Origin of the sequence: Pseudomonas sp. IT-P44, from assembly GCF_949768225.1 — a bacterium.
GTDB classification, from domain to species: Bacteria; Pseudomonadota; Gammaproteobacteria; order Pseudomonadales; family Pseudomonadaceae; genus Aquipseudomonas; species Aquipseudomonas migulae.
Map to the genome: position 1 here is coordinate 1 of NZ_CATKQM010000038.1, position 42241 is coordinate 42241.

Annotated in this window: 41 protein-coding genes; 22 read left to right on the forward strand and 19 right to left on the reverse strand. The window is 61.0% G+C overall.

Going from position 1 to position 42241, the window contains the following annotated elements:
- Window positions 1-93: 93 nt before the first annotated feature.
- Window positions 94-1770, reverse strand: coding sequence for an MFS transporter (locus ACM6IO_RS20170; protein ID WP_192228789.1), 1677 nt, complete (start codon window positions 1768-1770; stop codon window positions 94-96).
- A 216-nt stretch (window positions 1771-1986) separates the two neighbouring features.
- Between ACM6IO_RS20170 and ACM6IO_RS20175 the strand changes: the two genes are divergently transcribed.
- On the forward strand, window positions 1987-2751 hold the full coding sequence (locus tag ACM6IO_RS20175; RefSeq protein ID WP_414912084.1) for an alpha/beta fold hydrolase: 765 nt from the start codon (window positions 1987-1989) through the stop codon (window positions 2749-2751).
- A gap of 33 nt (window positions 2752-2784) precedes the next feature.
- Here the strand turns inward: ACM6IO_RS20175 and ACM6IO_RS20180 are convergent, their stop codons facing one another.
- Window positions 2785-4443: a tetratricopeptide repeat protein gene (locus ACM6IO_RS20180; RefSeq protein WP_414912085.1), complete on the reverse strand. Its 1659-nt coding sequence runs from the start codon at window positions 4441-4443 to the stop codon at window positions 2785-2787.
- 469 nt (window positions 4444-4912) lie between these two features.
- On the opposite strand from ACM6IO_RS20180, the gene ACM6IO_RS20185 reads away from it, so the two are divergent.
- Together ACM6IO_RS20185 and ACM6IO_RS20190 are read left to right on the forward strand one after the other, a co-directional pair.
- Window positions 4913-5275, forward strand: a complete 363-nt coding sequence (locus ACM6IO_RS20185) for a hypothetical protein (protein WP_008040440.1) — start codon at window positions 4913-4915, stop codon at window positions 5273-5275.
- A 152-nt stretch (window positions 5276-5427) separates the two neighbouring features.
- A complete protein-coding gene (locus tag ACM6IO_RS20190) occupies window positions 5428-5994 on the forward strand; it encodes a chorismate mutase (protein WP_008040441.1) in 567 nt (188 codons plus the stop codon).
- Between the two features lie 24 nt (window positions 5995-6018).
- On the opposite strand, the gene ACM6IO_RS20195 is transcribed toward ACM6IO_RS20190, so the two are convergent.
- Window positions 6019-6924, reverse strand: a complete 906-nt coding sequence (locus ACM6IO_RS20195) for a glycine betaine ABC transporter substrate-binding protein (RefSeq protein ID WP_008033329.1) — start codon at window positions 6922-6924, stop codon at window positions 6019-6021.
- Window positions 6925-7239: 315 nt separating this feature from the next.
- Here ACM6IO_RS20195 and ACM6IO_RS20200 point away from each other — a divergent pair, with 315 nt between their 5' ends.
- Window positions 7240-9276: an FAD-dependent oxidoreductase gene (locus ACM6IO_RS20200; RefSeq protein ID WP_414912106.1), complete on the forward strand. Its 2037-nt coding sequence runs from the start codon at window positions 7240-7242 to the stop codon at window positions 9274-9276.
- Window positions 9277-9320: 44 nt separating this feature from the next.
- Here the strand turns inward: ACM6IO_RS20200 and ACM6IO_RS20205 are convergent, their stop codons facing one another.
- The 3 genes from ACM6IO_RS20205 to ACM6IO_RS20215 all read right to left on the reverse strand — a co-directional run bounded on the left by ACM6IO_RS20205 (window position 9321) and on the right by ACM6IO_RS20215 (window position 11287).
- Window positions 9321-10097, reverse strand: coding sequence for a pyrroline-5-carboxylate reductase family protein (locus tag ACM6IO_RS20205; protein WP_414912086.1), 777 nt, complete (start codon window positions 10095-10097; stop codon window positions 9321-9323).
- On the reverse strand, window positions 10087-10794 hold the full coding sequence (locus ACM6IO_RS20210; protein ID WP_008033332.1) for a TetR/AcrR family transcriptional regulator: 708 nt from the start codon (window positions 10792-10794) through the stop codon (window positions 10087-10089). The genes ACM6IO_RS20205 and ACM6IO_RS20210 overlap by 11 nt, the downstream gene beginning before the upstream one ends.
- A 103-nt stretch (window positions 10795-10897) precedes the next feature.
- Window positions 10898-11287, reverse strand: coding sequence for a c-type cytochrome (locus ACM6IO_RS20215; protein WP_414912087.1), 390 nt, complete (start codon window positions 11285-11287; stop codon window positions 10898-10900).
- 185 nt (window positions 11288-11472) lie between these two features.
- Between ACM6IO_RS20215 and ACM6IO_RS20220 the strand changes: the two genes are divergently transcribed.
- The 6 genes from ACM6IO_RS20220 (at window position 11473) to ACM6IO_RS20245 (ending at window position 18358) form a co-directional block, all read left to right on the forward strand.
- Window positions 11473-11958 carry an adenosine-specific kinase gene (locus ACM6IO_RS20220; RefSeq protein ID WP_414912088.1) on the forward strand — a complete coding sequence of 162 codons (486 nt, stop codon included), beginning with the start codon at window positions 11473-11475 and terminating at the stop codon, window positions 11956-11958.
- A 159-nt stretch (window positions 11959-12117) separates the two neighbouring features.
- Window positions 12118-13491, forward strand: a complete 1374-nt coding sequence (locus ACM6IO_RS20225) for a glutamine synthetase family protein (protein ID WP_008040447.1) — start codon at window positions 12118-12120, stop codon at window positions 13489-13491.
- 7 nt (window positions 13492-13498) lie between these two features.
- On the forward strand, window positions 13499-14890 hold the full coding sequence (locus ACM6IO_RS20230; protein ID WP_414912089.1) for an aldehyde dehydrogenase family protein: 1392 nt from the start codon (window positions 13499-13501) through the stop codon (window positions 14888-14890).
- A 3-nt stretch (window positions 14891-14893) separates the two neighbouring features.
- On the forward strand, window positions 14894-16054 hold the full coding sequence (locus ACM6IO_RS20235; RefSeq protein WP_192228780.1) for an iron-containing alcohol dehydrogenase: 1161 nt from the start codon (window positions 14894-14896) through the stop codon (window positions 16052-16054).
- Between the two features lie 108 nt (window positions 16055-16162).
- The gene (locus tag ACM6IO_RS20240) at window positions 16163-17719 is read left to right on the forward strand and encodes an amino acid permease (RefSeq protein WP_414912090.1); all 1557 of its coding nucleotides are present in this window, start codon (window positions 16163-16165) and stop codon (window positions 17717-17719) included.
- 219 nt (window positions 17720-17938) lie between these two features.
- Window positions 17939-18358 (forward strand): organic hydroperoxide resistance protein, encoded by a 420-nt coding sequence (locus tag ACM6IO_RS20245; RefSeq protein ID WP_008033339.1) that lies wholly within the window; start codon window positions 17939-17941, stop codon window positions 18356-18358.
- Between the two features lie 51 nt (window positions 18359-18409).
- On the opposite strand, the gene ACM6IO_RS20250 is transcribed toward ACM6IO_RS20245, so the two are convergent.
- Both ACM6IO_RS20250 and solA read right to left on the reverse strand, forming a co-directional pair.
- Window positions 18410-18745, reverse strand: a complete 336-nt coding sequence (locus ACM6IO_RS20250) for a hypothetical protein (protein ID WP_414912091.1) — start codon at window positions 18743-18745, stop codon at window positions 18410-18412.
- A gap of 352 nt (window positions 18746-19097) precedes the next feature.
- Window positions 19098-20258 carry an N-methyl-L-tryptophan oxidase gene (gene solA, locus ACM6IO_RS20255; RefSeq protein ID WP_414912092.1) on the reverse strand — a complete coding sequence of 387 codons (1161 nt, stop codon included), beginning with the start codon at window positions 20256-20258 and terminating at the stop codon, window positions 19098-19100.
- A gap of 247 nt (window positions 20259-20505) precedes the next feature.
- Between solA and ACM6IO_RS20260 the strand changes: the two genes are divergently transcribed.
- Window positions 20506-20778, forward strand: coding sequence for a DUF2790 domain-containing protein (locus tag ACM6IO_RS20260; RefSeq protein WP_008044994.1), 273 nt, complete (start codon window positions 20506-20508; stop codon window positions 20776-20778).
- A gap of 48 nt (window positions 20779-20826) precedes the next feature.
- On the opposite strand, the gene ACM6IO_RS20265 is transcribed toward ACM6IO_RS20260, so the two are convergent.
- The 5 genes from ACM6IO_RS20265 to ACM6IO_RS20285 form a co-directional block, all read right to left on the reverse strand.
- Window positions 20827-21765, reverse strand: coding sequence for a LysR family transcriptional regulator (locus ACM6IO_RS20265; protein ID WP_414912093.1), 939 nt, complete (start codon window positions 21763-21765; stop codon window positions 20827-20829).
- A gap of 66 nt (window positions 21766-21831) precedes the next feature.
- Window positions 21832-22782, reverse strand: coding sequence for an aldo/keto reductase (locus tag ACM6IO_RS20270; protein WP_414912094.1), 951 nt, complete (start codon window positions 22780-22782; stop codon window positions 21832-21834).
- Between the two features lie 31 nt (window positions 22783-22813).
- Window positions 22814-24292 carry an efflux transporter outer membrane subunit gene (locus tag ACM6IO_RS20275; protein WP_414912095.1) on the reverse strand — a complete coding sequence of 493 codons (1479 nt, stop codon included), beginning with the start codon at window positions 24290-24292 and terminating at the stop codon, window positions 22814-22816.
- 19 nt (window positions 24293-24311) lie between these two features.
- Window positions 24312-25805, reverse strand: coding sequence for a DHA2 family efflux MFS transporter permease subunit (locus ACM6IO_RS20280; protein ID WP_414912096.1), 1494 nt, complete (start codon window positions 25803-25805; stop codon window positions 24312-24314).
- On the reverse strand, window positions 25805-26941 hold the full coding sequence (locus ACM6IO_RS20285; protein WP_414912097.1) for an HlyD family secretion protein: 1137 nt from the start codon (window positions 26939-26941) through the stop codon (window positions 25805-25807). Before ACM6IO_RS20285 ends, ACM6IO_RS20280 begins: the two co-directional genes overlap by 1 nt.
- Before the next feature lie 226 nt (window positions 26942-27167).
- Between ACM6IO_RS20285 and ACM6IO_RS20290 the strand changes: the two genes are divergently transcribed.
- The 3 genes from ACM6IO_RS20290 to ACM6IO_RS20300 all read left to right on the forward strand — a co-directional run bounded on the left by ACM6IO_RS20290 (window position 27168) and on the right by ACM6IO_RS20300 (window position 30168).
- A complete protein-coding gene (locus ACM6IO_RS20290) occupies window positions 27168-27791 on the forward strand; it encodes a TetR/AcrR family transcriptional regulator (RefSeq protein WP_207286147.1) in 624 nt (207 codons plus the stop codon).
- Between the two features lie 8 nt (window positions 27792-27799).
- On the forward strand, window positions 27800-28318 hold the full coding sequence (gene mug / locus ACM6IO_RS20295) for a G/U mismatch-specific DNA glycosylase (RefSeq protein ID WP_008044967.1): 519 nt from the start codon (window positions 27800-27802) through the stop codon (window positions 28316-28318).
- Window positions 28319-28452: 134 nt separating this feature from the next.
- Complete coding sequence (locus ACM6IO_RS20300) at window positions 28453-30168, forward strand: amidase (protein ID WP_414912098.1); 1716 nt, start codon at window positions 28453-28455, stop codon at window positions 30166-30168.
- Window positions 30169-30180: 12 nt separating this feature from the next.
- Here the strand turns inward: ACM6IO_RS20300 and ACM6IO_RS20305 are convergent, their stop codons facing one another.
- A complete protein-coding gene (locus ACM6IO_RS20305; RefSeq protein WP_414912099.1) occupies window positions 30181-31080 on the reverse strand; it encodes a LysR substrate-binding domain-containing protein in 900 nt (299 codons plus the stop codon).
- Between the two features lie 228 nt (window positions 31081-31308).
- Here ACM6IO_RS20305 and ACM6IO_RS20310 point away from each other — a divergent pair, with 228 nt between their 5' ends.
- The 3 genes from ACM6IO_RS20310 to ACM6IO_RS20320 are packed head-to-tail and all read left to right on the forward strand — an operon-like array spanning window position 31309 to window position 33902.
- Window positions 31309-32007 (forward strand): CoA transferase subunit A, encoded by a 699-nt coding sequence (locus ACM6IO_RS20310; protein WP_008026716.1) that lies wholly within the window; start codon window positions 31309-31311, stop codon window positions 32005-32007.
- Window positions 32008-32043: 36 nt separating this feature from the next.
- The gene (locus ACM6IO_RS20315) at window positions 32044-32709 is read left to right on the forward strand and encodes a CoA transferase subunit B (RefSeq protein WP_008026717.1); all 666 of its coding nucleotides are present in this window, start codon (window positions 32044-32046) and stop codon (window positions 32707-32709) included.
- A gap of 11 nt (window positions 32710-32720) precedes the next feature.
- Window positions 32721-33902: an acetyl-CoA C-acetyltransferase gene (locus tag ACM6IO_RS20320; protein ID WP_207286150.1), complete on the forward strand. Its 1182-nt coding sequence runs from the start codon at window positions 32721-32723 to the stop codon at window positions 33900-33902.
- Window positions 33903-34077: 175 nt separating this feature from the next.
- Here ACM6IO_RS20320 and ACM6IO_RS20325 read toward each other — a convergent pair whose 3' ends face one another.
- The gene (locus ACM6IO_RS20325) at window positions 34078-34680 is read right to left on the reverse strand and encodes an NADPH-dependent F420 reductase (RefSeq protein WP_414912100.1); all 603 of its coding nucleotides are present in this window, start codon (window positions 34678-34680) and stop codon (window positions 34078-34080) included.
- 112 nt (window positions 34681-34792) lie between these two features.
- On the opposite strand from ACM6IO_RS20325, the gene ACM6IO_RS20330 reads away from it, so the two are divergent.
- Window positions 34793-35686, forward strand: coding sequence for a LysR family transcriptional regulator (locus tag ACM6IO_RS20330; protein WP_414912101.1), 894 nt, complete (start codon window positions 34793-34795; stop codon window positions 35684-35686).
- 91 nt (window positions 35687-35777) lie between these two features.
- On the opposite strand, the gene ACM6IO_RS20335 is transcribed toward ACM6IO_RS20330, so the two are convergent.
- A complete protein-coding gene (locus ACM6IO_RS20335; protein ID WP_414912102.1) occupies window positions 35778-37097 on the reverse strand; it encodes an Nramp family divalent metal transporter in 1320 nt (439 codons plus the stop codon).
- 227 nt (window positions 37098-37324) lie between these two features.
- Complete coding sequence (locus ACM6IO_RS20340; protein WP_414912103.1) at window positions 37325-37858, reverse strand: chalcone isomerase family protein; 534 nt, start codon at window positions 37856-37858, stop codon at window positions 37325-37327.
- Window positions 37859-38015: 157 nt separating this feature from the next.
- Here ACM6IO_RS20340 and ACM6IO_RS20345 point away from each other — a divergent pair, with 157 nt between their 5' ends.
- The 3 genes from ACM6IO_RS20345 to ACM6IO_RS20355 all read left to right on the forward strand — a co-directional run bounded on the left by ACM6IO_RS20345 (window position 38016) and on the right by ACM6IO_RS20355 (window position 39922).
- The gene (locus ACM6IO_RS20345; protein WP_414912104.1) at window positions 38016-38807 is read left to right on the forward strand and encodes a hypothetical protein; all 792 of its coding nucleotides are present in this window, start codon (window positions 38016-38018) and stop codon (window positions 38805-38807) included.
- 84 nt (window positions 38808-38891) lie between these two features.
- On the forward strand, window positions 38892-39566 hold the full coding sequence (locus tag ACM6IO_RS20350) for a glutathione S-transferase family protein (protein WP_008026724.1): 675 nt from the start codon (window positions 38892-38894) through the stop codon (window positions 39564-39566).
- Between the two features lie 29 nt (window positions 39567-39595).
- Complete coding sequence (locus tag ACM6IO_RS20355; protein ID WP_192418420.1) at window positions 39596-39922, forward strand: putative quinol monooxygenase; 327 nt, start codon at window positions 39596-39598, stop codon at window positions 39920-39922.
- A 49-nt stretch (window positions 39923-39971) separates the two neighbouring features.
- Here ACM6IO_RS20355 and ACM6IO_RS20360 read toward each other — a convergent pair whose 3' ends face one another.
- Window positions 39972-40343 carry a DUF6124 family protein gene (locus ACM6IO_RS20360; RefSeq protein ID WP_192228760.1) on the reverse strand — a complete coding sequence of 124 codons (372 nt, stop codon included), beginning with the start codon at window positions 40341-40343 and terminating at the stop codon, window positions 39972-39974.
- 490 nt (window positions 40344-40833) lie between these two features.
- Here ACM6IO_RS20360 and ACM6IO_RS20365 point away from each other — a divergent pair, with 490 nt between their 5' ends.
- On the forward strand, window positions 40834-41394 hold the full coding sequence (locus tag ACM6IO_RS20365; RefSeq protein WP_192228759.1) for a hypothetical protein: 561 nt from the start codon (window positions 40834-40836) through the stop codon (window positions 41392-41394).
- A gap of 3 nt (window positions 41395-41397) precedes the next feature.
- Here the strand turns inward: ACM6IO_RS20365 and ACM6IO_RS20370 are convergent, their stop codons facing one another.
- Window positions 41398-42114 (reverse strand): alpha/beta hydrolase, encoded by a 717-nt coding sequence (locus ACM6IO_RS20370; protein ID WP_414912105.1) that lies wholly within the window; start codon window positions 42112-42114, stop codon window positions 41398-41400.
- Between the last annotated feature and the right edge of the window lie 127 nt (window positions 42115-42241).

Here is a 42241-nt window from a genome sequence, read left to right on the forward strand (position 1 = left end):
TTTCCAAGTGACTCGCCGTAAGGGCGAAACCGCCAGCCGCCATCACCGCAGCAACGGATATACCCCCACCCAATCCCAAAAACCCTCCCAACCCTAGGTGTGATGAATCTCCCGATCCTTGGTTTCCGGCAAAAAGAACGTCCCAAGAATAGCCGTCATCACCGCAATCACGATCGGATACCAAAGCCCGTAATAGATATCCCCCGTGGCCGCGACCATGGCGAACGCAACCGTCGGCAGGAAGCCGCCAAACCAGCCATTGCCAATGTGGTACGGCAACGACATCGAGGTGTAGCGGATACGCGCCGGGAACAGTTCCACCAGCCACGCCGCGATCGGGCCATAGACCATGGTCACGTAGATCACCAGGATGGTCAGCAGCAACAACACCATCGGGTAATTGGTCTTCGCCGGATCAGCCTTCTCAGGGTAACCGGCGTCCTTGAGCGAGGTGCCAAGGGTGGCGACGAAGGCATCGTTGCGGGTCTTGAAGTCGGCGGCCGGCATGCCGGTGCCCTCGAAGCTCTCGACCACTTTGCCGCCAATGCGAACCTGCGCAACGGTGCCCGGCTCGGCTTTTTCGTTGATGTAGGGGATGGCTTTCTTCGCCAGTACCGTCTTGGCAAGGTCACAGGAACTGGTGAATTTGGCTTTGCCCACCGGGTCGAACTGGAACGAACACTGGTCTGGATCAGCAACCACCGTGACCGGGTTTTTCGCCTGTGCCGCGAACACGTCGGGGTTACCGTACTGGGTCAACGCATGGAAGATCGGGAAGTAAGTCACCGCCGCCAGAATACATCCGGCCATGATGATGCCCTTGCGGCCGATGCGGTCGGACAGGCTGCCGAATATCACGAAGAACGGCGTGCCGATCAGCAGCGAACCGGCGATCAGCAGGTTGGCGGTCTGCGGGTCGATCTTGAGCATTTGCAGGAGGAAGAACAGCGCATAGAACTGCCCGGTGTACCAGACAACAGCTTGGCCGGCAGTACCGCCGAGCAGCGCCATGATCACAATTTTGAGGTTTTCCCAACGGGCGAAGGATTCGGTCAGCGGCGCTTTGGACGACTTGCCCTCGGCCTTCATTTTCAGGAACACCGGCGATTCGCTGAGTTGCAGGCGGATGTATACCGAGATGATCAGCAGCAGGATCGACAGCAGGAACGGAATCCGCCAGCCCCAGGCCTCGAACGCTTCCGTACCGAGAACGGTGCGGCAGGCGAGAATCACCAACAGCGACAGGAACAGACCGAGGGTCGCGGTGGTTTGAATCCACGAAGTGAAATAGCCGCGCTTGCCCTTCGGCGCATGCTCCGCGACGTAGGTCGCCGCCCCGCCGTACTCACCGCCCAACGCCAGGCCTTGCAGCAGTCGCAAGGTGATCAGGATGATCGGCGCCGCGACGCCGATGGTCGCGTAGCCAGGCAGAAACCCGACGATGGCGGTGGAGATACCCATAATGACAATGGTGATCAGGAAGGTGTGCTTGCGTCCGATCATGTCGCCCAGTCGCCCAAACACAATCGCGCCGAAAGGCCGTACGGCAAACCCCGCAGCGAACGCGAGCAGCGCGAAGATGAAGGCGGTTGTCTCGTTGACGCCGGCAAAGAAGTGCTTGGCGATGATCGCGGCGAGAGAGCCGTAAAGGTAGAAGTCGTACCATTCGAATACGGTGCCCAGGGACGAGGCGAAGATGACCTTGCGCTCCTCCCTGGTGATCCCGTGGTTGGGCACGTTGCCCGTGGTGGTGTTGTCGATTGCGGCCATGAGTCTTCTCCGTCTTGCTCTTGTTGTAGGCCGGAGCACCTCACTAGCATCGTCGCACCCAGGCCCTGGGGCTGAAGTTATCGGACTACGGAATGCACAAAGCCTGGCAACAGGCTGACCGCCTCACATCACTGCAAGGTTTCATGAAGCATAATCACCTTCGTGCAGATATCCACTCGCCAGCCTGCAAACCCTCAAATACGCGGAGAACCCGCCATGAATCAGCGCAAAACCGGCTACGCCCCCGTCAACGGCCTGCGGATCTATTTCGAGATTCACGGCGCAGCGCACCCCACGCGACCGCCCCTCGTCCTGCTGCATGGCGGCGGCGACACCCTTGAAACCTCATTCGGTCAGATCCTGCCGGTGCTGGCGGCTGAGCGTCAGGTCATTGCCATTGAACAACAGGGTTATGGGCACACAGCGGACATCGTCGACCGTCCGTTCAGCTTCGAGCAATCCGCGGACGACACGGCGGCACTGCTCGCGTATCTGCACATCGGGCAAGCGGACCTGTTCGGTTTCAGCAATGGCGGCACCATCGCCTTGCAGGTGGCGATCAGGCATCCGGACGTCGTGCGCAAAATCGTGGCGGCGTCGGCGCTGGTCAATCGCGACGGTGCCTATCCGTGGCTCTGGGAAGCGATGGCCAACGCCACGCTGGAGAACATGCCGCCGGAACTGCAGGAGGCGTACCTCAAGGTCGCGCCGCAGCCCGGCAATCTGCGGCTGATGCATGACAAGGCAGCCCGGCGCATGCGTGATTTCAAGGACATCCCCGACGACGATATCCGCCGCATCACCGCGCCGACATTGGTGGTGGTCGGCGACGCCGACGTCATCCGTCCCGAACATGCCGTGCAGATGTTCCGGCACCTGGCACACGCGCAGCTTGCCGTGCTCCCCGGCACCGATCACATGCAGGTGACCACGCGCACCGAATGGCTGGTGCCGATGATCGACGCGTTTCTTGATGCCTGAAAACGGGCATCGTGATACCCGTTTTCAGAGGGCTCAGCCCTGACAGCAGCGCGCCCCGACACGGCAAAAACAGGAGGCGGTGATTTCCACATCGGCCCGCGCCATGGCCAGATCGAGACGGGTCCGCGCCGCCGCGGCTTCGGCGTCCCGCCCCAAGCGTTTCAGGCATTCCACATAACCGTGGAGGCTCCAGACATTGTCCAGATGCCAGGACGCACGACTCAGCGTGTCGTCCAGCCCCAGATCGGCCCGGTAGGCCTGCAAGGCTTCTTCCACCCGCCCCTGCTCCAGCAGCAGCGCACCCAGCGCGTGTCGCACCGGTTGCATCCAGCCCCAAGGCTCGTCGTACGGCAGGTTGTCGTCCAGTGACTGCGCCTCGCGCAGGTGAGCGAACGCGCTGTCGTAGTTGCCTTTGCGGTACTCGATTTCCCCATGCAGCATGGCGCCGGCCACCGCCAGGATGTCGGTGCATTTATTGTTGAAGAGGTAACGCGTTGGCGGCACGCGGGTCAGCGCATTGATGAACAGCCGTTGTTCGGCTTGCGCGGCGGCGATATGCCCGTTGGCCGCGTGCGCCACGCCTCTGGCGTAATGCAGCATCGCGGTGGTCACGCAGTACAGTTCCTGGTCATTGGGCAATGGAGTGGCGAGGATGTCCTGCCATTTGCCGAAGCGGATCTGCACATGCACCTTCATTGACACGAAGCTTTCCAGCCAGTCGGCCATGGGCGGTTGCTCGACGCGCAGCAGTTCTTCCTTGATGGTCGACATCAGCTCGATGGCGGCGTCCAGCGCCGGTTGGTATTGCCCGAGGAACATCGCCGAGTAGAGTTTAAAGTGGTAGTTGTGGCATCGATACAGGGTGTAGAAGTTGAGCGGCCCTTCCCGCTCCAGGAATTTTCGGTCGGCCAGGATCGCTTGGCTATTGGTGTTCATGGCCCCACGGTAATCGCCGCAGAGCACATCGATGTGCGACGGCATGTGGCGCAGGTGCCCGGCGTCCGGCACCAGGTCGCGCAGAACATCGGCGGCGCGCAACGCTCGTTCGGGATGGGGTGACATTTCCAGGGTGTGGACGTACATGTGCAGCACGCCGGGGTGCGGCGCACTGCCCAGTGCCTGCTCCAGCACAGCCAGCGCTTCGAGGGTGTCGGCGCCCGGCGCGGGTTCACCGGTTGTCAGATCCCACAGCAGCCAGGGTGTGCGGTCAATCAAGGCTTCGGCAAACAGCGCCGCCACATCGGGATCGTCGGGAAAGGCTTTATAGACATCGCGCATCGACGCCGCGTAGGCATCGTTCCAGGTGAATAGTTGTTCAACACTGTCGGCAGCGTCGGCCTGATAGCGTTGCTCAAGCGCCCGGATCAGCGCTTGTTCCACCGGTTTGGCACCGTCGCAATGCGCCAGCGCAGTACGCGTCGCCAGTCGGGCCTGGGCGACGGCGTCTTTCAACTCCTGTTCGATAAACGCGTCCCAGCGCTTGTTGTAGTTGGGGCCGCTGGCATAGGCGATTCCCCAGTAGGCCATCGCGCAATCGTGGTCGTGTTCGATCGCCTTGCGGAAACAGCGGATGGATTCATCGTGGTTGTAGCCGTAGCACCACAATAATCCGCGGTCGAACCAAAGCTGAGCCTGTGGCGAACGCGTCGTTACGGGGCGGCTGTAGGTGCCCAAATCGTAATAGTCGTGCATCGGTTTACCCTCTCGATCAGAGCCTGGAACCTCGCAGAAAATGCCTCACGGCCTGACTTGCCGGAGACCGTCGATAGTTCGGGAGATCCAGCATACCCCGGCTGCTCCGGCCGGGCGGTGCAGCCGACGACAGGCTGGCGTCATGGGTTTCCCCGGATATTCCGCTCACCCGAGATCCTGTAGGAGCCGGCTTGCTGCGGGCGGCGTTCCGACGATGGTGTGTCAGCTAAAGAATTGTCGACTGACACTCCATCGTCGGAACGCCGCCCGCAGCAAGCCGGCTCCTACAGTTGGGTGTGGTGTCTGGCCGGTCTGCCCTTGAGCAGGCATGCGCCCGGACGCCCTTTCGCATCATTGGCAAACCATTGCCGGCGTCGATAGTCACCATCAACTCAATGAAGTTCTCTTAAAAACTGTGCGGCGTAACATCAGCTCCATACCAAACAACTACATCCCGGAGCACACCACCATGAAACGCCAACTCTTCCTCAGCATCGCTTTCTCGGTTTTTGCAGTTAACGCTTTTGCCGCTTCTTCTGCTCACCCGGTTGTCGCTGAAGGCGGCTCGGATCGTCTGATTGAAAGTCGTGTGGCCGAAGGTGGTTCTGATCGCCTGATCGAAAACCGCGTTGCCGAAGGTGGTTCCGACCGCCTGATCGAAAACCGCGTTGCCGAAGGTGGTTCCGATCGCCTGATCGAAAACCGCGTTGCCGAAGGTGGCTCTGACCGTCTGATCGAAAACCGCGTTGCCGAAGGTGGCTCTGACCGTCTGATCGAAAACCGCGTCGCCGAAGGCGGTTCCGACCGTCTGATCGAAAGCCGCGCCGTATGAATGAATAACCCTACCGCGGTACTCAAAAAGAAGCCCGGCCTGACCCGCCGGGCTTTTTCGTGCACAAATAAAATCAGCTCCCCCTTAATGCCACTGGCACACCTGTGATACATAGCTCCTGATTGCGAGTCCCGTATCCAATGAGGTTGCCCATGTTTTTCTCCCCACGCCTGCTGCTGACCTGCGCCCTGTCCGGTTTACTCGCTTGCGGCGCACAAGCCGGCACGCCCTCCCCGGCGCCCGCCAGTTTGCAACCGCTGCTGGTGACGATAAACGAACGCCTGAACATTGCTGATCTGGTGGCGCTGACCAAATGGGACAGCCACAAACCGATCCAGGACAGCGCCCGGGAAGCACAAGTCATCGCCAATGCCAGGAATCAAGCGGTTACCCGCAAACTCGACCCGGACGAAATCGCCGAGCTGATCGCCGCACAGATCGAAGCCAACAAACTGGTGCAATACGGACTGCTCGCGCAATGGCAAGCGGCAGGCAACGCGCCTGATGTGCCGCGGCCGGACCTTGCCAATCAAATCCGGCCACAACTGGATGAGCTGCAAAACCGCCTGTTGCAGCACTACGCCGATTTCGCGCCCTATCGCAAAGACCCGAACTGCGCCCAGTGGCTGGCCAAAGAGCGGTCGGCGCTGATCAAGGATGGCCTGCATGGCCAGGCATTGATCCGCGCCACCGGGGATTTGTGCATCATCGGTCGATGAGTCACCTGCCGTCTGCCAGTGCACTCAAGGCTGGCGACTGCTGACACTCTGCGCGCCCTTCTCGAACATCGCTTCGAAACGAGGCTTGTTGGCGGCGTAATAAGCGGCGACGGCCTGGTCGGAAGAGCTTTGGCGCGCCTGCATCATCAACGCTTCGAGATCAGCCTGAGGGATCGAATAGTGGGCGAAGAAGTACGCCACTTCCGGATACTCCTGGCTGAAGCCCTTGCGCGCCATGGCGTGAATCTGCTCGGCGCCGCCAAAGATCTTCTTGGGATCATCCAGATAGCGCAGCGGATATTTGGAGAACATCCAGTGCGGACTCCAGGCATTCACCAAGGACCATTTGCCGCGTTTGAGGTTACGGTCCAACTCGTTGAGCATGCCGGACTCCGATGAGGCAACCAGCTTGTAACCGTCGAGCTTGTACTCCTCGATGGCCTTGACTGTGAGCTTGTACTGGCCGTTGCCGACCTCGGACGTGAGGATCTTGCCGTCGAGCTTTTCCCTGACCTGCGGTTTGTTCAGGTCCTCTACGCTCGCCACTTCGCTGATCGGCACCGAGGTCGGCACCGTCATACCGATACGCCCTTCATAGAGCACGCCGAGGTCTTCGAGCCGATCCTTGTATTTGTCGTAGAACGCCTTGTGGGTACTCGGCAGCCAGACCATCGGGATGAGGTCGATATTGCCGTTGGCCAGGGCCTGGAACTGAATGCCGATGTCGGCCATCACCAGTTTCACCGGTTGTTTTAGATGTTCCTGCAACGCGGTGGTGGCGAGCTTGACGGTGATTTCGGTGTCGGACCAGTTGACCCAGCCAATGCGTACAGGTTGCTGTTCCGCCGCCTGAGTCAGCGCCGCGTGGGTTCCAAGCGCCAGTCCGAACAGGCAGGCACAGGCTGTTTTTCGATACGAATGAGCGTTCATCAGGCGTCTTCCTATTTTACGGTGATAGGCAGGTTGTCTTCGTTTGAACGGCCTTACGGTCGTGAACAGTGCAGTCTTCGCTGCTTCGAATTCGGGCAGCACAGCCCTTCTCCACCGAATCCCTCGCAATCCCTTTTCACATCGTGCCGGGCACGACTGTCGCTCCTCTGCACCCTTTCGAGCCTGATCTTATCGGTGACTTTTGTGTTGCGCAAGAAAAATGTACACGTGTGTCATGAGCAATTGACACCTATGTACATTTATCCTAATTTCAAGTCGCCGAGCCTGATGAAGCCCACTTTGGAGCGCACCACGATGTCCAGCGATCCCTTGCTGCAACCCTACAAGATCAAGCACCTGACCCTCAGAAACCGGATCATGACCACGGCGCACGAGCCGGCCTACCCTATCGACGGCATGCCCCAGGCGCTGTATCGCGCCTACCACGTCGAGCGCGCCAAGGCCGGGGTTGCCCTGACCATGACGGCAGGCTCGGCAGCGGTCTCCCGGGACAGCCCGCCGGTGTTCAACAACGTGCTGGCCTACAAGGACGAAGTGGTCGGATGGCTCAAGGACCTGACCGATGAATGCCACGAACATGGCGCCGCCGTCATGATCCAGTTGACCCACCTGGGCCGGCGCACTCGCTGGGACAAGGCCGACTGGTTGCCCGTGGTCTCGCCTTCGCACCGTCGCGAGGCGTCGCACCGCTCGTTCCCCAAGAAGATGGAAGACTGGGACATCGAGCGGATCATCAAGGATTACGTGGACGCGGCCGAACGCATGCAGGCCGCCGGCATGGACGGCCTCGAATTGCAGGCCTACGGGCATTTGATGGATCAGTTCTGGTCGCCGCTGACCAACGATCTCGACGGCCCTTATGGCGGCTCGCTGGAAAACCGCATGCGCTTTACCTTCGACATCCTGCGCGGGATTCGCCAGCGCGTCGGCGAAGACTTCCTGCTGGGCGTGCGCTACACCGGCGACGAAGCGCTGCCGGGCGGCTTCACCGCCAGTGAAGGGATGCAGGTGTCGCACATGCTCAAGGACAGCGGGCTGGTCGATTTCCTCAACGTGGTGCGCGGCCATATCGACACCGACGCGGGCCTGACCGATGTCATCCCGATCCAGGGCATGCGCAACTCGCCGCACCTTGATTTCGCCGGTGAGATCCGTGCCTCGACAGGTTTCCCGACCTTCCACGCGGCCAAGATTCCCGACGTCGCCACGGCGCGCTACGCGATTGCCTCGGGCAAGGTCGACATGGTGGGCATGACCCGCGCGCACATGACCGATCCGCATATCGTGCGCAAGATCATCGAGAAGCGCGAGGAAGACATCCGCCCTTGCGTGGGCGCGAACTATTGCCTGGACCGGATCTACCAGGGCGGCGCCGCCTACTGCATTCACAACGCGGCGACCGGTCGCGAAACCACCATGCCCCACGAGATTCCCAAGGCGGCGCACCAACGCAAAGTGCTGATCATCGGCACCGGCCCCGCCGGGCTGGAAGCGGCGCGTGTCGCGGGCGAACGTGGCCACGACGTCACCGTGCTGGAGGCGGCGGACCGGCCCGGCGGGCAGATCCGGCTGACTTCGCTGAACGAACGCCGCCGCGAAATGATCGGCATCATCGACTGGCGAATGGCGCAGTGCGAGCGCCTTGGCGTGAAGTTTCACTTCAACACCTGGGCGGAAGCCGACACCGTGCTGGCCCACGAGCCGGACGTGGTCATCGTCGCGACCGGAGGCCTGCCAGACACCGAGGTGCTTGCCCGAGGCAACGAACTGGTGGTGTCGACCTGGGACATTATTTCCGGCGACATCAAGCCTGGCCGCAACGTGCTGATTTTCGATGATGCCGGCGACCATGCCGCCTTGCAGGCTGCCGAAGTCATCGCACAAAGCGGCGCGACCGTGGAGATCGTCACGCCCGACCGTGCATTTGCGCCGGAAGTGATGGCGATGAACCTGGTGCCCTACATGCGCAGCCTGCAAGACCTCGACGTCACTTTTACCGTCACGTACCGCGTCGAGTCGGTGGAAAAGCGCGATGGCAAGCTGGTCGCGACCTTCGGCAGCGACTACGGCAAGGTCAACAAACAGCGTGTCGTCGATCAGGTCGTGGTCAACCACGGCACGCTGCCGCTGGACGACCTGTATTTCGATCTTCGCCCTCACTCAAGCAATGGCGGCGCGGTGGAACAGCACGACCTGATTGCCGGTCACGCGCAGCACATCGTCACCAACCCTCAAGGGCGTTTCCAGCTGTTCAGGATCGGTGACGCCGTGGCGGCCCGCAACACGCATGCGGCGATCTACGATGCCTTGCGGTTGGTGAAGGAAATCTGACCCCCGCCAAGCATCAATCGAGGGAGCTTTTGCTCCCTCTTTTTTTACATCCCGCGTCGGGCGACAGCCGCACCGGCCTGCACAGCCTGGCCCACGATGGCGTCGAGATGTTGATCAGCCATCGACTGCAACGCCGCTGCCGTCACACCGCGATAAGCCATGAGGGCGTCGATCATTTGCAGGGGATCGCGGCTGGCCAGTAGCTGACCGCCACCCACCACCACGCCGTGCGCGGCACGTTGGGCGATCGCCTCGGGAATCCCCGCGACCACCGCCGATTCAACCAGCGCCCTGTAAAGCATGGCCGGGAAAGCAGGCCCGGTGCCGGACAGTGCACTGAGGTAATCGATGCAATCCTCATTGGGCACTTCGTCCGCCGAACCGACGCATTCAAAAAGTCGTTGCACCCACTCGCGGTCCTGTTCGCTCAACTCACCGGCGTTGTACCAAGGGGTGAATGACTGGCGGATTTCCACAGCTGCATTCGGCATCGCCCGCACCACGACTTGCGCACCGGTGGCGGCGCTGATGGTCGCCGCCGGAACACCGGCCATCAGTGAAATCACCCGTTTGCCCCGGGCGTCGATCTGCAGTTCACGAAATTGCTCCGGGCGGATCGACAACACCACGACTTCGCTAAGCTCAACCAACGCTTGGTTATCCGCCAGCACCCGCACGTCAGGCCCGAACGTGCTGCTGCCGGAACGGTTCGAAATCAGCAGGTGATCGGCAGCGATGAAGCCGCTTTCCAGCACCGCATCAGCGATTGCACGGCCCAACCAACCGGTGCCGCCGATGATGCCCAGGGTTCTATTCGGCATCGGGCGTCGCCTCCTCGAAGGTGTCGACCAGCGACACGAAAACACCCGGCTCTTTTTCCGCGTAGCCGAACTTGCCAAAAAAACGATCGAGCTCGCGACGCTTCGGTGCCTTGCCGGTAAACACCGTGACGTACTGCGGAATGCGCCGGAAACGCACGACGATGTCCTCAGTGGTTTTCATCGAGATGTAGCCGATCTGCGTCAGGTAGATCGTCCTGGCCCGCGCATCGGCGGCGTCGGTCTCGTAGCCGAACCGGCGAAACATGCCGGCCAGGGCATTGATCCGCGCCTCGTCAGCCGCGGCGATTTCGTCGGCCACCTCGGCGGACTGCAACGCCCAACTGCGTACGGCAAACTCGAACTGCGAGTCGAACAGCTCAGGGTTCACCCAGCATTCGAAAACGTTGAGGATGGCTTCGGAAATGCTTTCGGCGTAGCTCTCGCACTGGCTGATCAGCCCGCCGGTGTTCTTGTCGCGCCAGCGGGTCAGGAGCGCCGCCAGCAGTTGCTCGCGATCTTCATAGAACCAATAGAAACTGGTGCGCGACAAGTTCAGCCGCTTGGCCAGCGGCATCACGCGCACCGCGTCCACACCGGATTCCTTGAGGGCATCGTAGGCAGCGTCCAGCCAGCCATTGACCGAGCCGCGCCAGCCGGCGTCCTGTGCCTTGGTCCGTGTCTTTCCTGTCTGCGACATCCTCGGGTACCACCGTGTTCTGAAAATGTCGCTCCACTCTACGCTGCACGCCCTCGTGCGTACACAAAATGTACATCAACGTACATTTCAACGACGCATTCGATTACTGCGGCTGAAACGTCTGCAAGTACGCCAGCACATCCTCGATCTTCTGCGGATCGCTGAGCCCCCAGAAAATCATCCGGGTGCCGGGCACCACTTTCTTCGGCGCTTCGAGGTAAGCCGTCAGTGTCTCGCGCGTCCAGACAATGCCGGCGGACTTCATCGCGTCGGAGTACTGGTAGTCCGTCACGCTTCCCGAGGGACGGCCGAAAATGCCGTTGAGTTGCGGGCCGAAGCCGCCCCGCGCCGACTCGCCCACTTGATGGCAGCCGCCGCAGATCCGCGTGAACAGTTTCGCCCCGGCTTCAGCATCCCCCGCCGCTGCCGCCGGCGCGCAAAATGCCCCTGCGGTCAGTGAAAGGACGAAGGTGAGGGTTACAGCTTTCATCATGTTCGATTCCAGTGAAGTCAATCGGCGCACCCGGTGCATTTTCGCGCCTACCTTACCCGATTACCGCCGCCCGACGTGCACCGGTCGCCCAAGCGTCGGCCTGGGCGCGAATCTCCTAAAATGAATCGTGAGACTTGAACGGTTGCCAGCCCCTGGCAACACCGTCGTGAAAGGAGGTGTTCGAGATGCAACTCATCACGCAGAAAATCGATAAGCCGCAAGACACGAATTTCATTCTGGGCCAGACCCACTTCATCAAATCCGTCGAGGACATTCACGAAGCGTTGATCAACGCGGTGCCGGGCATCCGCTTCGGCGTGGCTTTTTGCGAAGCCTCGGGCAAATGCATGGTGCGCTGGTCCGGCACCGATCCTGCCATGATCAAACTGGCCCAGAGCAATGCCCAAGCCATCGGCGCCGGGCACAGCTTCATCATCTTCCTGGGTGACGGCTTCTATCCGCTGAACATATTGAACACGGTCAAGACGGTTCCAGAGGTGTGCCGGATCTTTTGCGCAACCGCCAATCCCACTGAAGTGGTGCTCGCCGAGACAGCACAGGGACGCGCGATTCTGGGTGTGGTGGATGGCTTCTGCGCCAAGGATATTGAAGGCGACGAAGACATTCTGTGGCGCAAAAACCTGTTGCGGCAGATTGGCTACAAGCTTTGAATTTAGCGGCTCATAAGGACTTGCAGTTTTCAACAGTAGGCTAAGCTTGGATCAGCTTATTGCTCACGATGCTCGATTCTGCAGGGTTTTGGTTGTTCTGGAGAGCGTCTGCAACAGCTATCTCAGACAGGCCCAACCCTTTCACGCAGGATTGACGTGATGACCGAGCCCCTTCTCAGCTTTGATGCACTCAAGCGCGCGGCTGCCGCTGGCGAAATCGACACCGTATTGGTCTGCATGGTCGACATGCAGGGACGCCTGGTCGGCAAGCGCTTCCAGGTCGAGTTTTTTATCGACAGCGGCCACGAAGAAACCCACTGCTGCAATTACCTGCTGGCCGACGACATCGACATGGAACCGGTGCCGGGTTACGCCGCAGCCAGTTGGAGCAAAGGCTATGGCGACTTCGTCCTCAAACCGGACATGTCCACGCTGCGGCGCGTGCCCTGGCTGGAATGCACGGCGCTGGTGCTCTGCGATGTGCTCGATCATCACCATCGCAAGGATTTGCCCCACAGCCCGCGGGCGATTCTGAAAAAACAGGTCGAACGCCTGCGTGAACGGGGCTACACCGGCATGTTCGCTTCGGAGCTCGAGTTCTACCTGTTCGATGAGAGCTACGAGGCGATCCACCAGCGCAACTATCACCAACCGAAAACCGCCGGGCATTACATCGAGGATTACAACATCCTCCAGACCACCCGCGAGGAACCGGTGCTGCGGGCGATTCGCAAGCATCTGCAAGCGTCGGGCATTCCCGTGGAAAACTCCAAGGGTGAATGGGGCCCCGGCCAGGAAGAAATCAACATTCGTTACGCCGATGCCATGACCATGGCCGACCACCACGTCATCATCAAGCACGCCTGCAAAGAGATCGCGCAGCTGCAAGGCAAGGCGATCACGTTCATGGCCAAGTGGCGCTATGACGCCGCCGGGTCCAGCAGCCATATCCATAATTCGCTGTGGGACAAGAACGCCAAGAAGCCGTTGTTCTTCGACGCCAAAGCCGAGTTCGGCATGTCGAAACTGATGCGCGCCTGGGTCGCCGGGCAGCTCAAGTACGCCAACGACATCACCTGCTTCCTGGCGCCCTACATCAATTCGTACAAGCGCTTCCAGGCCGGCACTTTCGCGCCGACGCGGGCGGTCTGGAGCCGCGACAATCGCACCGCCGGCTTTCGTTTGTGTGCCGAAGGCAGCAAATCCATCCGCATCGAATGCCGCATCGGCGGCGCCGACCTCAACCCTTATCTGGCCTTCGCCGCGCTGATCGCGGCGGGCCTGGCCGGGATCGACGAGAAGCTCGAACTCGCCGCGCCGTTCGAGGGCGATGCCTACCTCGATGAGCATTTGCCGGAAGTCTCGAAAACCCTGCGCGATGCCTGCTCCGCCCTCAAGGGGTCGAGCATGTTGCGCGAGGCGTTCGGCGATGAAGTGGTCGATCACTACGTGCACACCGCCGAGTGGGAGCAGAAAGAGTACGACCGGCGGATCACCGACTGGGAACTGCAGCGCGGCTTCGAGCGCTATTGAGCACACCATGACTGCGAAGATTCAGCTTATTTCTCCGGTCGATGGCCGGGTGTACGTCGAGCGCCAACAAATAGATACGGCCCGGCTCCTTCAGGCGCTTGAGGCGGCTGCAACGGCCCAGGCGCAATGGAAGCGCCGACCACTGAGCGAGCGTGCAGCTTTTTGCAGTGCCGCTGTGGACGCGATGCTCGCCATGAAAGATGAAATCGTGCCGGAGTTGGCCTGGCAAATGGGTCGACCGGTGCGTTATGGCGCTGGCGAGCTGCGCGGTTTCGAAGAGCGAGCCCGGCACATGATCGCTATTGCGCCCGAAGCGCTTGCAGCCATAGAGCCTGCACCGGTCGCGGGTTTTCGGCGTTACATCAGACGCGAGCCGCTAGGTACGGTGCTCGTGATCGCCCCGTGGAATTACCCCTACCTGACCGCCGTCAACACGATTATTCCGGCATTGATGGCGGGCAATAGCGTCATCCTCAAACACGCCTCGCAAACCCTGCTGGTCGGCGAGCGTTTCGCTGAAGCTTTTCGCCGGGCCAATCTGCCTGAAGGGTTGTTCCAGAACCTGCTGCTCAGTCATGCCAGTACCGCAGTAGCCATCGTCACCGGCGATGTACAACAGGTGAACTTCACGGGTTCGGTGGACGCTGGCCTGCAAGTCCAACAAGCCGCCATCACGGATTTCATCGGCATGGGCCTGGAGCTCGGCGGCAAAGACCCGGCCTACGTTCGCGCCGACGCCAATCTCGAATACGCCGTGGAAAACCTGGTGGACGGCAGCTTCTTCAACTCCGGGCAAAGCTGCTGCGCGGTCGAGCGCATCTATGTGGACCAGAAAATCTATCCCGCCTTCGTCGAGCGCTTCGCCGATTTGACTCGCCAGTACGTGTTGGGCAACCCGCTGGACGAAGCCACCACGCTGGGTCCGATGGTCTCGCCGGCCGCCGCAGACTTTGTTCGCGGACAGATTGCCGACGCGCTGGCCGAGGGCGCCAAGGCGCTGATCGATCCGAAGGCGTTTCCCGCCGACGCGCCGGGCAGCGCCTACCTGGCGCCGCAGGTACTGGTGGACGTCACTCATGAAATGTCGGTGATGCGCGACGAAAGCTTCGGCCCTGTGGTCGGCATCATGCCGGTGACTGGCGACGAAGAAGCCATCGCCTTGATGAACGACAGTGAGTTCGGACTCAGCGCGTCGATCTGGACCGAGGACCTCGCCGCCGCCGAACGCCTCGGCAACGAGATCGCCACCGGCACCGTCTTCATGAACCGCTGCGATTACCTCGACCCGGCGCTGGCCTGGACCGGGGTCAAGAACAGCGGACGCGGCGTCACCCTGTCGCGCCTGGGCTACGAGCACCTGACCCGCGCCAAATCCTTTCATCTGCGCCACGAGGTGTAGGCCATGAACCTGACTGGAAACTGGAACTACCCCACCAGCATTCGCTTCGGTGTCGGGCGCATCGCCGAGCTGGCCGAGATTTGCCGCAGCCAGGGTATCCAACGCCCGCTGCTGGTCACCGACAGCGGCCTGGGGCGTGCGGCGATCACCACGGCGGCGGTGGATGCGTTGCGCGCCGCCGGCCTTGGCGTCGCGCTGTTTTGTGACCTCAAGCCCAATCCGGTCGAGGCCAATCTGGCCGGTGGGCTCGAAGCCTGGCGCACCGGCCAGCACGATGGCGTGGTTGCCTTCGGCGGTGGCAGCGGCCTGGACATGGGCAAGCTCATCGCGTTCATGAGCGGCCAGACCCGACCGGTATGGGATTTCGAAGACATCGGCGACTACTGGACCCGAGCCGACGACAGCCACATCGCCCCGGTGATTGCCGTGCCGACCACAGCGGGAACCGGTTCCGAAGTCGGCCGTGCGGCGGTGATCATCGACGAGCGCACGCACACCAAACGCATCATCTTCCACCCGAAAATGATGCCGCGCGTGGTCATCAGCGATCCGGCACTCACCGTGGGCATGCCGGCAAAAGTCACCGCCGGCACCGGCATGGATGCGTTCGCCCATTGCCTGGAGGCGTATTGCGCTCCCGGATTTCACCCGCTGGCCGACGGCATTGCGGTGGAAGGCATGCGCCTGGTGGCCAACGCCCTGGTGCGCGCCGTACACACACCTTCGGACCTTGAAGCGCGCGCACACATGCTCGCCGCCGCCGCGATGGGCGCCACCGCGTTCCAGAAAGGCCTCGGTGGAATGCACGCGCTCTCGCATCCGGTGGGCGCGCTGTACGACACCCATCACGGCATGACCAATGCCACGTTCATGCCGTATGTGTTGCAGTTCAATCGCCCGGCCATCGAGGAACGCATCATCCGCCTCGCGGCTTATCTGCGCCTGCCCTCCCCCGGCTTCGACAGTTTTCTGGCCTTCGTGCTCAAGCTGCGCAAAGACATCGGCGTGCCGCATACGCTGGTTGAGTTGGGCGTGGATGACCGACAGGCCGACCTGATCGCGGACATGGCGATTGTCGATCCCTCGGCCAGCGGCAATCCCCTGCCATTGACCAAGATCGGTGTGGCCAGCATTTTCGACGCGGCTTATCACGGCCGCGTTTAGATCCAGAGCAGTATCGGTTGGAAAAAGGAGCAGTACGACAAGGTGTTGAAGGCCAGCCCATTGCGCACACGCCAGTGGATTGAATCAAAACCTGATGGGGTACACAGCATGAACCCAGCAAGCCAGCCCGGCACCGACGCGCACGACGAGGACGTCAAGGTGCTGCACAGCATGGGCTACGCCCAGCAACTCTCGCGACGAATGGGCGTTTTCTCCAACTTCGCGATTTCCTTTTCGATCATCTGCATCCTTTCAGGCGGCATCAACTCACTGGCCCAAGGCACCTCGGGCGCAGGGGGTGCGGCGATTGGCATCGGCTGGCCCATCGGTTGCCTGATCTCCGGGGTGTTCGCGCTGGCCATGGCGCAGATTTCTTCGGCCTACCCCACCGCAGGCGGTCTCTATCACTGGGGCTCGATTCTCGGAAACCGCTTCACCGGCTGGCTGACGGCCTGGTTCAATCTGCTGGGACTGGTCACGGTGCTCGGCGCGATCAACGTCGGCACCTATTACTTCTTTTTCGGGGCCTTCGGACCGGCGCTGGGAATGGAAGACACCACCACCGTGAGGGTGATTTTCCTGGCGATCCTGACCGGCATCCAGGCCTTGTGTAACCATCTGGGCATCGGCCTGACCGCGAAACTCACCGACTTCTCGGGCTACCTGATTTTCGCCACGGCGCTCGCGCTGACCATCGTCTGCCTGATTTCCGCACCCAGCTATGAGTTCGCCCGGTTGTGGACTTTCGGCAACTATTCCGGTGAAGCCGGCGGCGGTGTCTGGCCACAGGTGTCGAACAGCTGGGTGTTCATGCTCGGCCTGCTGTTGCCGATCTACACCATCACCGGTTATGACGCGTCGGCGCATACCTCAGAAGAAACCCGTAATGCCGCGATGTCGGTGCCGCGCGGCATGGTCATGTCCGTGATCTGGTCGTTGCTGTTCGGTTGGGTGATGCTCTGCTCGTTCGTGCTGATGCTGCCGAACATGGACGAAGCGGCGAAACAGGGCTGGAACGTGTTCTTCTGGGGCATGAACGCCCAGGTGAGTCCGAACATCAAATTCGCGCTGTACGTGGCGATTTTCATCTCGCAGTTTCTCTGCGGGCTGGCGACCGTGACCTCGGTGTCGCGCATGATCTTCGCATTCTCCCGCGACGGTGGCCTGCCCTGCTCGAAAGCACTGGCCTCGGTCTCACCGAAATATCGCAGCCCGGTGGCAGCCATCTGGACCGGCGCGACCCTGGCGGTCTTGTTCGACTGGGGCTCGTCGGTGATCTCGATCGGGGCAACGCCGGTCTACACCATCGTGGTCTCCTGCACGGTGATCTTCCTGTTTTTCTCTTTCATCATTCCCATCGTGCTGGGCCTGTTCGCCTACGGAACCTCGAAGTGGCCAACCATGGGGCCGTGGAACATGGGGCACGCTTTTTACTCCTTGTTCGCCGTGCTCTCGGTGCTCTCGATGGTGGTGATCTTCGTCATCGGCATCCAGCCACCGAACGATTGGGCGCTGTACATCACCATCGGCTTCCTGGTGCTGACGGCCATCGTCTGGTTCGGTTTTGAAGCGCGGCGCTTTCAGGGGCCGCCGATGGGTGACCTGATCATCAAGCGCCAGGCGGAAATTGCGGCGGCGGAGGCGGCGCTGAACAAGCAGGCGTGAAGGCTTTACCCGTAGGAGCGAGCAAGCTCGCTCCTACAGTCACTGTCGATTTGTATCAGTGTGTATTTTTGCGGGGTGATCTTACACGGCGATACACAAGCGCCGGTTCAGGACACATCCGCATTACATGGAAGTGGAAAAGTGGGCCACATCGGAAATTCAGATGTTTTCCGATGAACAGCGATTTAGAAGCGCCCACCAACCTCAGCAGGAACCGCCATGATCAATCAAATCGACACCGTGCTTTACACCGGCAAGACCCACACAACCGGAGGCCGCAATGGCGAGTCGCGAAGCGACGATGGCCGTCTGGACGTCAAGCTTAGCGCCATAGGTTCTTCCGGCAGCGGCACCAACCCTGAACAACTGCTGGGCGCTGGTTGGTCGGCCTGCTTCATCGGTGCCATGGGCAAGGCAGCCATAGCGTTGAAAGTGACCTTGCCGACTGACGTGTCTGTCGATACCGAAATAGACCTGGGCAAGACCGAAAACGCCTTTTTCCTGCAAGCGCGCCTCAACGTGAGCCTTCCCGGCCTGGACCCGGCAGTTGCACGGTCGGTGGTGGATGCCGCGCACCAGACCTGCCCGTATTCGAAGGCGACCCGTGGCAACATCGATGTCGTGATCAACCTGATCTAACCGGGACGACAAGCGCGGCCTGCCATTGCGGCAGGCTGCGCTGGCGATCGCTTACTGAACGTTTTTCAGCTTGATCACATCACCGGAAACCTTGGTGGTGTAACCGCTCAGGACCCAGGCCCAGAACCAGTTTTCCTGCACTTGGGTGTTGATCAGTGCATCGCCGCCCTTGGCCTTGATCGCCGCGTCTTGCGCGCGAACAAAACGGCTGTTCTGGCGAATCGGGATGACGCCGAACAGCATCAGGCCCGTGGCGCTCGCTTCACTGTGGCCAATCACCGTGTATTGGCTTGCATCGTATTGCTGAGTCTTCATCGGGGCGCCGGTGCAACCCGCCAGAACCAGGCCGAACAGGGTAACGGCAACAACTTTGCTGAGGTGATTCACTGAATGACTCCTTGGGTAAACGCCCGGGATCCGTCTCTCGGGCGGCGCATACTCTACCGGAAATGATGGCCAATTGGTATCAGTCCACTCACCTCGGCAAGCCTGGCGCCTGCGATCGCGGGGTGTCCGGGATGATGGATTCACCCCAAACCTGTAGGAGCCGGCTTGCTGGCGATGGCGATTTTACGGACGCCTTCGCCGGCAAGCCTGGCTCCTACGGATCGCGGGGTGGCGGGGATTGGGGGCTCACCCAAATCCTGTAGGAGCCGGCTTGCCGGCGATGGCGATTTCACGGACGCCTTCGCCGGCAAGCCTGGCTCCTATGGCTCGCGGGGTGGCCGGGATCGGCAAGTCAGGCAAACCGCTTCAACGAAAACGCCGACAGGTCCAGGTCACTGCTGCCACGCACGCACCACTGCGCCACCGCCTCGCCCAACGCCGCGGAATGCTTGAAACCATGTCCCGAGCAGGCCGACACCACCAGGGTGTTTTTCAGTGACGGATGCTCGTCGATGATGAAGTGCGAATCCGGCGTGACGGTGTACGCGCACACCGCCGACTTGACCACGCGCGAAGTCACGCCTGCGATCCGGCCGCGCACCTGACGTTCGAACATGTCGTTTTCTTCAGCGGCACTGACGGTGCGGTCCAGCGTGTCTGGCGAGGATTCTTCAATGTATTGCTCCGTCGCGACTTTCACGCTGCCCTCGCCCGGTAACGGCGGGAAGCCGTAAAAGGACTGCGCCGGACCGTGGCTGAAGATGAACGTGGGTGACACCTCGGCGAACCGCGCGTTCTCCTCCTGCTCAAACCAGAACAGTTTCTGCCGACACACCCGCAACAAGCGGTCAAACGGCTGTCCCAACAAGTCCCGGGACCACATGCCGGCACTGACCACGACTTTGTCGGCGCGGATCGTGCGCTGATCAGTGGTGAGGGTGACGCCCTGCTTGTCCGAGCGGATGTGCGTGACGGTTTCGCCCTTGAACAACGTGGCGCCGTGTTCCTCGGCGAGCTGCAATTGCACCGCGATGCAGCGTTCCGGCCGGACGTAACCGCCACTCGGTTCGAAGTAGCCGACGGCAGTGTCCAGCACCTGGGAAAATTGCGGGAATCGCTGGCGAATCTGTTCGGCGGACAACACCTCATGCTCGATGCCGTAGGTGTTCGCCAGTTGAAGGGTGCGGTTCGTGAAGTCGTTGGCATCGTCGGCGTCATAGCCGGGGCTGGAGCTCAACACCAGCACGCCGCACTGCTCGAACAGCGACTCGCCGGACAGCGCTTCGAGCTCTCGCCAGATCCGATGCGAGTTGCGGACAATGGGCACGTACGCGGCACCTTCGCCGACCGAAAGCCGAGTGATGCGCGTGTCCCCATGGCTGGAGCCCTGAGTGTGGGGAGGATGATGGCGGTCGACGCCGATGACCCTGACCCCGGATTTCGCCAGTTGATACACCGTCGCGGCGCCCATCGCGCCGAGTCCGAGCACCGCTACTTCACACCGATGTTCCATATCGTCACCGTCCCGAAAAGGATCATTTGAGTCTGAAAGCCGCTGAAAACTCAACAACGAAAACAGGCGGCCTGAGCCTGCCGATTCAGGATTCATGTGAAATCCGACAACAGTGTTTGTCCGGTCGACCAATATATGGCCAAGCCATAAACACCTAGCATCGACTCTACCCAGCGAGCCATTGAAGTTGTCAGCAACTTGCTCGCCGGGCAACAACCCCGAAATAGTCGATGCCAAGGTGAATACCATGAACGTTTTAAAAGCAGCGCTGTTCCTTGCTCTTGGAAGTTTAACCGCACAGGCCTTTGCAGACGAAAGTCATGCCAATGCAGAAGCCGGCCAGGTACCGGTTGAAAGCTACACCTACGGAATGAAGCTCGATATTCAGAAGATCATTACGGTGTCGGACATCGCGAACGAATGCGCACCGGTGCCGGCCCAAATGACGTATGAAGACTCTCACGGTCAACGGCATATCCTGCAATATCAAGTCATGGGCACAGGCTGCTCGAACGGTTGAGTCACGTGCGGACGATGGAGGGTCGACACTCCATGCCTGCCGCGCCTGTCAGGGTTTTGCTGGCGAACCGACAATGTCCTCATCGGAGGCCAACAGACCCGGAATGTAGTCTTTCAGAAACTCCACCCATGTCTTGATCTTCGCATCCACGAACTTTCGTGACGGGTAGATGGCAAACAAGTTGAATTCCTCGAAATGATAATCCGGCAACACCCGCACTAACGTGCCCGCTCTCAGTCCGTCCACGGCAGACGCAATGGGTTGAATACCGATCCCCATTCCATTCTTTATCGCGACCGTCATCGCATCGGCGGTGTTCACGTGAAAGGGAGAGACCGGAACGTTCACCGTCTCCACGCCGTCCGGCCCCTCGAATGCCCAGTTTTCAACCGGCATGACCGTATTCACAATCCGCAGACAATCATGTGCGCCAAGCGACCCTGGAGAATCAGGGTGTCCGCGTTTCTTCAAGTACGCCGGCGAAGCGCAGAGGATGCTGTAAGTGATGCCCAGCCTTTGAGCGACAAACCCGGAATCGGGCAAGTCCCGCGCTAACACGATCGACATGTCATACCCCTCCTCCAGCAAATCGGGCAGCCGATTGGTCAGGGTCAGATCAAACATCACCGAGGGGTGAGTCTCTCGGTACTTGGCAATCGCATCGATCACGTAATGGTTGCCGATGGCGGACATCGCGTGAATCTTCAGCCGGCCCACCGGCGTGATGTGAGCGGTTCCTGCCTCCTCATCGGCTTCACGCACCTCTTCAAGAATTTTCTCGCAGCGCTGCAAGTAGCGCACACCGGCTTCGGTCAAAGCCAGGCGTCGAGTGGTCCGGTTGATCAGGCGTGTTTGAAGCCGGGCTTCCAGACTGGTCACCGCTTTGGAAACGTTGGTCGTGGTGGTGTCCAGCATCAGCGCCGCCGCCGTAAAACTGCCGGTTTGGGCGACAGCCACGAAAAAACGCATGGTCTGGAAAATGTCCATCGCAAGGCCTCAAGGGTCTGGATAAAAAAGGGCGGCCTTACAGAAAGCCGCCCCTCTCGAATCGGATTACTTCTTGCGCGCAATAAACCCGGGAACACCGGTTTCCACCACCGAGTTGAACCGTACCCGAGTGGTGATCTCTTCCTTGATTTCAAGCATCGCCCGGTGTGGCAGCGTGGACAGATCGAAGTTTTCCCGGATGTGGCTCGGTGTCGCCGACGTGGTCAGAAAAGCCACGCCCCGCTGCACCGACCAGGCCAGCGCCACTTGCGCCGGGGTCTTCTGCACGCGCCGAGCGATCCCGGTAATCACCGAATCCTCCAGCACGTTGGGCTCCATGCCGTGGCCGAGTGGTGCAAACGCCAGGACGATAATTCCATGTTGCTGACAAAACTCAAGCAGTTCCCATTCCGGCAAATAAGGATGGGACTCGACCTGCACGACGGCGGGTTTGATCCGCGCCTCGGCGACAATCGTCTGCAACGCCGGCAACGTGATATCCGACAAGCCGATGGACTTGCACCGACCTTCATCCACCAGACGCTCAAGTGCCCTCCATGTCTCGATCAACGTGACCCCTGAATCGTAGATGACGTTGCCTTGCTCGTCCCTCGGGTCCTGGTTTTCACCGGGTTGAAAGGCAAACGGCGTATGGATCAGGTAGCAGTCGATGTAGTCCACTTGCAGCCGTCGGCAACTGGCCTCGAACGCCGGTTGAACCCGCTCGGGGCGATGGTTGGTGTTCCACAGCTTGGTGGTGATGAACAGCTCTTCGCGGCGGATTGTTCCGCTCGCCATCACCTCTTGCAGGGCAATGCCGACCTGTTCTTCATTTCGATAGCGTTCTGCACAATCGAAATGACGAAAGCCCGCGTGCAGGGCCTCCTTGACCGCTTGCGTGGTGACCGCAAGATCTCGAAACAGCGTGCCGAACCCAACCGCCGGCATTTCACCCGCGCCATGGTTGAGCACAAAACGCTGATCGCGAAGTGCATCGTGAAAGGCTTCGTAAGGCATCTCTTTACTCCAATTGTCGGGGCCGCAGCCGCTATTGATACGCAGGGTTCTGTGCTTCGCGTGTGGCCACCCGTTGCTCGAATGCGCCTACGGAATTACCGCCGAGCGCCACGTACAGGCGCACCGTGTCGAGGTATTGCGCCGTCCTGATCCGGATTCGGCCCAGCAACGCCTGTTGATAAGCGCGCTCCGCTTCCAGCACCTGGAGAATGCTGTTCTCGCCTTGCGCATAGGCTTGCTGGTTCAAGCGCAAACTGGTTTCGGCCGCGCGCAATGCGTCTTCCTGGGCGAGGTTTTCCTCGGCGTCATGGTTGATGGCTTGCAACGTGTCGGCGACCTGGCCGAACGAACTGATCACGGTTTGCTGGTAACCGGCGAGTGTCGCGTTGTAGCCGTCGATGGCAGCCTGACGTTCAGCCTTGAGCGTTCCGCCATCAAAGATCGGCCCTGCCAGCCCTGCCGCGAAGCCCCAGAGTGCGGCGCCGCCATTGCCCGAAGCGGCCTGTGCCAGCGACGCGGACAACGTGACATGGGGATAGAGGTTCGCGGTCGCGACGCCGACGGCAGCGCTGGCCATGTGCAGTTCTGCTTCTGCCTGGCGCACATCCGGCCGGTCGTGGGCCATTTCAGAAGGCAAGCTGACAGGCACGTTGGCCGGCAATACAAACTCGGCCAGGTCGAAGTCCGGCGCGATCCAGTCGCCCGGGCCTTTGCCCGTCAGAATCGAGAGTGCGTGGCGAGCCGAGTCGCGCTGCTGAGCCAGAGGCGGCAACAACGTGCGGTCTTGAGCGAGCCGGGTTTCGGCCAGCGAAACATCGATCTGCGTAGTGCTGCCATTGGCGTGGGCCATACGCACGAGGTCGAGGTTTTTCGCGTCGTTGGCCAGCAGCTTCTCGACGGCTTGCATCTGCGCATTCGCCGACGCCACCAGCAACGCCTGACTGGCGACATTCCCGGTCAGGGTCAGGTACGCCGCTTCGTAGCGATGTTTTTGCAGATCGGCAAACGCTTCCTGTTGTTCCACCAAGCGCTTGTTGCCGCCGAACGCGTCCAGGTCAAAACCGACCCGTGGCCCGATTGCATAGTAGTTGGAGATGGCCGGCTCTTTGGCGTTATGAACCCGTTGACGGCCCGCCTGGGCGCCAAAATCGACTTGCGGGTACAACGCACCTTCCGCCGCCGTTACCGAGGACGCCGCCTGGCGAATGGTTGCATCCGCCGCCACCAGTTCAAGATTGCCCGCAATGGCCCGACGTACCACCGTGTCGAGCTTCTGCGAACGGAACGCCGTCCACCAGTCACCGCGGACCTTCTGGCCCAGGTCAATCTGCTTGTTGCCACGCTGACCGAGCCGCTGTTCGGCCTGTTGATCGTAGTGCTGCGACTGGCTCGGCGCAGGCATCTGGTAGTCGGGGCCGACGGTACAAGCGGTCAGGAACACCAGCACTGCCGCCGCGCCGAACGTGGTTTTGAACGTCTGTCTGTTGATTGCGAGCGCATGAGATTTCATTTGGCACACTCCACGAAAACTAGTTGGCCGCAGCCGGCTTGCGAAGGAAGACCACCAGTGGACTCACCACCAGCATCACCACCAGCAAAATCTTGAATTGACCGATCAGCGCGATAAAAGCCGCCTGGCCCGTGATCATTTCGTTGAGCCCTTCCAAGGCTTGCAGGGACGTCGGCACGGAAAGCGCAGCCGCGCGATAAGGCGTCAGGTTGCTGACCAGCGCCGTGTGCATCGCTTGCGTGTTGTTGAAGAAAAACAACTGCACAATCGCAACGCCCAGCGTGCTGCCGTACACCCGTGACAGGTTGAACAGACCCGTGCCTTCGGGGCGCAACGCGGGGTCGAGCGTGCTGAACGCAACCTTGGTCAGCGACGGCATCAAGACGCCGATGCCAATGCCCTGAACCGCACCGGCCACCGCCACCGGCCACTCGTCCATCAACGGCGAATAACCGAGCATCAGCCAGTTGGCATAGACCACCAGGGCGACGCCTGCCGCCACGAACCCGCGGCGGTCGAAGCGCTCGGGAACACGCCCCATCAGCAGGAACGCGCCGACCAGTCCGACGCCACGCGGGATCGTCAGGAACCCCGTGGTGTCCGGCGGGTAGCCGAGAATTTCGTCGAGCATCGGCGAGGTCAGCGCCATGGTCGACAACAGCACGAAACCCACGGCGAAAAAGATGATCGTCGACAGCACAAAATTGCGGTCGTCGAACAAACGCTTGTTGAGAAAGTGCACCTTCGCCGTCAGCACATGCACCGCAAACAGATAGAACCCCAGTGCACTGCCCAGTGCTTCCAGACAGATCTCGGTCGAGGCAAACCAGTCCAGGCGTTCACCACGGTCGAGCAGCATTTGCAGGCTGATCAAACCCAGCGTGAAAGTGCCAAAGCCAAAGAAGTCGAATGACGGCCGCTGCTCGGCCTTCTTCTCCTTCAGCAAAAGCGCCATCACCAGGAAGATGTAGGCCGACAACGGCAGGCTGATGTAGAAGATCGGCCGCCAGTCGAAGTGTTCGCCGACCCAGCCACCGATGCTCGGCCCGCTGACGATGCCGAACAGCACGATGGCGGTCCACGTCGCGCCAAACTTCGCACGCTTCTCGAGGGCCAGGGTCTCCATTGAAATCGCCATCGACAACGGCGCAAGCACGCCACTCGCGAGCCCCTGGATGATCCGCGCGCCGACGAATTCCGGCGGCGTCGCGGCCAGCGTCGCAAGCAGCAAGCCAAGGGCAAAAAAGGCCAGCGCGGTCAGATAAACACGCTTCAAGCCATAACGCCCGGCGAGCCATTGCGCGACCGGCAGGGTGATGGCGCTCGCCGCGAGGTACGAGGTGAAAATCCAGCCCGCCTGGTCGTCGGTCATCGACAGGCTGCCCTGAATCAACCTGAGTACCGCGTTCGGAACAGGCAGGTTCGCCGACTGCATGTACGTCGCCAGCAGCGCCGCGAACCTCAGCGCATGCGCGCCCTCTCCCGCCGGGTGTCCACTCTGTTGGCTGTTCATCAGGCGCCACCCGCAGTCAACAATGCTTTGAGCGGATGCCACCACGGCGTGCGATAGCCAGTATCAACCTTGACCGTGGCGCTGGTGCCCGAAAACAGCGCCAGGGCAGGATCCGCCTCATCGAGTTCGAGGCGCACCGGAACGCGCTGGACCACCTTGACCCAATTGCCGGTCGCGTTCTCCGGTGGCAGCAGGGCGAAGTCCGAGCCGGCCCCCGGGCTCATGCTGGTGACGTGGGCCTTGAATACGTGATCGGGATAGGTATCGATGCTGATGGTCGCTGCCTGCCCGGGGCGCATATGGGTGACCTGCGTCTCGCGGAAGTTGGCCTCGATCCAGATCTCACGATCGGACAGCAGCGCAAAGGCCGGCGCGCCGTTGTTAACGAAGTTGCCCACCTGCAAGTCGTCAACCTTGGCGACAATGCCATCGTCCGGCGCGTACACCGTCGCATACCCGAGGTAGAGCTGCGCCTCGTCCAGTTGAGCCCTGGCCTCGCGCACCGTCGGGTGACTGTCCGCGTCGATGTTCGGGTTGCCGCTGAGCGCGACGACGGTGCTGGCGATCTGTTGTTCGATCGACGCAATGCGCTGCCGTGCCACTTTCAGGTCGGTGTCCGCCCGCTCGTAAACGGCCCGCGAAACAAACTCGGAGGCGACCAGCGCTTTCTTGCGGGCGAACTCTTTCTGGTCGAAATCCGCCGACTCTCTGGCGGACTGCAACTCGGCCTGCTGCTGCCGGTAACTGGCCTTGAGCCCATCGATGCGCAGCCGCGCGACGCTCAACTGTGCTTCTGCACGGTTGACCGCGATCTGAAACGGCTCCGGGTTAATGCGGAACAGCACCTGGCCTTTGCGCACAGGCTGATTGTCCTGAACCGCAATCTCGACGACCTGGCCGGAAACACGTGCGTTGATCGAGGCCTTGGCCACCCGGGCGTAGGCGTTGTCGGTCGAAACAAAGGGCTCGCCCGCCTGATAGCGTGCGTAGCCAAACGCGGCGAAAAGCAGCGGCACACCGACCATCAGCAGGGGCCGCATTTTCGCTTTGAACGGTTTCTTCACGGGCGCGTCAGCCGGGTTCGGACCGGGATGCCCGAGGGTCTGTGTCGCTGAGAGATCGAACTGTTTAGTCATGATCGAATACACCTTAAACCGGGAAATCGGGCTAACACCCACTGGAACAGCGCCTTACCGTGTGCGGTCGGGAGGATCGCTCCGCCGCACCTGTTTCGTAGCCGCAATACCCCGATCGAGCTCCGCTACAACAAACCCGCAAGCAAGGAATTTCTGGTTCCTTAATTTTGTGCGATGGTGTAAGAATATAGCCACGCCACCCCCAGACTCAAGGATTTTGTACGACATGGCACAAAATAAAACTACCGAGGGCAAAGGACGCGGCCGTCCTCGCGCCTATGACCCGCAGACCGCCTTGCAACAAGCGCTCGGTGTGTTTTGGAACACCGGCTATTCCGGTGCGTCTCTGGACAGCATCGCCAGCGCAGCCGGGATGAACCGGCCAAGCCTGTACGCCGCGTTCGGTGACAAGCACGCGCTCTATATCAAAGCGCTTGAGCAGTATTGGGAGTTCGCCGCCGCCGCCATGCACGAGGCGCTGACGAGCGAAGAGCTGACGTTGCGCCAGGCATTGATGCAGTTTTACGAGGGGCAGTTATCGATCTACTTCTCGGGTGACGGCCAACCCCGTGGTTGCTTTGCGATTGGCACGGCGACCACCGAAGCCGTCGAAGATCCGGAAATTCGCGATGTACTGTCGGATCGACTCAGCCGACTGGATGCCGACCTCGAAGCGCGTCTGCGCGTGGCCATTGATAAAGGAGAGCTCAAGGACGATGTCGATGCTGCGGCCCTCGCCGTGCTCGCCTCCTCCCTGCTGCACAGCATTTCCATCCGTGCGCGGGCGGGCAAATCCCGGGCGGAACTGACCGGGCTGGCACGCAATGCGGTCAATGTGATCTGCGGTTGAGCGACGTCATGACGGGCAACAGACTCGAAGACAGGCTGGCCAAGCATCTGGCGGTGGTTTTTTGCGGCATTAACCCCGGCATGATGGCCGCCGCCCAAGGGCACCATTTTGCGGGCCGTAGCAATCGCTTCTGGCGCACCCTTCATCTGGCCGGTTTTACGCCGCAGGAAGTTCGCCCGGAAGATGACCGGACAATCGTGCAGTATCACTGTGGTTTAACGGCCGTGGTTGAGCGGCCAACGGCGCGCGCGGATCAGTTGTCGGTGGATGAATTCATCGCCGCCGCTGCGCAGTTCGAACAGAAGATCGCGCACTATGCGCCACGCTGTGTGGCTTTTCTCGGCAAGGCCGCCTATGGCGCGTTATCCGGCCAGCGCAACGTGGCCTGGGGGCTTCAGTCGCAAACGTTCGGCAACGCCTCGGTCTGGGTCTTGCCCAACCCCAGTGGCCGCAATCGCGCTTTCACCCTGGATCAACTGGTTGACGCGTATCGACAACTCTATCTGGCCCAACTTGGTGTTAAATAGCACGCTGTCGCGTAATGCAGTGCAACGAGAACGGATATGAGAACCCATTTTGAGAAAAGTGATGCCCCTGAGCCAACGCTCCCGCGTGATGGAAACATTCAACCCGTCACCCCTCAGCAGCCGGTGGTAAGCGCATGATCGAAGTCACTGAAGTGTCCATTACCGAACTGCGCGCGGCGCTCGAATCCGGGCAGACCACCGCCGTCGAACTGGTGCAGGCTTACCTGGCCCGGATCGATGCCTACGATGGCCCGGACACCGCCACCGCGCTCAACGCCGTGGTGGTGCGCAATCCCGAGGCGCTCAATGAAGCGCGGGCGTCCGATGCCCGTCGGGCCAAAGGTCAAACGCTGGGGCCGCTCGATGGCATTCCCTATACCGCCAAAGACAGTTATCTGGTCAAAGGGCTGACCGCCGCCTCTGGCAGCCCCGCTTTCGCCCACCTGATTGCCTATCGCGATGCGTTCACCATTGAACGGCTTCGCGCCACGGGTGCGATCTGCCTGGGCAAAACCAACATGCCGCCGATGGCGAACGGCGGCATGCAGCGCGGGGTCTACGGCCGTGCCGAAAGCCCGTACAACGCTGACTACCTCACCGCCCCTTTCGCCTCGGGTTCGTCGAATGGCGCCGGGACGGCGACCGCCGCCAGTTTCGCGGCCTTCGGTCTCGCGGAAGAAACCTGGTCGAGCGGTCGCGGTCCGGCCTCGAACAACGGTTTGTGCGCCTACACGCCGTCGCGCGGGGTGATCTCGGTGCGCGGCAACTGGCCGCTGACGCCGACCATGGACGTCGTCGTGCCCTTCGCCAGAACCATGGCCGACCTGCTTGAAGTGCTCGACGTGGTGGTGGCGGAAGATCCCGACACCCGTGGCGATCTGTGGCGGCTGCAACCCTGGGTGCCGATTCCGAGCGTCGCCTCGGTGCGCCCGGCGTCCTATGCCGAACTTGCGGCGAACACCGATGCACTGGCCGGCAAACGCCTCGGCGTTCCGCGCATGTACATCAACGCCGATCCCGACGCGGGCACGAGCGACGCACCGGGCATCGGTGGGCCGACGGGGCAGCGCATCAACACGCGTCCATCGGTGATCGGGCTCTGGGAAGAGGCCCGCAAGGCACTTGAAGCGGCGGGCGCCGAAGTGATTGAAGTCGACTTCCCGCTGGTCTCCAATTGCGAGGGTGATCGTCCGGGTGCGCCGACGGTGTTTACCCGAGGCCTGGTGTCGAAAGAGTTCCTGCATCATGAGTTGTGGGACCTGACGGCCTGGGCATTCGATGATTTCCTGCAGGCCAACGGCGATCCGAAATTGAACCGTCTGGTCGATGTCGACGGGCCGCTGATATTCCCGCACGACCCGGGAACCCTGCCCAACCGCGAGGGCGACTTGGTCGCTGGCATGGACGAATACGTGCGGATGGCCGAGCGCGGCATCACCCCGTGGGATCAGATCTCCACAGTGTCTGATGGCTTGCGCGGGCTGGAAAAAACCCGTCGAATCGACCTGGAAGACTGGATGGATCGGCTGGGGCTCGATGCGGTGCTGTTCCCGACAGTGGCCGACGTTGCGCCGGCGAATGCCGATGTCGACCCGGCCGCTGCGGACATCGCCTGGAGCAACGGCATCTGGGTGGCCAACGGCAACCTCGCCATCCGGCATTTGGGTGTGCCAACGGTCACCGTACCGATGGGCGTGATGCCGGACATCGGCATGCCCGTCGGCCTGACGTTTGCCGGTCGCGCCTACGACGATTCGACGCTGCTGCGCTTCGCCTCGGCATTCGAGTCGACGGGAACCAAGCGCCTGATCCCGCCTCGAACCCCACCGTTGTCGGCCGCTAAAAAGTAGAACCGAGCGGTTTCACAGGGCAAGGCGTTGGTCGAAGTGTTCTTCCTTGAGAATATCGAACAACGCCTGCGCCGCCGCCGACAACTCCACCCCAGGCTTGGTCAACACCCCGATCGCCCGTTCCACCACCGGGTCACGCAGGGTAATGCACCGCGCGCCCAACTCGCGCATCTGCCCGGCACACAACGCCGGCACCGCGCTCACCCCCAGGCCGCTGGCGACCATTCTCCCGACTGTTGCCAACTGATGGCTTTCAAACTCCACCGGCAACTTCATCCCCCGCGTTTGCAAGTGCTCCTCCAGCATCACCCGCACTGTCGACGGTCGCTGCAAGGTAATGAAAGGCTCTTCAAGCAACGTCTGCCAATCAATGTCTTCGCGCTCTGAAAAAGGCGAATCAAACGGCACCACCGCCACAAACCGGTCCCGGTACAACGGCGTGAATTGCAGCGACGAACTTTGCGTCGGTTCAAACGCTACGCCCAACTCGACCTGCCGATCGCGCACCATTTCCAGCACCTGCTCGTTGATCACGTCATTCACCGTGACGTTGACCTTGGGATAGCGCGCGCGAAACGTCTTGAGGATCGGCGGCAGCAGGTTCCCGGCAAACGACGGCATCGCCGCCAGCGTGATGCGCCCGCGCTGCAGGGTAAAACGCTGGCGCAGTTCGTCCTCGACATTGTCCCAGTCCGCGATCAATCGGCGGGCCAACGGCACCAGCGACTCACCCTCGGGCGTCAGCGCCACGTTACGCGTGTTGCGGGTAAACAGCCGCCCGCCCAGGCCCTCCTCCAGCGCCTTGATGGTCAGGCTCAGCGCCGATTGCGACAGGTGCAATCGTTCGCAGGCGACGGCAAAGCTCAGACTCTGGGCCACGGCTAAAAAAGCCCTGATCTGCTTGACTGTCATAGGCTAACTGCTCCAGTAATGAGCGCAGGTGCTTTCTGTAGGAGCATGGCTTGCCCGCGATGGCGTCCTGGAGATCGTCATCGCGGGCAAGCCATGCTCCTACAGGATTTATTGGTGAGTTTTATCTATCAATCAACCTTAAAAATCAACTTAACAAATAAATCCTCCAGCGCGACACTCCATCCCATACGGCTAGCCAGCCGCCCACAAAGAATAAAAGAGGTGCATATGGCAGGTTTCGACAAGCGCGTGAGTTCCTACGAGGAAGCTCTGGCAGGTCTTGAAGACGGCATGACCGTAATCGCTGGCGGCTTCGGCCTGTGCGGCATTCCGGAAAACCTGATCGCCGAGATCAAGCGCAAAGGCACCCGTGACCTGACCGTGGTTTCCAACAACTGCGGCGTCGACGGTTTCGGTCTTGGCGTGTTGCTGGAAGACCGGCAGATCAAAAAAGTAGTGGCCTCCTACGTTGGCGAAAACAAGCTGTTCGAAGACCAACTGTTGAAAGGCGAAATCGAAGTCGTCCTGACGCCCCAAGGCACCCTCGCCGAAAAAATGCGCGCGGGCGGCGCCGGCATCCCGGCGTTCTTCACGGCTACTGGCGTCGGCACCCCGGTCGCCGAAGGCAAGGAAGTGCGCGAATTCCACGGTCGCAAGTACCTGATGGAAGAATCCATCACCGGTGACTTCGCCATCGTCAAAGGCTGGAAAGCCGACCATTTCGGCAACGTCATCTACCGCCACACCGCCCAGAACTTCAACCCGCTGGCCGCCACCGCCGGCAAGATCACCGTGGTCGAAGTCGAAGAAATCGTCGAACCCGGCGAGCTGGACCCGGCGCAGATCCACACCCCTGGCATCTACGTCGACCGGGTCATTTGCGGCACGTTCGAGAAGCGCATCGAACAGCGCACCGTGCGTAAGTGATCCCCTGCCCCCGGACCGAATGAAGGAATAACAACAATGGCACTTTCCCGCGAACAAATGGCTCAACGCGTCGCCCGCGAAATGCAGGACGGCTTCTACGTGAACCTGGGCATCGGCATTCCGACCCTCGTCGCCAACTACATTCCCGAAGGCATGGAAGTCATGCTGCAGTCGGAAAACGGCCTGCTCGGCATGGGTCCTTTTCCTACTGAAGAAACCATCGATGCCGACATGATCAATGCCGGCAAGCAAACCGTGACCGCGCGTACCGGCGCGTCGATCTTTTCCTCCGCCGAGTCCTTCGCGATGATTCGCGGGGGTCATGTCGACCTGACCGTGCTGGGCGCCTTTGAAGTCGACGTACAAGGCAACATCGCCTCGTGGATGATCCCTGGCAAGCTGGTCAAGGGCATGGGCGGCGCGATGGACCTGGTGGCCGGCGCCGACAACATCATCGTTATCATGACCCACGCGTCCAAGGACGGTGAGTCCAAGCTGCTGTCCCAATGCAGCCTGCCGCTGACCGGTGCCGGTTGCATCAAGCGCGTACTGACCGACCTTGCGTATCTTGAAATCGAAAACGGCGCGTTCATTCTCAAAGAGCGTGCGCCGGGCGTCAGCGTCGAAGAGATCGTCGCCAAGACTGCCGGTAAACTGATCGTGCCGGACCACGTTCCGGAAATGCAGTTCGCTGCCCAGTGAGGAATCATTCCATGCAAGAAGTCGTCATTGTCGCCGCCACCCGTACTGCCATCGGCAGCTTCCAGGGCTCGCTGGCCAATGTGTCCGCCGTAGACCTCGGTGCTGCGGTGATCCGTCAGTTGCTGACGCAAACCGGCCTGAACCCGGCGGAAGTCGATGAAGTGATCATGGGCCAGGTGTTGACCGCCGGCGCCGGGCAAAACCCTGCGCGTCAGTCCGCGATCAAGGCGGGCCTGCCGTTCACCGTGCCGGCCATGACCCTGAACAAGGTCTGCGGCTCGGGCCTCAAGGCCCTGCACCTGGCCACCCAGGCGATTCGCTGCGGCGACGCCGAGGTGATCATTGCCGGCGGCCAGGAAAACATGAGCCTGTCCAACTACGTCATGCCCGGTGCGCGAACCGGTCTGCGCATGGGGCACGCGCAAATCGTCGACACCATGATCAGCGACGGACTGTGGGATGCGTTCAACGATTACCACATGGGCATCACCGCCGAGAACCTGGCTGAAAAGTACAGCCTGACTCGTGAGCAACAGGACGCCTTCGCTGCGGCCTCGCAGCAGAAAGCCACGGCCGCCATCGAAGCCGGGCGTTTTGCCGATGAGATCACGCCGATCCTGATTCCGCAGCGCAAGGGCGATCCGCTGTCCTTCGCCACCGACGAACAGCCACGCGCCGGCACCACCGCCGAAGCCCTGGGCAAACTGAAACCGGCCTTCAAGAAGGACGGTTCGGTGACCGCCGGTAACGCTTCGTCGCTGAACGACGGCGCCGCCGCCGTGATCCTGATGAGCGCGGACAAAGCCAAGGCCCTGGGCCTGCCGGTGCTGGCAAAAATCGCGGCTTACGCCAACGCGGGCGTGGACCCGGCGATCATGGGCATCGGCCCGGTGTCGGCCACTCGCCGTTGCCTGAGCAAGGCCGGCTGGTCCATCGACCAACTGGACCTGATCGAAGCCAACGAAGCCTTCGCCGCGCAATCCCTGGCGGTGGCCAAGGACCTGGAATGGGACTTGAACAAGGTCAACGTCAACGGCGGCGCCATTGCGCTGGGCCACCCGATCGGTGCATCGGGCTGCCGCGTGCTGGTGACTTTGCTGCATGAAATGATCAAGCGCGACGCCAAGAAAGGCCTCGCCACCCTGTGCATCGGTGGTGGTCAGGGCGTGGCACTGGCGATCGAACGGGCTTAACGCGTTCAACGGACGGCGCGGGGACCCACGAAGATCCGCGCCATCCGGCAACACCCCTGTAGGAGCCGGCTTGCTGGCGATGGCGGTGCAACATTCAACATTGATGTCGTCTGACACACCGCCATCGCCGGCAAGCCGGCTCCTACAGGATTTGCGTTTATTGCCGCAAACCGTGTCAGGCGAACTTCACGAGGTTCAACACTGGCAACGGCCCACCCGGAAACTGCGCCAACCGCGCGCCGACACTCAACTCCCCAAGATCAATCCCGAAGAAGCCCAAGCGCTCGGTCAATGCAACCACCTGAGCTTTCGCCTCGGCATCATCGCCCGACACAAACAGCACCCGCTGACCGCCCTCCGCCGCCGGATCACTCTCCAGCAAGCGCGCCGCCAGGTGATTGAACGCCTTCACCACCCTCGCCCCCGGCACCCATTCAGCGAACACTTCGCTGGACGTACGGCCGTGCAAATCCACCGCCTTGAACGACGGCGCCTCAATCGAGTTATTGGCGTCGATCACGATCCGCCCGCCGAAGTCCGGCAGACCAGCGAGTGCTGTCGGCAACTTCGACCAGTTGACCGCCACCAGAACGATTGGCTGGGCGGCCGCTTCTTCACGGGTGCCGGCGCGCGCCGTCGGGCCGAGCTCCGCCACCAGGGCGGCCAAGGTCTCCGGACCACGACTGTTGGCGATGACCACTTCGATGCCCTGACGGGACAAGGCTCTGGCAAACGCTGAACCAATGGCGCCAGCGCCGATGATGCCGATAGTACTCATGGTGATTCACTCCAAGGGGTTGTCGTTGGCGTGAATACTGCGCTTGTCATTAGCCCTTGATTAGCGGGTAATGACTTGAATGATTTTCAAGCATTCATAGCAGGTGCCAGCCGTGGAAACCCTCGCCAACCTCGAATCTTTTGTACGCAGCGCTGAAACGGGCAGTTTTTCCGCCGCGGCACGTTTGCTGGCGCTGACACCCGCCGCGGTCAGCCGCAACGTGGCGATGCTGGAACGCAATATGGGTGTGCGGTTGTTCCAGCGTTCGACCCGCAAGCTGTCGCTCACTGAAGCCGGCGAGGGTTTTCTGGCCAGCATCGGCGGCAACCTGGAGGCGTTGCAAGCGGCGATCAGTGCCGTGAGCAGCGATCGCGGGGAGCCGGCCGGTGTGCTCAAGGTCAGCCTGGCGCCGACGTTTGGCATCGGTCATGTGCTGCCGTTGTTGCCGCAGTTCCTGGCGCGTTATCCGTTGATTCGCCCGGAATGGCACTTCGAAAATCGCCAGGTGGATTTGATTGCTGAAGGCTATGACGCGGCCATCGGCGGCGGCTTCGAACTCACGCCAGGGGTCATCTCACGGACATTGGCGGCGGCGGATATCGTCGCGGTGGCCTCACCGGCCTACCTGGCAGGACGCACGCTGCCGCGTACGCCGGCCGACCTGATCGGACACACCGGCATTGTGATGCGCGGCATTCGTACCGGGCGGATTCGTCAGTGGGTGATGCACGATCGAGCGGGCCATGAAGAGAGCGCCGGTCTGACCGAAAACATCGTGCTCAACGATCCAGCCGCCATGCGTGAGGCAGCGCTCCTGGGCCTGGGGGTGACGCTGCTGGTATTGCCGGATGTGGCAGCGAACATCGAGCGCGGGGAACTGGTGCGCCTGCTGCCGGACTGGCACGCCGATGCGGGACCGATCTCGTTGTATTACCCGAGCCGGACGCTGATGCCGGCCAAGACCCGGGTGTTTATCGATTTTGTGGTTGAGGCGTTTCAGCAGTAGACCGCGTCATCGTTCATCGCCAGCAAGCCGGCTCCTACAAGGACATGGTGAACCTGTAGGAGCCGGCTTGCTGGCGATGGCGGCCGAAAAGTCACCCAAAAAACCGCAGAATCAACCAACTATTCGCCCCACTGATCACCGCAAACAACCCCCACGCCAACACCCACGTCGGCAATCGATTCACAAACGGCCCCATCAACTTGTGATCATTGGTCATGCGAATCAACGGATACAACGCAAACGGCAACTGCAAACTCAGCACCACCTGACTCAACACCAGCAGCTTGCCAATCGCGTTATCCCCCATCAGCCACACACCGATAAACGCCGGGATCAACGCCAGCCCCCGGGTAATCAAGCGCCGTTGCCAGCAGGGAATCCGCAGGTTGAGGTAACCCTCCATGATCACTTGCCCGGCGATGGTGCCGGTGAACGTCGAACTCTGACCGGACGCCAGCAACGCGACGCCAAACAGCACGCTGGCCAACGCGCCGCCCACCAGCGGGTCGAGCAAGTGATAGGCGTCCTGAATGTCCACCACATCGGTGTGTCCGGTCTTGTGGAAGGCCGCGGCCGCGAGGATCAGGATCGCCGCGTTCACCAGCAGCGCCAGCGCCAGGGAACCGATGGTGTCGATGCGCGCCAGTTTCACCGCGTCCTGCTTGCTGGCCAGGTCCTTGCCGATCATCCGGGTCTGTACGATCGAGGTGTGCAGGTACAAGTTATGCGGCATGACCGTGGCCCCGAGAATCCCGATGGCCAGGTACAGCGGCGCCGCATCGCCGATGGCCGACAGTGACGGCGTGAAACCCCGTGCGACGTCCGGCCAGTAAGGCTTGATCAACAACAATTCAACGAAGAAACACACACCGATGGTGCTCACCAGCACCAGCATGATCGCCTCCAGTCGGCGGAAGCCACGGTTCTGCAGGGCCAGCACCAGCAGCGTATCGAACGCTGTGAGGGCGATGCCGACGCTCAGCGAACAGCCCAACAGCAGATGGAACGCCAGCGCACAGCCGAGCACTTCGGCGAGGTCGGTGGCGATGATTGAGATTTCCGCCAGCACCCATTGGGTCCGAGCGGTCCGCGTGCTGTAGCGCTCGCGGGACAACTGCGCCAGATCGCGCCCGGTGGCAATGCCCAGGCGCGAGCACAAACACTGCACCACCATCCCCGCCAGACTGGCAAGCAACACCACAAACAACAGGCTGTAACCAAACCGCGAACCGGCCTCGATGGCGGTGGCCCAGTTGCCCGGGTCCATGTAGCCGATGGACACCAGCAAGCCCGGGCCGGCGAAACGCAGGGCACGCTTGAAAAATGACGCGCGAGGGTCAACGGCAACGCTGCCCGCCACTTCCGGCGGACAAAACGGCGCAGTGGCGACTTTGGGCAAACTGAATTTCACGCAAACATTCCAGAAAACAGGCGGGAGGGCGCAGCTTAGACGTTTCGCGCTTTTCGGTGTACCGACAAAACGCAAAGATCGCCGCTGCGGCCTTTGCTTTTGTAGGAGCAAGCTTGCTCGCGATAAACGATGACGCGGAACGTCTGGACCACCGAGGTGCTGCCATCGCGAGCAATCGAGCGTCGACCGGCTGCTCCTACAAAGGCAAAAGCAACGGCGGGTGATGATCAAGGCTTGGCAATACCCAACAACTGTTCCCGCAACCCGGGATTGCTCGTGCGCGGGTCGAGCCAGATATCAAAAAATGCCCGGGCGAACACCGGGTCCGTCACCTCGTACTGCAACTGCGGGCCGACAAAAAAGCGCGCGCCCTGCCCCGGCAAGTAAACCCCGATGAGTCGGGTCCCGGCCTGCACATCGACAAACGCCTGCTGCATCTGCGCCTGCCATGCCGCGAGTTGCCCGGCACTCACCGATGCGCCCGACAGTCGTTTGATTTCTTCGACGCTGGCCTGGACCAGATCGTCCCGGGAAATCCTGCGCTGATAAATCAGCTCCAGGGCGAACGGCTGGTCGCTCGCAAATGGCTGCGCGGCGCTCCACAGACGAGCGTTGTAGATATCGAAACCGAACATCCGGAACTCGCCGGTACCAACGATTTGGGCGCCAGGCAAAGACTCCTGCCAATTGGCCAACGCGTGGTTGCCCAGTAATACCAACAGCCACAGGGTATGTCGCAGAGGTGATCGTGGTCGGGTCATGATCGGCTCGATTCAGCGCGTATGGGTTCTGTTACTTATACGCATAAAGTGTTGCTGTACAAGCTTTCAACTTTGTATACAAAAACAGCCAATCCTTAGAGCAATCTACTTGTCGCAATGCTAACGTTGCCGCTTCACTCAGGTCGGAGGCGCCTACGTGCTGCTGCTCAAACTGCTGGTCATTCCCGGGTTTCTCTTACTGATCTCCCTCGCGGGCAAACGCTGGGGCCCGAGTGTCGCCGGTTGGCTATCGGGGTTGCCGGTGGTGGTCGGGCCGATTCTGTTTTTCCTCGCCATCGAACAAGGCGAAGTGTTTGCCGCGCAATCGGCGACCGCTGCGTTATCCGCGATGTTCGCGATGATTGCCTTCTGCGTAACCTACGCCCAGGTCGCCCAACGCGCGGGATGGCCTTGGGCGCTGACGGTTTCGCTGCTGGTCTGGGCGACAGCGGCGGTGGTGCTGTCGGTGATTCCACCGTCCCTGGTGTTCTCGGTGATCGCCGCCGCGACCGCGCTGCTGGCGGCGCCTTACCTGTTTCCCAAGGTGCAGCCGATCGTCTCCGGCCCGGCACCGAAGTCCGACAAATTGCTGCTGCGCATGATTGCCGGCGCCCTTCTCACTCTCGCGGTCACCTGGCTCGCCAGCACCGTCGGCGAACGCTGGAGCGGCCTGCTCGCGGTGTTCCCGGTGCTGGGCAGCGTGATGGCGGTGTTTTCCCAGCAAACCCGTGGCCCGGCGTTTACCGCCGCCTTGTTGCGCGCCACGGCCACCGGCATGTATTCGTTCAGCGCGTTCTGCCTGGTCCTGGCGCTGAACTTGCCGGGCATGGGCCTGAAGGCTTTTGGCCTGGGCGTCGCGGTGTCGGTCGCCATGCTCGGCGTCACCCGGCGCCTGTTGGCCAAACCGGTGGCAACGCCCGCAACCCGTTCAACTATTTCGAACGAGTAGAACAACAACCCCGTACGTCAATCGAACGGGTTTCGCCCACTATCAGCCTCAGTTCCTGACCAACCACTGACTGAGGCCTACACCATGAAATTCTTTTTCCACCCTTCGCCAAACCCGATGAAAGTCGCCCTGCTGCTCGAAGAACTGCAAACGCCGTACGAATTGATCGGCGTCGACACCTTCAAGGGCGAGCAACACCAGCCAGCCTTTCTGGCGATCAACCCGAACGCCAAAGTGCCAGCGCTGGTCGATGGCGACGCCACCGTGTTCGACTCCCAGGCGATCCTGTTGCACCTCGCGCAAAAACATCAGCGCTTCCTGCCGACCTCCGTTGCCGGCCAGGCCGAACTGCTGTCGTGGCTGATGTTCATCGCCACCGGCCTGTCGCCGTTTTCCGGCCAGGCGGTGCACTTCCTGCACCACGCCCCGGAAGACCTGGCCTACGCAAAAAACCGTTACCTCAAGGAAGTCGAGCGTCATTACCGCGTGCTCGATCAGCGCCTGGCCGACCATCAATACCTGGCCGGCGACACCTACAGCATCGCCGACATGGCGCTGTGGGGCTGGGCCAACTACGCGCCGTACATCCTCGGCGAAAACGGTTTGGCGGCGTACCCGAACGTCAAGCGCCTGTTCGATGAAATCAGCGCTCGCCCGGCGGCCGTACGTGCTCACGGCCTCAAAGAGAAGCTGGTACTGAAAGCGGAATTCGACGAAGAAACCCGTCGCAATCTGTTCCCGCAGAACCAGGCGCAGTAATCCATTCCCCCGCATGCGAAGGTGATGAAATGAGTGATCAAGTCGCGTTTATCGTTTACCTGCCAGCCAAACCGGAACGCTTCGCCGAAACAAAGGAGCGCCTGCTGGACGTGGTGCACCAGATGTCGGCCGAGCCGGACTTCGTCAACACCTGGGTCCACCAGTTGCAGGACGAGCCGAACACTCTGGTGCTCTACGAAACCTGGAACTGCAGCAAGGAAGACTTCATCACCCGTCACCTGAGCAAGCCGTATCGCCAGGACTACGAAAAGCTGTTGCCGGAGCTGTTGGCCAGCGACCGTCGGATCGAGTTTCTGGACGTGATCGAGAGCTACCCGGTGCGCCGCGACGTGTAACAGCGTAATCCCCGTGGTGAGGGCCAGCCTCTCACCACGGGCATCCCTATTACTCGGCGGCGTCGAGTTTATCCAGCGCCTGGTTCACCGCCAGCTCCCCAAGCATGATGACTTGCGCAATGCCCAACAGCGAATTGCGACGGGTCCCCTCCATATGATCCGCCAGGTCCATGGCCATGACATTGGCCGATGCCAGCGACTCGCACGCATGGCTGAGCAGGGTCTGGACATCGAGTTCCGGGTTGACGCTGAACATGCTGTCGAGTTGCCTTGGCGTGGCGTTGATCAGGGCAATGTGCGCGGCAGGATTGGCGTAGAAGTCGAGGGCGAGTTTGATGGTCTCTTCGAGCTTTTCTTGGTCAGCGCTTTGGGCTGAAGCGGACAGGTCCGGGCTGGGGGGATTGGGTGTTGGTTTGGGCATAGATGGAGCTCCGATGCTACTTAGAAGGAGCCATCAACCTCTCGCTACCAAACGGAGGGTGGCGGCCATACGAAGGTTGGTAGACCGGGCATCGGAACCGGCGCCCCCGAAGGAGCCCTGCGCATGGCCACCATAAAACGCAGCCCTGAGAAAGGGCCGAACAAGGTGACGCTATGCGTCGATGCTGAGGGTCTACCAAACCCGATCACTGTGTTTTCAGCGACCGGAAAACAATAGAACCCACCCCAAAAGCGCACAAGCCGGCGGATTCTTACGTACCTGTAGGCAACGACGCAAGGTGTTGTAGCTTTCATGAAGTAACGCTGAGCGCGGTTAAACAAGCCTTCGTAAATACGTTGATTCGCCGTAAACGCGAGGTTCAAAAGCTTTTCGCTCACCAGAACCCGACCACCCGTTAGCCCACACTGGAATGCTCCACGACCTCCATGGGATGATCGCCCCCACCGCGAGACCACCCTGGAGATTTTGAATGTCACTGTTGAGTAAAAAAGCCGTTGTCCTGCTGCTGGCAGCAGTTGCCAGCCTGGGGGCTTTGAATGCACAGGCGGCTAAAGAGACAGCGCCCGCGCAGAACGTCTCGATGCTGGGCGGAAAGTTCAAATTCAACCTGCCCAAGGGCTTCGTTGCCAACCCGCTGCCGGCGGACGCGACCGGTGCGAGTGGCACCATGTACACCAACGCAACCACGAAAACCGTAGTGATTGCCGCTGAAAACACCATTCCTGGTGGCGTCAACGCCAAGGACAACGACGGTGAGTTCCTCGATACCACGGCGTCCGACTTCGCCACTCAACAAGCCAAGGCACTGCCGGATTTCACCAAGCTCAGTGAGAAAAGCCTGACCCAGAAAGGCACCGGCCTCGGTCTGCGGGAGATCGACAGCATCGCCACCCAGGGCGGCGGCAAGACCCTCGATACCACGCTGATGGCCGCCTCGGGCACGCGCATGGCGCTGGTAAAGGTGATTTCCCGCCTCAGCGACAATGCCGGCCACGAAGCGCTGGTTAAACAGATCGTCAGCGGCAAGTAAGGCTCAGGGGTTGAGGTGCTGCAACCAGGCGCTCAAATCCTGCATTTCGGCGGCACTGATGTTGTGGCCAACGCCTGGATATGCATGAAATTCAGGCTTGAGTGACAGGCTCTGCAACAGGCTGTTCGCCTCGGTGCCGTCGTTGAAAGGAAGGCGTTTGTCTGCCGTGCCATGCCCGATGAAAATCGCCAGTTTCTGAAGTTTTTCATCGGGTTTGAGCTCGGACTTGAGCACCGGCAAGATCCGCCCGCTCAACGCCGCGATCCCGCCCACGGCCTCGGGATGACGCAGCGCGACCTCGTAAGACATGATCGCGCCCTGGCTGAAGCCCACCAGGAAAACCTTGTTCGGTACTGTGTGATATTTCTTCGCAGCCTGTGCGACGAAATCCAGCAACACCGGGCCGCTGGCCTTCAGGTCATCCGTTTCGCCGTTGTAGGCACCTTCACCCTTCTTGCGAAACCACTGATAGCTGCCCTCCTCCATGACCATCGGTGCGCGCACCGACAGGTAGTTGTATCGGGCGGGCAATTCATCCTTGATACCGAACAGGTCCTGCTCGTTACTGCCGTAGCCGTGGAGGAAAATCACCAGGGGTTGATTGACCGATTCGGGGTTGACCTGCTCCAGGTATTTGAGCGGCAGATCGGTGTGCAGCGGGGTTTCAGCGTGGACGGCGGCGGACGCCAGGAGTGTCAGCAGAGCGAGAACCTTCAACATAAACCTTCCTTCACAGAGCGCAGGATTCGGGGTTGAGCCTAACACTGTGAAGCCAGCCGGGATATTTTCGGTGCTGCTGATGCCGCCATCGCCGGCAAGCCGGTCTCGCTCCCACAGTTGAAATTCA

Excerpts from the sequence above, each read along its gene's own strand:
- ACM6IO_RS20170 (WP_192228789.1), bottom strand. The coding sequence starts at position 1,770 with ATGGCCGCAATCGACAACACCACCACGGGCAACGTGCCCAACCACGGG.
- ACM6IO_RS20175 (WP_414912084.1), top strand. The coding sequence starts at position 1,987 with ATGAATCAGCGCAAAACCGGCTACGCCCCCGTCAACGGCCTGCGGATC.
- ACM6IO_RS20180 (WP_414912085.1), bottom strand. The coding sequence starts at position 4,443 with ATGCACGACTATTACGATTTGGGCACCTACAGCCGCCCCGTAACGACG.
- ACM6IO_RS20185 (WP_008040440.1), top strand. The coding sequence starts at position 4,913 with ATGAAACGCCAACTCTTCCTCAGCATCGCTTTCTCGGTTTTTGCAGTT.
- ACM6IO_RS20190 (WP_008040441.1), top strand. The coding sequence starts at position 5,428 with ATGTTTTTCTCCCCACGCCTGCTGCTGACCTGCGCCCTGTCCGGTTTA.
- ACM6IO_RS20195 (WP_008033329.1), bottom strand. The coding sequence starts at position 6,924 with ATGAACGCTCATTCGTATCGAAAAACAGCCTGTGCCTGCCTGTTCGGA.
- ACM6IO_RS20200 (WP_414912106.1), top strand. The coding sequence starts at position 7,240 with ATGTCCAGCGATCCCTTGCTGCAACCCTACAAGATCAAGCACCTGACC.
- ACM6IO_RS20205 (WP_414912086.1), bottom strand. The coding sequence starts at position 10,097 with ATGCCGAATAGAACCCTGGGCATCATCGGCGGCACCGGTTGGTTGGGC.
- ACM6IO_RS20210 (WP_008033332.1), bottom strand. The coding sequence starts at position 10,794 with ATGTCGCAGACAGGAAAGACACGGACCAAGGCACAGGACGCCGGCTGG.
- ACM6IO_RS20215 (WP_414912087.1), bottom strand. The coding sequence starts at position 11,287 with ATGATGAAAGCTGTAACCCTCACCTTCGTCCTTTCACTGACCGCAGGG.
- ACM6IO_RS20220 (WP_414912088.1), top strand. The coding sequence starts at position 11,473 with ATGCAACTCATCACGCAGAAAATCGATAAGCCGCAAGACACGAATTTC.
- ACM6IO_RS20225 (WP_008040447.1), top strand. The coding sequence starts at position 12,118 with ATGACCGAGCCCCTTCTCAGCTTTGATGCACTCAAGCGCGCGGCTGCC.
- ACM6IO_RS20230 (WP_414912089.1), top strand. The coding sequence starts at position 13,499 with ATGACTGCGAAGATTCAGCTTATTTCTCCGGTCGATGGCCGGGTGTAC.
- ACM6IO_RS20235 (WP_192228780.1), top strand. The coding sequence starts at position 14,894 with ATGAACCTGACTGGAAACTGGAACTACCCCACCAGCATTCGCTTCGGT.
- ACM6IO_RS20240 (WP_414912090.1), top strand. The coding sequence starts at position 16,163 with ATGAACCCAGCAAGCCAGCCCGGCACCGACGCGCACGACGAGGACGTC.
- ACM6IO_RS20245 (WP_008033339.1), top strand. The coding sequence starts at position 17,939 with ATGATCAATCAAATCGACACCGTGCTTTACACCGGCAAGACCCACACA.
- solA (WP_414912092.1), bottom strand. The coding sequence starts at position 20,258 with ATGGAACATCGGTGTGAAGTAGCGGTGCTCGGACTCGGCGCGATGGGC.
- ACM6IO_RS20260 (WP_008044994.1), top strand. The coding sequence starts at position 20,506 with ATGAACGTTTTAAAAGCAGCGCTGTTCCTTGCTCTTGGAAGTTTAACC.
- ACM6IO_RS20265 (WP_414912093.1), bottom strand. The coding sequence starts at position 21,765 with ATGGACATTTTCCAGACCATGCGTTTTTTCGTGGCTGTCGCCCAAACC.
- ACM6IO_RS20270 (WP_414912094.1), bottom strand. The coding sequence starts at position 22,782 with ATGCCTTACGAAGCCTTTCACGATGCACTTCGCGATCAGCGTTTTGTG.
- ACM6IO_RS20275 (WP_414912095.1), bottom strand. The coding sequence starts at position 24,292 with ATGAAATCTCATGCGCTCGCAATCAACAGACAGACGTTCAAAACCACG.
- ACM6IO_RS20280 (WP_414912096.1), bottom strand. The coding sequence starts at position 25,805 with ATGAACAGCCAACAGAGTGGACACCCGGCGGGAGAGGGCGCGCATGCG.
- ACM6IO_RS20285 (WP_414912097.1), bottom strand. The coding sequence starts at position 26,941 with ATGACTAAACAGTTCGATCTCTCAGCGACACAGACCCTCGGGCATCCC.
- ACM6IO_RS20290 (WP_207286147.1), top strand. The coding sequence starts at position 27,168 with ATGGCACAAAATAAAACTACCGAGGGCAAAGGACGCGGCCGTCCTCGC.
- mug (WP_008044967.1), top strand. The coding sequence starts at position 27,800 with ATGACGGGCAACAGACTCGAAGACAGGCTGGCCAAGCATCTGGCGGTG.
- ACM6IO_RS20300 (WP_414912098.1), top strand. The coding sequence starts at position 28,453 with ATGATCGAAGTCACTGAAGTGTCCATTACCGAACTGCGCGCGGCGCTC.
- ACM6IO_RS20305 (WP_414912099.1), bottom strand. The coding sequence starts at position 31,080 with ATGACAGTCAAGCAGATCAGGGCTTTTTTAGCCGTGGCCCAGAGTCTG.
- ACM6IO_RS20310 (WP_008026716.1), top strand. The coding sequence starts at position 31,309 with ATGGCAGGTTTCGACAAGCGCGTGAGTTCCTACGAGGAAGCTCTGGCA.
- ACM6IO_RS20315 (WP_008026717.1), top strand. The coding sequence starts at position 32,044 with ATGGCACTTTCCCGCGAACAAATGGCTCAACGCGTCGCCCGCGAAATG.
- ACM6IO_RS20320 (WP_207286150.1), top strand. The coding sequence starts at position 32,721 with ATGCAAGAAGTCGTCATTGTCGCCGCCACCCGTACTGCCATCGGCAGC.
- ACM6IO_RS20325 (WP_414912100.1), bottom strand. The coding sequence starts at position 34,680 with ATGAGTACTATCGGCATCATCGGCGCTGGCGCCATTGGTTCAGCGTTT.
- ACM6IO_RS20340 (WP_414912103.1), bottom strand. The coding sequence starts at position 37,858 with ATGACCCGACCACGATCACCTCTGCGACATACCCTGTGGCTGTTGGTA.
- ACM6IO_RS20350 (WP_008026724.1), top strand. The coding sequence starts at position 38,892 with ATGAAATTCTTTTTCCACCCTTCGCCAAACCCGATGAAAGTCGCCCTG.
- ACM6IO_RS20355 (WP_192418420.1), top strand. The coding sequence starts at position 39,596 with ATGAGTGATCAAGTCGCGTTTATCGTTTACCTGCCAGCCAAACCGGAA.
- ACM6IO_RS20360 (WP_192228760.1), bottom strand. The coding sequence starts at position 40,343 with ATGCCCAAACCAACACCCAATCCCCCCAGCCCGGACCTGTCCGCTTCA.
- ACM6IO_RS20365 (WP_192228759.1), top strand. The coding sequence starts at position 40,834 with ATGTCACTGTTGAGTAAAAAAGCCGTTGTCCTGCTGCTGGCAGCAGTT.
- ACM6IO_RS20370 (WP_414912105.1), bottom strand. The coding sequence starts at position 42,114 with ATGTTGAAGGTTCTCGCTCTGCTGACACTCCTGGCGTCCGCCGCCGTC.